Here is a 56,907-nt window from a genome sequence, read left to right as displayed (position 1 = left end):
CGCTCAGCGAAGCTTCGGGTCGAGGGCGTCGCGGACTGCGTCGCCCAGCATGATGAAGGCCAGCACGGCGACGGAGAGCGCCGCGGCCGGGAAGAACAGCACGAACGGGGCCGTCCGGATCACCTTCTGGGCGGAGGAGATGTCGATGCCCCAGGAGATGGTCGGGTCCTGCAGGCCGATGCCGAGGAAGCTCAGCGTGGCCTCGGTGGCGATGTAGCCGCCGAGCGCGATGGTGGCGACCACGATCACCGGGGCGACGGCGTTCGGCAGGATGTGCCGGAGCATCAACCGCCCGGTACCGGCCCCGAGCGCCTTGCCGGCCACCACGTAGTCGGCCTGTTTGACGGTCAGAACGGCGCCGCGCATGACGCGCGCGATCTGCGTCCAGCCGAGGACCGCCAGGGCGACGACCACGCTCCACACCGTGCGCGCGGAGAAGGCGCCCAGCAGGACCAGCGCGCCGAGCAGCAGCGGAATACCGAAGAAGATGTCGATGACGCGGGAGATCACGGCATCCACCGCGCCGCCGAAGTAGCCGGCGATCATGCCGGTCAGCCCGCCGAGCAGGGCGACCCCCGCGGTGACGCAGATGCCGACGGTGATCGAGGCCCGGGCCCCGTAGATCACCCGGGCGTAGATGGACCGGCCCTGGCCGTCGTAGCCGAACCAGCCGGCGCCGAAGAAGTCCGTCCAGTCCGGGCGTTTCAGGTAGTTGTGGATCAGGTCGGCCTGGCGTGGATTGGTGTCCGTGAACGCCCAGGGGAAGATCGACATGAGGATCAGCAACAGGATCAGCAGTGCCGAGATCAGGAAGATCGGCCGCCGCCGTAGGTCCCGCCAGGCGTCGCCCCAGAGGCTGCGGGCCTCCTCCCGCTTGACCGGGTCGCCCTCGACCAGGGTCTCCTGCTCGACCGCCATGCCCTGCTCGCCGGCGTAGTCGAGGTGGTCGACGCCGGGCTTGGGATGCCGCTCGAACGAGCTCTCGTCGTGGATGTCAGGCATAGCGGATCCTCGGGTCCAGGACCGCGTAGAGCAGGTCGACGATCAGGGAGGCGACCAGGTAAACGATCACCAGGACGGTCACGATGCCCACCACGGTGGGGCCCTCCTTCTGGTTGATCGCCCGGTACAGGACGTTGCCGATGCCCTGCACGTTGAAGATCCCCTCGGTCACGATCGCGCCGCCCATCAGCGCGCCGAGGTCGGTGCCCAGGAAGGTGACCACCGGGATCAGCGAGTTGCGCAGCAGGTGCCGGGTGATGATGGTCCGCCGGGGCAGGCCCTTGGCGACCGCGGTGCGCATGTAGTCCGCCCGCAGGTTCTCCCCGATCGACGTCCTGGTGAGCCGGGCGACGAACGCCAGCGAGAGCGAGCCCAGCACGATCGCCGGCAGGATGAGTTGGGAGAGGTCCGTGGAGTCCTGCACCGTCGGTGTGACCCAGCCCAGGTCGGTCGCGAAGATCGTCTGGGCGATGTAGGCGAGCACGAACACCGGGATCGAGATCACCAGCAGGGTCAGGATCAGTACCAGGGTGTCCTGGATGCTGCCGCGCTTGAGGCCGGAGACCAGACCGAGCGCCAGCCCGACGATCAGCTCGAAGGCGAAGGCCATCAGGGCCAGCCGGATGGTGACCGGGAAGGCGTCCGCCATGATGTCGGTGACCGAGCGGCCGGTGAAGCTCGTCCCGAAGTCGCCCTGGAACAGGTTGCCCATGTAGTGCAGGTACTGCTTCCACAGCGGCTGGTCGAGGTAGTACCGGTGCTTCAGATTGGCCACCACCGCCGGGTCGGCGGCCTTGTCCCCGAAGAGCGCCGCGACCGGGTCGCCCGGCAGCGTGTAGACCATCAGGAAGATCAGGAATGTGGAGCCGAAGAACACCGGGATCATCTGCAGCACCCGCCGCAGCACGTAACTTCCCATCCGAGCCTCCTTCCTAAGGTGTCTGGTCGGCCCGTGACCGGGTGCGGCGGGCCGTTGGACCGAGTGCCCGGGCCCCGCCCCCCGTGCGGGGAGGGCGGGGCCGGCGCATGGGGCTGAGCCCCTCGCCCCCAGCCTGGCGGCCGGGGGTGACCCCAGCCCGATGGCGGGCGAGGGGGGAGATCAGCCCGTCACCTCGACCTGGGTCCAGGCCGGGTTGCCGAAGGAGTCGAACGTCACGTTCTGGACCTTGGTGGAGTAGCCCGAGTTGGTGCGGTAGTACCAGAGCGGGATCGCCGGCATGTCGGTCGCCAGCACCGCCTCGGCCTGCTGGTAGCCGGTCACCGAGCCCTGGACGCTGTCCGCCTGGTCCGCCTGGGTGGACAGCTTGTCGAACTGCGGGCTGCTGTAGCCGAAGTCGTTGGACGCGGCGCCGGTGCGGTAGACGTCGGCGAGGAAGTTGGCGTTCAGCGGGTAGTCCTGCACCCAGCCGGTCCGGAACATGCCGTCGATCTGGTGGCCGGTGATCGCCGCACGGGAGGTCTTGAAGTCGGGCTTCGGGTCGCCGACGCAGTCCACGCCGGTGCTCTGCCGGATCGAGTTGCAGACCGCGTCGACCCACTCCTTGTGGCCGCCGTCCGCGTTGTAGGTGATGGTCAGCTTGTTGGCCGGGACACCGCCGCCCTGGGCGATCAGCTGCTTGGCCTTGTCCGGGTTGAACGTGCAGAAGTCACCGCACTGGCCCGCCTTGTACCCCTCGACGCCCTCGGCGACCCAGGCGCTGGCGGGCGCGCGCGACCCCTGCAGCACCGTCTTGGTGATGGTGTCGCGGTCGATCGCCATCGAGATGCCCTGGCGTACCTGGGCCTTCTCCGGCGCGGCCCAGTCCGCCTGGTACAGCGTGAAGCCGACGTTCTGGATGGCACCCTGCGGGGAGTCGATCGCCCGGTCGCCGAGGTCGGTCTTGTACGTCGCCAGCGCGGACGGCGGCACCTGGTCCATCACGTCGAGGTTGTTGGACTGGAGGTCGGCGTAGGCGGCCTCCGCGGTGTTGTACATCTTGAAGACGATGCCGCCGTTCTTCGGCTTGTCCACACCCTGGTAGTTCGGGTAGGTCTTGGTGACCACCTGCTGGTTGTGGTCCCAGCTGACGAACTGGTAGGCACCGTTGCCCACCGGCTTCTGGCCGTACCCGGCCGGGTCGGTGAAGAAGGCGTCCGGCAGCGGGGAGAAGGCGATGTAGCCGAGCTTGTACTCGAAGTACGAGACCTTGCCGCTCAGCTTGATGGTGAAGTGCGTGTCGTCGACGACGGTCAGGCCGGACATCTTGGTCGTGGTCGGCTGGCCACTCGCCGGGTGGACGTCCTTGTACCCCTCGATGTCGGAGAACCAGGAGCTGTTGATCTGGTTGTTGCTGGTGGTCGCGCCCCAGTTCCAGGCGTCCACGAAGTTCTTCGCCTGCACGGGGGTGCCGTCGTGGAACGTCCAGCCGCTCTTCAGCGTGACGTTGAACGTCTGCGAGTCGCTGGTGTCGATGCTGTCCGCGACCTGCATCCGGATCTTGGCGTTGCTGGGGTCGTAGTCGACCAGTCCCTTGAAGAGGTTCTGCAGGATGCGCCCACCGCCGGTCTCGTTGGCGTTCGCCGGCTGCAACGGGTTCTGCGGCTCACTGCTCTGGTAGCTGAAGGTCTTGCTGCTGTCCGACGAACTGCTGCCGCCTCCGCTGCTGCTGCACCCGCTGGCCACCAGGGCCACGGATGTCGCACCGGCGAGGACCCATCGAGCACGAGTGGCTGCGGGCATGGAGGTCCCTCCTCAAGGTGTGTGTCGCATCACACCCCATGAGAAGTGCGCCCGTGCGGCGGCGCGAGTCGGGTACCCCCGGATGGGTGCAGCCGGCCCCCCGGTGAGTTGACGGAACGCCGGAAGGGCCCGCGGCACGACGGCCGCGGGCCCTTCCGGGAAACGCCTCGGGATCAGACGGCGGCGGCCGTCTCCCGGACCTCGGCGAAGTGACACGCCGACTGGTGCTTGGCCGGGCCGCTCAGCACCTCCGGCACCGCCAGCAGCGGGACCTCGGTGGAGCAGCGCTCCTCCGCCTTCCAGCAGCGGGTGCGGAACCGGCAGCCGGACGGCGGGTTGGCCGGCGAGGGGATGTCGCCGGTCAGGATGATCCGGTCACGGTTCTCGCGCGCCGTCGGGTCCGGCACCGGCACCGCGGAGAGCAGCGCCTGGGTGTAGGGGTGCGTGGCGTTGTCGTAGATCTCCTCGTCGGTACCGATCTCGACCATCTTGCCCAGGTACATCACGCCGACGCGGTCGGAGATGTGCCGGACGATGGAGAGGTCGTGCGCGATGAACATGTACGACAGCTCGAACTCGCTCTGCAGCTGCTCCAGCAGGTTGATCACCTGCGCCTGGACGGAGACGTCCAGGGCGGAGACCGGCTCGTCGCAGATGATGATCTCGGGCTTGAGCGCGAGGCCGCGGGCGATGCCGATGCGCTGGCGCTGGCCGCCGGAGAACTGGTGCGGGTACCGGTTGATGTACTCCGGGTTGAGGCCCACCACGTCCAGCAGGTCCTGGACGGCCTTGCGGCGGTCGCCCTTCGGAGCCACCTCCGGGTGGATCTCGAACGGCTCGCCGATGATGTCGCCGACGGTCATCCGCGGGTTGAGCGAGGTGTACGGGTCCTGGAACACCATCTGGATGTTCCGGCGGACTGCCTTGAGGGCCGCGCCGGACAGCTTGGAGATGTCCTCGCCCTTGAAGAGGACCTCGCCGGAGGTGGCCCGCTCCAGGTTCATCAGCACCTTGGCCAGCGTGGACTTGCCACAGCCGGACTCGCCGACGATGCCGAGGGTCTCGCCCTTCTTCAGCTCGAAGGAGATGCCGTCGACCGCCTTGACCGCGCCGACCTGCTTCTTGAAGAGGATGCCCTGGGTCAGCGGGTAGTGCTTGACCAGGTCCCGGACCTCCAGGATGGGCTCAGCCATGGAGGGTCTCCTTCCAGAGGTGGCACGCGCTGCGGCGGCCGGTGAGCTCCTTGCCGTCCTTGTCGGTCACCTGGTGCAGCGTCGGGATCTCCGTGCGGCACAGGTCGGTGGCGACGTCACAGCGGGGGTTGAACGCGCAGCCGGCCGGGACCTTCAGCAGGTTCGGGGGCAGGCCCTTGATCGCGTACAGCTCCTGGCCCTTCTGGTCCAGGCGCGGGATGGAACGGAGCAGGCCCTTGGTGTAGGGGTGCGCCGGGTTGGCGTACAGGTCACGCACCGGGGCGGTCTCGACGATCCGGCCGGCGTACATGACGGCGATCTTGTCCGCGACGTCGGCGACCACGCCGAGGTCGTGGGTGATCAGGATCAGGCCCATGTTGTACTCGGCCTGCAGCTCGGCGAGCAGGTCCATCACCTGGGCCTGGACGGTGACGTCCAGGGCGGTGGTGGGCTCGTCGGCGATGATCAGGTCGGGCTCCATGGAGAGCGCCATGGCGATCATGATGCGCTGGCGCATACCGCCGGAGAACTGGTGCGGGTAGTCGCCCACGCGCTGCTTGGCGGCGGGGATGCGCACCCGCTCCATCAGCTCGATGGCCTTCTCCCGGGCCTCCTTCTTGGAGGCGCCGCGGTGCACCCGGAACATCTCGCCGAGCTGGGCGCCGACGGTCATCACCGGGTTCAGCGAGGAGAGCGCGTCCTGGAAGATCATCGCGATCTTCTGGCCGCGGATCAGCCGGCGCTCCTCCTCCTTCATCGCGAGCATGTCCTGCCCGCGGAAGAGGATCTGGCCCTGGCTGATCTTGCCGGGCGGCATGTCGAGGATGCCCATGATGGTCTGGGCGGTCACCGACTTGCCGGAGCCGGACTCGCCGAGCACCGCCAGGGTCTCACCGGCGGCGACGGAGTAGTTGACGCCGTTCACGGCCTTGGCGACGCCGTCCCGAGTGTGGAACTCCACGTGGAGGTCGCGGACCTCCAGCAGCGGGGTGCCAACTTCGAGCCGGCCGCTCTTCTGGTTCTTCTCGATCACGGTGGTCATCGGGTCGTCACCTCTTCTCTCAGCGGAGCTTCGGGTCGAGGGCGTCGCGGACCGCGTCGCCGAGCATGATGAAGGCCAGCACGGTGATGCTCAGCGCGGCCGACGGGAAGAGCAGGACGTGCGGGGCCGCCAGGAAGCGGACCGAGGCATCGCTGATCATCAGGCCCCACGAGATCTCCGGGGACTGCACGCCGATGCCCAGGTAGGACAGCGCCGCCTCGGCACCGATGTAGACGCCCAGGCTGATCGCGGAGATCACGATGACCGGCGCGATGGCGTTCGGCAGGATGTGCCGGAAGGTGATCCGGCCGCTGCTGGCGCCGAGCGCGCGGGCCGCCATCACGTAGTCGTTGTGCTTGTTGGAGATCACCGAGGCGCGCATGATGCGGAAGATCTGCGGCCAGCCGAGGACGGCCATGACCAGCGAGACGGTGTAGGCGTTGCCCTTGCCGAGCATCGACATGATCAGCATGCCGCCGAGCAGCAGCGGGATCGAGAAGAAGATCTCGGTGAAGCGCGACAGGATCGAGTCGGTGATCCCGCCCTTCCAGCCGGCCAGCAGGCCGAGGAGCGCGCCGACCACGGTGACCAGCAGCGTGGTCAGGACACCGACGATGATCGAGTTGCGGGCGCCCCACACCGTACGGGTGTAGACGTCGCAGCCCTGCACGTCGAAGCCGAACCAGTGCTCGGCGCTCGGGCGCTTCAGGGAGTCGGCCAGGTCGCAGGCGCCGTTCGCGGTCGGGCTGCCGTCGGTGAACAGCTGCGGCACGGCCGCCATGACCAGCAGGAACAGCACCAGAGAGGCACCGATGATGAAGACCGGGTTGCGGCGCAGGTCGCGCAGCGCGTCCGTCCAGAGGCTGGCCACCCGCTCCGGCTTCTGCTTCTTCTCCGGGGCGTTCTTCGGGCTGTTGTCCTCGGACGGGGCCTCGCTGCCCACGGTGATGGTGTCACTCATAGCGGATCCTCGGGTCGAGCACGGCGTACAGCAGGTCCACGAGCAGGGTGGTGATGAGGTAGATCATCACCAGCAGGGTGACCATGCCGACGATCACCGTGCCCTGCTTCTGGTACACGGACTGGGCGAGCAGGCCGCCGATGCCGTGCATGTTGAAGATCTTCTCGGTGATGACCGCGCCGCCCATCAGGCCGCCCAGGTCGGCACCGAGGAAGGTGACGATCGGGATCAGCGCGTTGCGCAGGGCGTGGCGGCCGATCACCCGACGGCGCTTCAGGCCCTTGGCGACCGCGGTACGGACGTAGTCCGCGCGCATGGTCTCCATCAGGCTGGTGCGGGTCAGTCGGGCGACGTACGCGAGCGAGGTGGACGCCAGCACGAAGGCCGGCAGCAGGTACGCCCGCAGTCCGTCCTCCTCGTTGAAGGAGACCGGGAAGAAGTCGAAGCCGTAGTCGTTCTTCAGCTTCACGCCCAGCAGCAGCTGGAGGACGAAGCCGGTGACGAAGACCGGGATCGAGATCACGAACAGCGTGCTGATGAGGACCAGCTGGTCGATGAACTTGCCCTTGCGAAGGGCCGCCATGACACCCGCCAGCACACCCATGACCGCTTCGATGATGAAGGCGACCAGGGCGAGGTTGAGGGTGTACGGGAACGCCTCACTGATCATGTCGGTCACGGAGCGACCGGTCAGGCTTTCACCGAGGTTCCCCTGGAAGACCCCCGAGATGTAGTTCCAGTACTGGAGCAGGAAGGGGTCGTTCAGGTGGTACTTCTGGCGGATCATGTCCGCCACGATCGGGTCGGCTCGCTTTTCGCCGGCCAGTGCCTGCACCGGGTCACCGGGCAGGTAGTGAACCAGCGCGTAGATCAGCAGCGTCGCACCGAGCAGGACAGGGATCGCCTGTATCAGTCGGCGGATGACATAGCGGCCCATCAGACCTCCATACTTTCGGACAAGGAAGGGAGGCGGGAGGACTCGGACTGTAGTCCGGCCCGCCCGCCCCCGTTCGTCTGACTACCGGATCAGCCGGCGAGCTCGACCTTGGCCAGGTTCATGCGACCCTGGGCGTCGGTGTCGAAGTTCTTGATCTTCTTGGTGTAGGCCGCGGAGGACATGTAGGTGTACACCGGGATGTACGGCAGGTCCTGGACGAGGATGTCGTCGGCCTGCTGGTACAGCTTGATGGCCTCGTCGTCCGTCTTCGCCTGGTCGGCCTGGTCCAGCAGGGTCTCGAACTTGTCGTTGATGTAACCGCCGTAGTTCGAGCCGTTCTCGATCGCGACCTTGGAGAAGATCGGGCGCAGGTAGTCCTCGATCGACGGGTAGTCCATCGACCAGGCCATACGGAAGGCACCCGAGTACTGCTTGGCCTGCAGGTCGTCCAGGATCTTGCCGAACTTCTCGAACGGCTTGAAGGTGACCTCGACGCCCAGGTTCTTCTTCAGCTGGTTACCGACGGCCTCGATCCACTCCTTGTGGCCACCGTCGGCGTTGTAGCCCAGCTCGATGCTGTTGTTCGGAACACCGCCGGCCTGGGTGAAGAGCTCCTTGGCCTTGGTCGGGTCGAACTTGGCCGCGTCGCCCATGGCGCCCTTGCGGTAGCCCGGGATGAGCGGGTTGACGAAGTCGTCGGCCGGGACGCGGGTGCCCGAGAAGATGGTCTTGGTGATCGCCTCGCGGTCGATCGCCATCGAGATCGCCTTGCGGATCTCCGGCTTGCCGTACGCGGCCGGGTTGGTCGAGATCGGGAAGCCGATGTAACCGACGCCCGACTCCGGCTTGTAGATGTAGCGGTCGCCGAACTCGCTCTTGACGGTCGACATGGCCGAGATCGGCAGCTTGTCGGTGGCCTGGATGTTGTCGGCGCGCAGGTCGTTGTACGCGGTGTCCAGGTTGTCGTAGATCTTGAAGGTGACGCCCTGGAGCTTCGCCTTGCCGTCCGAGGCCGGGAAGTTCTCGTAGCGCTTGACCTTGATCTGCTTGTTGTGCTCCCAGCTGCCGTCCATCTCGAACGGGCCGTTGCCGATCGGCTTGTCGCCGAAGGCCTTCGGGTCGGCGAAGAACGCCTGCGGCAGCGGGTAGAACGGGTTGTACCCGAGCATCGTCTTGAACTGCGAGAACGGCGCCGACAGGGTGACGGTGAAGGTCTTGTCGTCGACGACCTTCAGGCCCTTGAGCTCCTTGGCGGTGGGCTTCTTGTCCTTGCCCGGAGCCAGCTCCTCGGCGCCCTCGATCTTCGCGTAGAACGGGAGGCCCTCAGCGGCGTTGTCCTGGTTGGCACCCCAGTTCCAGGCGTCGACGAAGGACTTGGCGGTGACCTTCTCGCCGTTGTGGAAGGTGTAGCCGTCCTTCAGCTTGATCGTCCAGACCTTGCTGTCGGGGGACTCGATCGACTCGGCCACGCGCAGGTTCGGGGCGTTGGTCTTGAAGTCGTAGTCGACCAGGCCGGCGAAGAGGGCGTTCTCGACCTCGGTGCCCTCGGACTCCGCGGTGTTCTGCGGCACCAGACCGTGCTGCGGCTCACCGAGCTGGACGGCGATCGAGCCGCCGCCGGAGGCAGCCTTGTCATTGCTCTTCGAGCTGGTGCTGCAAGCGGTCGCCGCGAGGGCGATCGCGGTCGCCGCGACGAGCCACTTGGTCTGGGTTGCACCGCGCATGGGGGATGCCTCCTGAAATCGACTTTCCAACGAGGAGAGCACCGCGGGCGGCTGACGCCGCTTCCGTTGTGCCGTCCGCGCTCGTGGTTTCGGCGCGCACCCCTGCGCGTTAACCCTTGACCCGAGCCTGACTGCACCCACTATGTGTCACGCACGGACACGAAAGTGACCAATGCCGATCTCAATTAGGTCACATGAACGGTCGGTAAGTTTCGAAAATCGGACATATAAGACATACTCAGACAGGCATTAAACGGACAGTCGTCATGAATGACGGACTGTCACGTTCGCTCAGCGGACACCTTGCCGTGGTAAGCGCTATTCCGTTTATACGCGCGTCGACAACTTGGAGTAGTTGAAAACGATCGCCCCCCTCTCCACTGGAAAGGGGGGCGATCGATTCAGGCCAAAGGCCGTTTAAACCCGAGCATCAGGCCTTCTTGGCGCGCGAAGCCGAACGGCCGCGCTCCTTCTGATCCAGGACGACCTTACGGATGCGCACGGTCTCCGGGGTCACCTCGATGCACTCGTCCTCGCGGCAGAACTCCAGCGACTGCTCCAGCGAGAGCTTGCGCGGCGGCACCAGGTTCTCGGTGGTGTCGGAGGAAGCGGCACGCATGTTGGTGAGCTTCTTCTCCTTGGTGATGTTGATGTCCATGTCGTCCTGGCGCGAGTTCTCGCCGACGATCATGCCCTCGTACACCTCGGTGGTGGGCTCGACGAAGAGCGTGCCGCGCTCCTGGATGCCCATCATCGCGAACGGCGTCACGACGCCCGCGCGGTCCGCCACCAGCGAACCGTTGTTGCGCATCCGCAGCTCGCCGAACCACGGCTCGTGGCCCTCGAAGATGCTGTGCGCGATGCCGGTGCCGCGGGTGTCGGTCAGGAACTGGGTCCGGAAGCCGATCAGGCCGCGCGACGGGACGATGAACTCCATGCGGACCCAGCCGGAGCCGTGGTTCGTCATGGTCTCCATGCGGCCCTTGCGGGTCGCCATCAGCTGGGTGATCGCGCCGAGGTACTCCTCGGGGCTGTCGATGGTCATCCGCTCGACCGGCTCGTGGGTCTTGCCGTTGATGACCTTGGTGACGACCTGCGGCTTGCCGACGGTCAGCTCGAACAGCTCCCGGCGCATGGTCTCGACCAGGATGGCCAGCGCCAGCTCGCCACGGCCCTGGACCTCCCAGGCGTCCGGACGCTCGGTCGGCAGCACGCGGAGCGAGACGTTACCGATCAGCTCGCGGTCCAGGCGGTCCTTCACCATGCGGGCGGTGACCTTGTGGCCCTTGCCGCCCTTGCCGACCAGCGGCGAGGTGTTGGTGCCGATGACCATCGAGATGGCCGGCTCGTCCACCGTGATGAGCGGCAGCGCGACCGGGTTCTCCAGGTCGGCCAGGGTCTCGCCGATCATGATCTCCGGGATGCCCGCGACGGCGCAGATGTCGCCGGGGCCGGCCACCTCGGCCGGCTTGCGGGTGAGCGCCTCGGTCATCAGCAGCTCGGTGATCTTGACCTGCTGGACCGAGCCGTCCCGCTTCATCCACGCGACCTGCTGGCCCTTGCGCAGCTCGCCCTGCTCGACGCGGCAGAGCGCGATACGGCCGAGGAAGTTGTCGGCGTCCAGGTTGGTGACGTGGGCCTGGAGCGGCGCGTCCTCGTCGTAGGTCGGGGCCGGGACGTGCTGCAGGATGGTGGAGAAGAAGGGCTCCAGCGAGTCGCTGTCGGCCGGCACGGTGCCGTTCTCCGGCTTGGTCATCGAGGCGACGCCGTCACGCGCACAGGCGTAGACGATCGGGAACTCGATCTGGTCCTCGGTGGCGTCGAGGTCCAGGAAGAGGTCGTAGGTCTCGTTGATGACCTCGTCGATCCGGGAGTCCGGGCGGTCGGTCTTGTTGATGCAGAGGATGACCGGCAGCTTGGCCGTCAGCGCCTTGCGGAGCACGAAGCGGGTCTGCGGCAGCGGGCCCTCGGAGGCGTCGACCAGCAGCACGACCGCGTCGACCATCGACAGGCCGCGCTCGACCTCGCCACCGAAGTCGGCGTGGCCGGGGGTGTCGATGATGTTGATCGTGATCGGCGCGCCACCCTCCTTGGGGTGGTACTTGACGGCGGTGTTCTTCGCGAGAATGGTGATGCCCTTCTCGCGCTCCAGGTCGTTGGAGTCCATCATCCGGTCGTCGAGGTGCTGGTGGGCGGCGAAGGCGCCGGCCTGCTTCAGCATGGCGTCGACCAGCGTGGTCTTGCCGTGGTCGACGTGGGCGACGATGGCAACGTTGCGGATGTCATTGCGCGTGGGCATGCTGAGCGGATTCTCCCGGAATCGTGGGTTACGGCGCCCGGCTGCGTGACGCCGACCGGCGATCCCTGTCGATCGCCGCCGCCCGTTCCGCCTGCTACTACCGGTCCACCCGCCGGGCAGGACATGCCACGGCTTCCTCCTATCGTACGGGGAACCGCCCAGGTGGGCCGAAACGAGCAGGTCGGGCGGGATCAAGATCACAGGTGGATCACACCCTCCCCGCCCGGCGGAGGCCGTACGCGAGCCCGAATCGGCCGCCCCGGTCAGCCGGTGAGGAGGCCCACGTCCTGGAAGCGGGGCCAGCCGAAACCCCAGACCCCGGCGCCCGCCACGCCCTCCCGGACGGCCACCAGCTCCGGGCGCTGGAACAACGGCACCGAGTGGCCCAGCTGCCAGATCCGGGTGTCGGCCTCCTGGAGCAGGGCGAGGTGGGCGGCGGGGTCGAGTTCGGCGGCGGCGCGGTCGAAGAGGCGGTCGATCTCCTCCGTCCCGGTGCGGCCGTAGTTGGTGCCGGTCTCCAGGGCGCCGTCCTCGCCGGGCCGGGGCTTGGCGTAGACGGGGCGCTGGTCGACCGCCGGGCTGGGGCCGGCCGGCCAGGAGAAGAGGGCGAGGTCGTAGTCGCCGGCGGCCAGGCCGGTGCGGACGAAGGCCTCGGCGGGCAGCGCCACCGGGTGGACGGCGACGCCGGTCTCGGCGAGGTTGGCGGCCAGTGCGTCGGCGGTGCGCCGGGCGGTGGCGGAGTCGGCGGGGATCAGCAGGGTGAGCGAGAGCTCGTGCCCGTTCCGGGCCCGGGTGCCGCCGCCCTTCGGGCGCTTCCAGCCGGCCGCGTCGAGCAGCCGGCCGGGGTCCGCGGTACCGAGGGCGGTGCTGTTGTCCCGGTAGCCGTCCTGGTCGCCGGCGAGCAGGTGGCTGCCGAGCGGCGCGGCGGCGAGCCCGAGCGGGGTGAGCGCGGCGTCGGCGGCCCGCCGGCGGTCGACGGCCCGGGCGAGGGCCTGCCGGACGGCCGGGTCGGTGAGCGGCGCCCGGGTGGCGTTGAGGGTGAGCTGGGTGAGCGAGGCGGCGGCGGCCCGGTGCACGGTGATCCCAGGCAGTGCCTCGGCCCGGCGCAGCGCCTGGCCGGCGGCCTCGGCGCGGTCGGCCGAGGTGCCGGGCGTCGTCGGGGCCCGGTCGACCGCCGCCGTGAGCGGGGCGATGTCGAGCCGGTCCTGGTCGAGCGCGTCGAGCCGCCGTTCGGCCGGGGTGGCGAGGAAGTCGATCCGGTCGGCCTTCGGCTGGTCGCCCCACCAGAGCGGGTTGCGCACCAGGGTGACCCGTCCGCCCGCCGCGTCGTACCCGTCCGGCCCGGAGAGCACGAAGGGCCCCGCCGTCACGTGCGGGCCGCCCGCCAGCGGCCGGTTGAAGGCGGCCGGGGAGGAGGTCACGGCGGCGGGGTAGAGCGGGCCGAAGAGCGACCGCCACTCGGCGTAGGGCCGCCGGAAGGTGATCCTGACCTCGGAGGGGTCCGCGCCCGGGGTGATCGAGTCGACCGCGTCGTACCCGGCCGGGCGGGTGCCGGTGTAGGCGGGGTCGAGGCCGGAGAGGGCGGCCCGCTGGGCGGTGAAGTCGGCGGCCGAGAGCGGGGTGCCGTCGCTCCAGACGGCGTGCGGGTTCAGCCGGTAGGTGACCACCTGCGGCAGCTGCCCGGGCGGGGTGGACTCGGCGGCGGCCAGGTAGTCCGGGTCGGGGACGGGCCGGCCGTGCTCGTCCGGCCGGAACAGCGCGGGGTAGAGGGCGTGCGCGAGCAGCGCCGAGTCGGCGGTCGCCGCGGGCTGGTAGAGGTTCAGCGTGGCGGGGACGGTGTCCAGCGCCCAGCGCAGCGTGCCACCGTCCCCGACGGCGCTGCGGTCGGGCGGGCGGACGTCGCCGGTGACGGCCGTGGGGGCGGCGGACGCCGGGACGGGCTCCGGGATGCGGGCCGGGGCCGGGGAACCGGAGCAGCCGGCCAGGGAGCCTGCGGCGAGCAGCAGCGCGGCGACGGCGGCTGGGGCGGTGAGCTGGCGGACGCGCATGGCGGCCATGGAACGCCGCCGGGGCGTGGCCCGGCCCGCCGACACGGCGGGCCTCCGGGCGACTGCACCCGGACAGCCGAACTGTGACGCGCCCGCTCGCCTCCGGGCCGCTCCGACCTGGTGCCGACCGTCGGCGGGCACCGCGCCACTCCTTCGTCGGCGGCTTGGCCCTTCTCCCCTTCGGCGCCGGCGCGCCCCGGCGGCCCGGGGCGTCGGGCGGCGCCTACAAGGCCAGCTCGAACCAGACGATCTTGCCCTTGGGCGTGCGCCGGCTGCCCCAGCGCTCGGCCAGCAGGCTGACCAGCTGGAGTCCGCGCCCGCCCTCGTCGGTCTCCTGGGCGCGCCGCTGCCGCGGCTGGGCGTAGCCGTCGTCCCAGACCTCGCAGACCATGGAGCGGTCGCGCAGCAGCCGGAGCCGGATCTCGCCGCGGCCGTGCCGGAGCGCGTTGGTGACCAGCTCGCTGACCAGCAGCTCGGTGGTGTCCACCAGCTCGTCCAGGCCGCGCGCCAGCAGCCAGCTGCAGGCCAGCTCGCGGGCCTTGGCCACCGAGGTGGGCTCGGGCGGCAGGAACCAGTTGCCGACGGCGTCGTCGGGGAAGGCGTGCACCTTGGCCATCAGCAGGGCGATGTCGTCCTCGCCGTGGTGCGGGTTGAGCTCGCCGAGGACGTGGTCGCAGAGGTCCTCCAGGCCCTTGCCCTCGGCGGACAGCGCGATGCGGAAGGCGCGCAGGCCCTCGTCCAGCTGGTGCTTGCGGCTCTCCACCAGACCGTCGGTGTAGAGGCCGAGCACGGCGCCGTCCGGCAGGGTCAGCTCGACCTCCTCGAACGGCTCGCCGCCGACGCCGAGCGGCAGGCCGGGTGGCACGTCGAGCATCCGGGCGGGTTCGCCGGGGCTGAGCAGGACGGGCGGCAGGTGGCCGGCGTTGGCGAAGACGCAGCGGCGGGTGACGGCGTCGTAGACCGCGTAGACGCAGGTCGCGAGGTAGACCTCGCGGGCCTCCTCGTCGGCGGTCGAGGTGAGCCGCCCGTACGGGGTGGGCGAGCTCGCGGGCGCGGAGTCGTCGCCGAGGCCGCGGGCGATCTCGTCGAGGGCGGTGAGCACCTCGGCGGGGTCGAGGTCGAGCATGGCCAGGGTGCGGACGGCGGTGCGCAGCTGGCCCATCGCGACGGCGGCGCGCAGGCCGCGGCCCATCACGTCGCCGATGACGAGGGCGGTGCGGTTGCCGGGCAGCTGGATGACGTCGAACCAGTCGCCGCCGACCTCGGTGTTGTTGTTGCTGGGCAGGTAACGGCAGGCGATCTCCAGGCCGCTGGCGGCCGGGTTGCCCGGGGGCAGCAGGCTGCGCTGGAGGATCAGGGCGCGCTCGTGCTCGCGGCGGTAGAGCCGGGCGTTGTCGATACAGACGGCGGCCCGGGCGACCAGCTCCTCGGCGATGGCGACGTCGCGGGCGTCGAAGGGCTCACTGCCGATCGCCCGGGAGAGCTGGACCAGGCCGAGCACCTGGTCGCGGGCGACCAGCGGGACGATCAGGGTGGAGCGCAGCAGCGGGTCGGGCCCGGGCTCGGGGACGACGCTGCGGCCGGTGCGCAGCGCCCGGGCGTGCGGGGAGCGGCGCGGGTAGCAGAGGGTGCCGCCGGCCTCGGCGATGGGCAGGCCGGTGACCGAGCCGAGCACCGAGGAGGCGCCGCCGACCACGCTGGAGACGGCGACCCGGCGCAGTTCGCCGCTGCCGTCGGTGAGCACGCCGTCGCCGTACCGGCCGGCGCTGGGGACGGTCTCGCCGGAGAGCAGCGCGGTGTAGAGGTCGACGGTGGCGAGGTCGCAGAACGGCGGGACGACGACGTCCAGCAGCTCCTTGGCGGTGGTCTCCAGGTCGAGCGTGGAGCCGATGTGGGCGCTGGCCTCGTTGAGCAGGGCGAGGTTGCGGCGGACGCCGTCGGCCTCGCGCTCGGCGACGTGCCGGCTGGTGACGTCGGAGACCTGGCCGGCGACGCCCATCGGCTGGCCGGCCGAGCCGTTCAGCCGGTACAGCGAGACGGCCCAGAGCCGGTTGCCCTCGCGGGTGGGGACGGCCGAGTGGAAGCGCAGGTCGAAGACGGGCTGGCCGGTGGCGATGACCTTGCGCAGCGCGGCGGTGAGCCGGTCGGCCTCGGACTGCGGGAAGAGGTCGTGCGCGGTGAGGCCTTCGAGGTCGGTGGGGGCGAGGCCCATCCCGGAGGCGAAGGCGTCGTTGACGCGCTGGAGCCGGAGCCGGTCGTCGAAGAGGATGAAGCCGGTGGGGGTCTGGCCGAAGACGGCCTCGGAGGCGGCGAGGTCGGTCTCGATCCGGCGCAGCCGGCCGAGGTCGACGGCGAGGCAGGTGGCGCCGGCGGCGGGCAGCGCACTGTCGGGCATCAGGTAGAGCTCGGCGAGCCCCTCGCCGCCGGTGGCGTCGCGGTAGGGCGCGGTGCCGACCCACTCCTCGCCGGCCAGGGTGCGCTCCAGGCGGGCGCGGCCGCGCTGCCAGAGCTCGCGTGGCACGAAGGTGGTGATCGGGTCCGAGCCGACCGCCTCGGCGGCGGGCAGGCCGAAGAACTCGGCGGCCCGGTCGCTCCACTGGCTGATCCGGCCGTCGGGGCCGATCGCGAAGGTGGCGACCCGGATGTAGTCGTAGATCGAGCCTGGGTCCCCGGCGCCCCACTGGTCGGCGCCGACCCCGGGGCGGGCGGCACGGCCGTGCCCGGGGGGTGCGGCCTGTGGGGCCGCGGGGACGGGCAGGTGTGGGGAACCGGCCTGCCCGGGCACAGCGGCATGACCGCTGCTGCTCGGCGCGTTACGCGCCGGGGTGCTGTTCAACGGACCGACCCCTCCAAACCCGCGACCGTCCGGATGCCGAGAAGACCGAGTATTCATCATCGAGGGGTACGTTCACACGCCCTCAACATCACAACATCAGATCGGGCGAAGGTTTTTGTCCTACCGCCCGCGCAACCACAATGCCACGCTCGCGCCCCCTGCCGGAGTGCGCGCTCCCCCCGGCCTCCCGCTGGCATATGCAGCCCCGTTCTACTCGCGTCCTACTCGACCCATGCTCCCGCCTCGCTGCGCTCGCTCACAGCTCGTCGGGCTCATTACCCGGCAGCGGCTGCTCGAACCAGACGACCTTGCCCATGCCCTCCGCCCGGGCGCCCCAGCGGAGCGCGAGCCGGCGGACGAGCTCCAGGCCCCGGCCGCCCTCGTCGGCCTCGGCCGCGTGGCGCTCGCGGGGCGGATCGGGCAGCGGGTCGGAGATCTCGACCAGCAGCGTCTCGCCCAGCGTCAACCGTACGCCGATGGGTGCGCTCGCATAGCGGACCGAGTTGGTGACCAGCTCGCTGACCAGCAGCTCCGCGGTGTCGGTCAGCGCCTCGACGCCCCACTCGGCGAGCGTCGCGCGGACCAGCCGGCGGGCCCGGGAGACGGCGGTCGGCTCGGCGGGCAGCGTCCAGCCGGCCGTCGGGGTGCCGGCCTGGCCGTGGCCGAGCCGGGCCAGCAGCAGCGCCACGTCGTCGGGCTCGCGGCCCTGCTCCATGGTGTCCAGCACCGCCTCGCAGGCCGCCTGGATCGAGGCGTGGGGCTGCTGGAGGACGGTGATCAGCCGGCCGAGGCCGACATCGAGGTCCTTGTCCCGGGACTCCACCAGGCCGTCGGTGCAGAGGGCGAGCAGGCTGCCCTCGGGGATCTTCAGTTCGACCGACTCGAACGGGACGCCGCCGACGCCGAGCGGGGCGCCCGAGGGCAGGTCGAGGATCCGGCCGGCGCCACCGGGCAGCGGGCCGCCCGTCCGGGTCGGCTCCTCGGCCTCCTCCCCCGGGACGATCAGCACCGGCGGGATGTGGCCGGCCTTGGCGACCGTCAGCCGGGCGGTGGCCGGGTCGAACACCGCGTAGATGCAGGTCGCCAGCAGCGCCTCGTCCGGCCCCTGGGCGAGGTCGTCGGCCAGCTCGTGGACGTGCCGCAGCAGCACGTCCGGCGGCAGGTCGAGGGCGGCCAGGACACGGACGGCGGTCCGCAGCCGGCCCATCGTGGCGGCGGCCCGCAGGCCGTGGCCCATCACGTCGCCGACCACCAGCGCGGTGCGGTCGCCGGGCAGCGGGATGACGTCGAACCAGTCGCCGCCGACCTCGGTGCCGCTGCTGCCGGGCACGTACCGGTAGGCGACCTCGACGCCGGTGGGCTGCGGGACCTGCTGCGGCAGCAGGGTGCGCTGCAGGGTCAGCGCGGCGGTGCGCTCGCGGGCGTAGAGCCGGGCGTTGTCGAGCGAGCTGCCGGCCCGGTCGGCCAGCTCGACGGTGAAGGCGAGGTCGTCGCGGTCGAAGCCCTCGCGGTAGCCGGCCCGACTGACCTGCAGCAGGCCGATCACGATGCCGCGGGCGCGCAGCGGCACCACCAGCATCGAGTGCACGCCCAGGTCGTGGGCGGCCTGCATCTTCGGGTCGCCGGGGTAGGTGACGTCGTCCAGCTGGTCGGCGCCGGAGAGCAGCTCCGGGACGCCGGTGCGCAGCACCCGGCCGCAGGCGGAGTCCTCGGCGAAGGTGATCCGGGCGCCGCGGCGCAGCATCACCTCCACCTCGGGGCCGTCCTGGACGGAGGCGGTGCCCAGCTGCAGCAGCGAGGTGCGGCGGTCGTGGCCGTGCCGGGGCAGGTCGTCGCCGTGGGCGACGGCCTGGAGCAGGATGACCGCGGAATGGTCGGTGAGCCTGGGGACGACGGCGCCGGCCAGCTCCTGGGCGATCCGGGAGGCGTCCAGCAGGTCGCCGACCCGGGAGCCGAACTCGTTGAGCAGCGAGAGCCGGCGCCGGGCGTGCTCGACCTTGGCCACCGCCCGGTACCGCTCCGTCACGTCCATCACGGTGCCGGAGATGCCGAGCACCCGGCCGGCCCGGTCGGTCATCCGGCTGTAGGAGATCGAGCGGTAGCCCGAGCGGGCGGTGACCGGCGAGGCGAGGGTGACGTCGATGACCGGCTCGCCGGTGGCCAGCACCTGCCGCTGGATCGCGGTGATCTCGTCGGCGGCCCGCTCCGGCAGGGTCTCGCCGGTGGTGCGGCCGACGTGGTCCTCGGTGGCCATGCCGTTCATCGCGGCCAGGGTCTGGTTCACGGCGGTGTAGCGCAGCTCGGTGTCGAGGATGGCGATGCCCAGCGGGGACTGCTCGAAGAGCGCGTCGCGGACGGCGAGGTCACGCTCGACGGCCCGGACGGCGGCCGCCTCGGCCAGGTTGACCTGGAGGAACGGGGTGCCGTCGCCGTCCACCAGCAGGGAGATCCGGACATCCAGGGCGACGGGGGCGCCGTCGCGGTCGCGCAGCTCGGCGGGGCCGGCCCAGCGGCCGTGCCGCAAGGTGTCCTGGATCGCCGCGCGGATCCGGGCGACCTGGTCCTCGTCCGGGATCAGATCGTCGATCCGGCGCCCCACCAGCAGCTCGTTCGGCCAGCCGAGCAGCTCCTCGGCGGCCGGGCTCCAGAGGACCACCCGGCCGGCCGTGTCGAGGATCGCGATGGCGACCTTGACCACGTCGAGCAGATTGCCCTCGGCGCGGTCGCCGGGACCGCCCGGGTCGGCGCCGGGGCCGCCGGGGAAGGGCCGGCCGGGGCGGCTGCGGATGCCCGCCGGCGGGGCCGCGTCGGCGGCCACCAGGGACGGCGCGGGCTGGTCCGGCGGCGGGGCGTCGGGGGCGGGGTTCTCCCCGCCGCGGCGGCGGCCGGCCGGTGGCTGCGGCTGCGCCGGGCGCGCGCCACGGCGCAGCCGGGCGCGCGCGGCTGCGCTCCCCCCGGTGCCCGTGCGCCGCGCTCCCCCGCCGCCGTTACCGGTATTCGACACCGACGGGGCCTCCGGCTCTGGTCGGGATCGGCGGCGCCGGCTGGGGGCGGCTCACCGATGGTGACGAATAGTGCCGAAAAGTGACATACCCAGCAGAACCCAGGCTATCCCGGCTTCCGGGTCGGCTTTTCCGATTGACCTACGTGGCGTATTGCGCGTCGCGGCGCCGGCTGCTCGGGCTCCCGTTCAGGCGTTCGCGCGGGCGGGCGGCGGGCGGCGGGCGGGCGCTTTCGCGCGCGTACGGTCGGGGGCCGTGTCCCGTCAGGGAGCCGCGTGCGGACAGGGGAGCCCGTGTCCGGTCAGGGAGCCGTGTGCGCCGCGTCGAGCAGCCGGGCGATGTCCGGGAGGACGGCGCGGTCGTGGTCCAGCCAGTCGACGCCGTCCAACTGCTCCGGGCCGAGCCAGCGCAGCTCGTCGTGGTCCTCCAGCGCCTGCGGGTCGCCGGCCAGCAGCTCGGCCACCCAGAGGTGCAGCTCCAGGCCCGGCCGGACCAGCCACGCGCCGGGCAGCCGCTCCACGGCCCTCGCCCGGACGCCCAGCTCCTCCAGCAGCTCCCGCTCCAGCGCCTGCACCTCGGTCTCGCCGGGCTCGGCCTTGCCGCCCGGGAACTCCCAGCGCCCGGCCACCTCGGCCGGTGCGCTGCGACGGGCGGCCAGCACCCGGCCGCGGTGGATGAGCGCGCCGCCGACGACGATCCGGTTCTCCATGGCCCCGACCTTAGGACCTGCGCTCGCGGGGCCCGCGCTCTCCACCCAGTACAGCTGCTTGTGGCCGCGCGCCTCGAACTCGGCCGCCAGCCGCTCGGCCGCGGCCCGGTCCAGGCCCGTGGCGACCAGGAAGCGGTTGCCGTTGTCGTCCTGCCGCATCACCCGAAAGGTGTCCATGCCGGTGAGCGTAGGGGGTACCCCCTCGGGCGACGCGGGCGCGGGAGCGGACGCGGTTGCGGGAGCGGTCGCGGGTGCGGCCCCAGGCCCGCGTGGGGGTCGGGCCGGGAGCCGCGTCCACCGGACGCTACGCCCGGCTCGCTACCGGCAGGTACGGTCCCTGTTAACGGCGGGTAAGGCAGCACGGGACAAGGCAGCACCCCCTGCGGGACGGCCGGCAAGGCAGGGACGGCCGGTGGTGCAGAGCGCGGCCGGCGCGGGTCAGGTCTGGATCTCGCCGACCTGCTCGCCCGTCGAGAGGCCCAGCTCGCGGCGGATCTCCACGGTCAGCTTGGCCGACTTGGTCACCAGCGACTTCGCCCGCCGCACCTCGCGTTCGAACGCGGTGCCGTCGACCGTCTTGGCCGCGGTGTCCCAGGCGGTGGCGGCCTCCCGCTGGGCGGCCGCCAGCTCGGCCACCTTCGCCTTGGCGCCCTCCGGCCAGGCCGTCGAACGCTTGGAGAGGTCCTCGGCCTCCTTGCGGGAGGCGTCCGCCATCTGCCGGGCCCACGCCCGGTACTCGGAGTGCGACTCGGCGATCTCGGCCCCCGGCTCGCTCCAGTACGCGGTGTTGAACGCCCGGGCGGCCTCCAGGTAGGCGAGCTGGGCCTGGCTCAGGCCCGCGCGGTCCGTCCGGACGCTGCCGCGGTGCTGGGCGTGACGGTCCTCGTAGGTGCAGGTGGCGTCGTGCTCGCCGGACTTCCAGTTGCCGCGGCTGGGGTAGAGGTAGACCTCTTCCATGCCGTCCGGCACGGCCCAGTAGTCGAGGGCGTACTCGTCGAGCACCGGGCCGCAGAGCGTGGCGGCGAGGTCGCGGACGCGGGTCTCGCCCGGGTAGGCCGTGCCGAGGCTGTCCGGGATCCGGGCGGTACCGGCCACCTCGCCGTGGTGCGGGACCGCACACGGCACCTTCAGCACCCAGAAGACGGTCTGGTCCCCGTCCTCGGGGTCGGAGCCGGCGGACGTCCCCGGCTGGTTGTAACAGTCGCCGGCCTTGAGTGAGGACCAGAGCACGGACCCCGGCGGGGCCTTCGGGGCGCGGGCCGGGCGGTCGGCACGGTCGGAGGCGTCGACGCCGGCGGCCAGCAGTCCGACGAAGGCCAGCAGGGTGACCAGCACCCCGAGGACGCCGAAGATCACGCCGGCCACGGCCATGCCGCGGCCGCGCTCGTTGCGCTTGGGGATCTGGGCCAGCGCCACGATGCCGAGGGCGAGCGCGATCGGCCACATGCAGAGCAGGCCGGTGACCAGCGCGGCGACGGCGAAGCCGTTGGTGACCTCGGGGGCCTGCGGGTAGGCGTAGCCGGGCTGGAAGCCGGACATCGAGCCGGGCGGGACGGCGGCCCAGCCGGAGGCGGCCGGCGGCGGGCCGGGGAACGGCGGGGGTGGTGCCGGGGCGCCGGCGGGGGTGCCTGCCGCGTTGGGGTCGGGGGCGGCCCAGGGGTCCACGGGCTCGGCAGGCGCGGTGGGGGCGGTAGGGGCGGGGGACTCGGTGTGCGCTGCGGGTGCGTCCGGGGCCGGGGGTTCCGTGTCCACCGTGGCCGGCTTGGTCAGCTCCACGCGGTCGGCCGCCGCCGGAGCGTCCTCGGCAGGAACGTCCGCCGTCGCAGCGTCCGTCACCGGGCCTTCGGCCGCGGGAACGTCCGGCGCGGGGACAGGCGGCGCCGGGACGTCCGGCGCGGGAACGGGCGCGTCGGGATCGGGCTTGGACACGTGGACTCCCCCGCCCGGCGGTCACGGGCATCAGCTCGGCAGTTCGACTCGAACGTTCCGCCGGCGGAGCACACCCCTGCGATGGGAACGGACGCGCGACTTTACCCGATCTTGCCGAATGCCTTCCGGTCCTTTTTCCCCTGCCGCCGGGCCCGGCTACCCACGCGCCAGCACCTCCCCGTGCAGCATCGCGAACCAGCCGTCCTCGGCCGTCACCCACCCCCGCCAGCCGGCCGCGATCCGCTCCAGCTCCGCCCGGTCCGCGTACCCGTGGGCCACCGCCGTCCCGGCCGTGCTGGAGGCCACCGTCCGGTCGGCCCACATGCCGCCCCACCACTCCCGCCGCTCCGGGGTCGCGAAGGTCCAGCTGCTGGACGAGGCGGTGACCTCGGCGAAGCCCGCCGCCCGGGCCCAGGACAGCAGCCGCCGCCCGGCGTCCGGCTCGCCGCCGTTGGTCCGGGCGATCCGCCGGTACAGCTCCAGCCAGCGGTCCAGTTCGGGCACCTCCGGGTACCAGGTCATGGTCGCGTAGTCGACGTCGCGGGCCGCGACCAGGCCGCCCTCCGCCGTCACCCGGCGCATCTCCCGCAGCGCGCCCACCGGGTCGGCCACGTGCTGCAGGACCTGGTGGGCGTGGACCACGTCGAACTCCCCGTCCGCGTAGGGCAGTCCGTGCACGTCCGAAACCTCGAAGACCACGTTGGACAGACCCCGCCCGGCGACGTGCCGGGCCGCCGCGTCCAGCACCTCGGCCGAGGTGTCCACGGCCACCACCCGCCCGGTGGGGCCGACCAGTTCGGCCAGGTCGGCGGTGATCGTGCCGGGGCCGCAGCCGACGTCCAGCACGGCCTGCCCGGGCCGCAGGTGGGGCACCAGGTAGGCGGCCGAGTCGGCGGCGGTGCGGGAGCGGTGCGAGCGCAGCACGGACTCCTGGTGGCCGTGCGTGTAGGCGGCGGGCTGCGGTCCGGTCATGACGTCCCCCTGAGAAGGTCTCGGTTCTCCGACACCTCCGACGCTACTACTTGTCCCGCATCGCGAGAAGATTCGTCTCACACTGCGGTCGAACCAGAGCGCACGAGAGCCCCCGACCATCCTGCGGCCGGGGGCTCTCGCCTTGTCGGTACGCCTAGTTGACGGTGAACCAGGTGGTACGGGACTTCTTCCACTCCGGGTGGGTGAGGTCCTTGGCCTCGATGCCGTCGCCGTACAGGTCGGCGGAGCCGTCGTCGGTGATCAGCTGCACCTGGGCGCCGGGGGCGGTGAGGTCCGGGACGTCCGGCACGGCCTCCCAGCCGCCCGCGTCGCCGGTCGGCAGGTCCAGCACCTTGACCGGCTGTGAACCGGGCTGCCCGTCCCAGCGGTAGAGCGCGTACGGGTCGGAGTTGTCGTCCGCCGCCCAGGAGCCCGCCACGATCAGGTACTGGCCGAGCGCGTTGCGCCGCAGATCGCGGACGGAGAGCCCGCCGAGGTCCAGCTCGATCGGGGCACCGAACGTCGCGTGCGCCGAACCGCCCGGCAGCGACGAGAAGTTGGTGACCGGCACGATCAGCGCCCGGCCCCCGGTGACCGCCGGGGCGAGCGGCGCGCGGAAGCCCACGTACGCGGTGGTGGAGCTGCCCGGCGCGAACTCCAGGCCCTCGACGTTGAATCCGTCGATCTGCTTGGGTACCTGGCCGGCCGCCGCGCCCGCCGCGAAGCCGTAGCGGTTGCCGTTGGCGCGATCCCAGGCGATCAGGTCGTCGCGCAGGCCGGTGTACTTGCCCGCCAGGCTGAGCTGCGTCCCCGCGCCCGAGCCGGTGACGGTGGTGGCGAAGACGGTGCGCCGGTCGACCTTGATCTCGCCGTCCTTGTTGTTGCCCAGCGAGCCGGTCCAGTAGATGGTGTTGCCGACCCGCGTGGCGCCCTCGATGTCGATCTCCTTGGAGACGCCGAGCGCCGAACTGAAGTCCCAGGTGCGGACGGGCGCGCCCGAGGCGTTGCGGTCGTACAGCCGCAGCACGTTGGACTCGTCGTCGGCCACCACGAGGTAGCCGCCGCCCGCGTCCACCGCCGCCGAGGCGTCGCTGGAGCCGGTCAGGTAGCGGCTCGCGGCCGAGAACCCGACCGCGGGCGAGGCCGCGTAGTGCAGCGTCTTCGTCGCGGTCTTGCCGCCGAGGCCGGTGACCTTGACGGTCAGGTCGGTGTAGCCGACGCCCGGCGCGGCGACCGCGAGCGTGCGGGTGCCGGTGGTGCCCGTGACGGTGACGTCGCCGGTCCGGGCGACCGAGCTGCGGGTGGTCGCCGAGGCGGCCACCGTCAGCGCGGAGGCGGAGGCGCCGCTCTGCGCGACGGTGACGGTGACCGTCGGGTCGCCGGTGGCGCCGACCGCGCCGGAGAGGTAGCCGGCCGAGAGGGAGATCGTGGGGGTTCCGTACGTCACGGCGGCGGCGGAACCGGCGGGCAGCGCGAGCACCGGCAGCGCGGCGACGGCGACGGCCAGCGGCAGCAGGCCGCGGGAGAGACGGGACACGGGGACAGCCCTTCGACGTGGGGGGCGGTGCGAGGTCCGGACCAGGGTGGAGCCCCCCGACGAACGCCGCCCCTCCGGCAGCGGGCCGCCGGACGAACAGCAGCCCTCGGCGAACCACCGGCCGCGCCCGGCCCGTACGGTGGACGGGCCCCCGAGAGAACGGTCTCCACCATGCCCGGCCGCCGCCCCTTCGTCCTGCTGAGCGCCGCGATGTCGCTCGACGGGCATCTCGACGACGCCTCCCCCGAGCGGCTGCTGCTCTCCAATCCGGCCGACTTCGACCGGGTGGACGAGGAGCGCGCCGCCAGTGACGCGATCCTGGTGGGCGGCAACACGCTGCGCGCGGACAACCCCCGGCTGCTGGTCAACGACCCCGCCCGACGGGCCGCCCGGCTCGCCGCCGGCCGGCCCGAGCACCCGCTGAAGGTCACCCTCAGCGCGAGCGGCGCGCTCGACCGCTCGCTGCGCTTCTGGCACACCGGCGGCGACCGGCTCGCCTACACCACGGACGCGGGCGCCGCCGTGCTGCGCCCGGCGCTGGACGGGCTGGCCGAGGTGGTGGCGCTGGGCGGCGCGGTCGGGCTGGGCGCGGTGCTGGACGACCTCGGCGCCCGCGGGGTGCACCGGCTGATGGTCGAGGGCGGCGGCAGCGTGCACACCCAGTTCCTGGCCCAGGGCCTGGCCGACGAGCTCCAGCTGGCCGTCGCCCCGCTGCTGGTCGGGCAGGCGGACGCGCCCCGCTTCGTCCACCCGGCCGCCTTCCCCGGCGGCCCGGCCCGCCGGATGCGACTGCTGGAGGCACGTACGGTGGGCGACGTCGTCCTGCTCAGGTACGCCCCGAAGGAGCCCGCCCCGTGACCACCGACCCGACCGACCTCCGGTTCCTGCGGCGGGCCGTCGAGCTCTCCCGCCGCTGCCCGCCCTCCGAGACCGCGTTCTCGGTCGGCGCGGTGATCGTCGGCGCGGACGGCGAGGTGCTCGCCGAGGGCTGGAGCCGGGAGTCCGACCCGCACGACCACGCCGAGGAGGCGGCCCTGGCCAAGCTCCCGGCCGGCGACCCGCGGCTGCGCGGCGCGACCGTCTACAGCTCGCTGGAGCCCTGCGGGCAGCGCGCCTCCCGGCCGCACCCCTGCGCCCGGCTGCTGCTCGCGGCGGGCGTCCCGCGGGTGGTGGTCGCCTGGAGCGAGCCGGACACCTTCGTCGCCGAGACCCAGGGGACGGCGCTGCTGGAGGCGGCCGGGGTCGAGGTGGTGGAGCTGCCGGAGCTGGCCGAGGAGGCCCGCGCGGTCAACGCCCACCTGCTGGGCTGATCTTTTGTATCCTGATTGAACAATTGACTCGCACTCTCTGGGCCCCGCCCGCGAGGAGCCACCCCATGCCCGACGCCACCACGCCCACCGTGCTGACCACCCGCGCCCTCCTGCTGGACATGGACGGCACCCTGGTCAACTCCGACGCCGTCGTCGAACGCTGCTGGCGCCGCTGGGCCCAGGAGCACGGCCTCGACCCGGACGAGGTGCTCCGCATCGCCCACGGCCGCCAGGGCCACGCCACCATGGCCGTCCTGCTGCCCGAGCGCCCGGTCGCCGACAACCTCGCCGACAACCGGCGCATGCTCGCCGAGGAGAAGGCCGACACCGAGGGCGTCGTCCCGGTCCCCGGTGCGCCCGCCTTCCTCGCCGCCCTGGCCGGCCTCCCGCACGCCCTGGTCACCTCGGCCGACCAGCCGCTCGCCCGGGTCCGGATGGCCGCCGCCGGCCTGCCGCTCCCGTCCGTCCTGGTCACCGCCGAGTCGGTCGGCGCGAGCAAGCCCGACCCGGAGGGCTTCCTCAAGGGCGCCGCCGCGGTCGGCTTCGCCCCCGCCGACTGCCTCGCCTTCGAGGACTCCGAGGCCGGCATCGCCGCCGCCCGGGCCGCCGGCATCCCCGTGATCGGCATCGGCCCGCGCGCCGCCGCCCACCACCCGACCGCGCACGCCGCCACCCTGGAGGACGTGACCGTCACGGCCTCCGGCGACGGCACCCTGACCGTCCGCGTCGGCTGACAGACGGTGAGGGCCGCCTTCCGCAGGCCTCAGCCGCGGCCGCTCACCGACGGGTGCGGGTGGCGAGCCAGCCCGCCATCGCGCGGACGCCGACGCCGATGGCCCGCTCGTCCGGCGTGAAGGTCTCGTAATGCGGGTAGCTGGTCGTGATCGCGGCGCCGGGAGTGCGAACCCCGAGGAAGGTGTAGGTGCCCGGGACGCGGTCCAGGAACAGCGCGTAGTCCTCGCCGTTGAACGGGAACGCGGCGTGGTTCACCGTCACCGAGCCGGGGCCGAGCTCGCAGCGCAGGTGCCGGGCCAGCGCGTTGGCGTCGCCCTCGGGGCAGACCAGGGCCGGGAACGGCGGCTTGGGGAAGGTCACCACCCCGCCGTACGGCTGCGCCAGCCGGCGGATCTCCTCCCGGATCTCGGCGTTGCGCTCCTCGGGCCAGCAGCGGAACGTCACGTCGACCGCGACCCGGCCCTCGGCGTCCGGCTTGTCCGCCGCCCTGCCGCGGATCACCACGAACCGGGCCAGCGGCCCGCCCGGCGTCTGCACGTCCGCGACCATCTGCTCCAGATAGGCGTCCGAGGAAGCCGGCGGTGCCGGCGGCGGGGCCACCGTGGAGAGCCCGCCGATCTCGGCCTTCAGCCGGCCCGCCGCCGTGACCGCGTCCGGCCCGGTCAGGGTGACCGTGACCCAGTCCTGGCCCGGCAGCCCGCTGCCCGGCGTCACGGCGAACTGCCCCACCGGGTACGGCCCGCAGTGCAGGGCATGGATCTCCTCGACGCCCTTTCGCTCCAGCACCTTGGCGTCGATCATCGCCTGGGCGCCCTTCAGGGACTCCTCGCCGGGCTGGAAGAGGAAGACCACCTTGCCGCTCAGCCTCGGCTGGAGCTGCGCCAGCGCCTGGGCGACGCCGACCCCCACCGTGGTGTGGATGTCGTGGCCGCAGACGTGCGCCGACGGGCGGCCCGGGAGCGGGGGCGTGATGCCCTCCCCGGGCACCGCGTCCATGTCGGCCCGGTAGGCCACCGTCCGCCCGGGGCGCGCGCCCTTCAGCACCGCGACCACCCCGGTCCCGGCCACCGACTCGACGCTCAGGCCCGCGGCCCGGAGCCGGTCGGCCACCGCCCCTGCGGCGAACTTCTCCTCCCCCGACGTCTGGGGGTTCCGGTGCAGCTCACGCCGCAGCGCGATCAGGTCGCCGTCGAGCCGGGCGGCGACGGCGTCGACCGCGGCCTGGTCGATCGGGTTGCGCCGGCGTTCCGAGTCCGCCGCGGCGGCGGTGCCGGACGCCAGGACGGCGCCGACCCCGGCGGCCGCCGTGCCGCCCAGCAGCGTGCGGCGGCTCAGGGCAGGCTTGTTCGAACGAGTCATGACTTCCCCCTGTGAGCGTGCGAAGTGGCTGCCCGCGCGTCGGTACGACGGGCGGTGAAGGCACGGACGACAACCGCCCGGGGTGACGACGCCGGTGCGGTCACGGCCGGACGCCCGCCCCCGAGATGCCGATCAGCAGCCACCAAATGATCACATGAAATGGTCAACTCGCCCTTGATGCAGGCAAAGTGAGAGACGTTGATCCGCTTCTGTCCCCCGCGGGCGCGCAGCCCCGTCAGCCCCAGCGGCCCCGTCAACCCCGTCAGCCCAGCCGGCCGAGCCTCGCCCGCAGGCGGCGGGCATCCCGCAGCCGCTGCTCGTACGTCGCCCCCAGGGCGAGCAGCAGCAGTCCGACGACGGCCAGCGGCACCCAGCGCGGCAGCAGGCCGAGCACCTGGACGACCGTCGGCGCCAGCTCGTGCACGCCGACCAGCAACAACGCCGATAGACCATCGCAGATTCCTGGCGTTGTGTACACATGGGGCACTCGGTACGCTTGGGCGCATGACGCAGCCGCTGCCCATAGAGTCCATCCGCGACGTGCGCGCCCACCTGGCCGAGGTCGTGGAGCGCGCGGACCGCGACGACGTACCCACGGTGATCACGCGCCGGGGCAAGGAAGTCGCCGCCGTCGTTTCCATCGAGGTGCTGCGCAAGTACCAGGAGTGGGAGGAGCGCGAGATCAATCGGATCATCGACGAGCGCATGGCCAACCCCGCACCCGGCATCCCGATCGAGGACATCATGAGGGAGACGCTGGCGCGCAGTGAGTGAGTACCGAACCGTCTTCCGCCCCGAAGCGCAGGCCGAACTTCGGAAAATCCCTCGCGACATGGCTCTGCGCATCCTGGCCAAGCTGACCGAGCTGGAGACCGACCCGCTCGGTTTCAGCACCACTGCACTCGTGTCCCAGCCCGAGCGCCGCCGCCTGCGCGTCGGCGACTACCGCGTCGTCTACACGATCGACAACGGAGAGTTGGTGGTCTGGGTCGTTCACGTGGGGCACCGATCCACTGTCTACGAGACCTGATTGCCACTGACCACACGTCAGAAAATCCAGCACCAATCCAGCACGGCAGCGACAAAGGGGTCGGACTCAACCGAGCCCGACCCCTCCTGACCTGCATGTTTGCCACATCAGCGACGTGGTGTTATCTCATCCGCTCAGACGTTGAAGCGGAACTCCACGACGTCGCCGTCCTGCATGAGGTATTCCTTGCCCTCGATGCGGGCCTTGCCCTTGGAGCGGGCCTCGGCGATGGAGCCGGTCTCGACCAGGTCGGCGAAGGAGATGACCTCGGCCTTGATGAAGCCCTTCTGGAAGTCGGTGTGGATCACACCGGCGGCCTCGGGGGCGGTGGCGCCCTTCTTGATGGTCCAGGCGCGGGTTTCCTTGGGGCCGGCGGTGAGGTAGGTCTGCAGGCCGAGGGTGTCGAAGCCGACGCGGGCGAGGGTGGCGAGGCCGGGCTCGTCCTGGCCCATGGACTGGAGGAGCTCCAGGGCCTCGGCGTCGTCCAGCTCGATCAGCTCGGACTCGATCTTGGCGTTGAGGAAGATCGCCTCGGCCGGGGCGACCAGCTCGCGCTGGGCGTTCTTGAAGTCCTCGTCGGCCAGCTCCTCCTCGTCCACGTTGAAGACGTAGAGGAAGGGCTTGGCGGTCAGCAGGTGCAGGTCACGGATCGGGGCGGTGTCGAAGCCGGCCTCGAAGAGGGTCTTGCCGGTCTCCAGGATCGCCTGCGCGGCCTCGGCGGCGGCCAGGACGGGGGCGGTGTCCTTCTTCAGGCGCGCCTCCTTCTGGAGCCGGGGCAGCACCTTCTCGACGGTCTGGAGGTCGGCCAGGATCAGCTCGGTGTGGATGGTCTCGATGTCGTCCTTGGGCGACACCTTGCCGTCCACGTGCACCACGTCCGGGTCGGTGAAGGCACGGACGACCTGGCAGATCGCGTCGGACTCACGGATGTTGGCGAGGAACTTGTTGCCCAGGCCCTCGCCCTCGCTGGCGCCGCGCACGATGCCCGCGATGTCGACGAAGTCGACGGTGGCCGGGAGGATGCGCTGCGAGCCGAAGATCTCGGCGAGCTTGGCCAGCCGCCCGTCCGGGACGCCGACGACGCCGACGTTCGGCTCGATGGTGGCGAACGGGTAGTTGGCCGCCAGCACGTCGTTCTTGGTCAGGGCGTTGAACAGGGTCGACTTGCCGACGTTCGGCAGGCCGACGATTCCGATCGTGAGCGACATGAAGCGCAGTCCCGTGGGCTTGGAGGAGTTGGGTCGGCACCGTACGGGCCGATCCCCCAGTCTACGGGCAGCGGGTCAGGCGTCGGCCGCCGCCGGCAGCGGCTCCAGGAACTCCAGGCGGTTGCCGAGGCGGTCGCTGGAGTGGAAGCGGCGGTGACCGGGCAGGTTGTCGTCCCAGACGACCTCATGACCGTGTGCGGCCAACCGCTCGGCGAGTGCGTCGAGCGCCCGCACCTGGATGCCCGGGTGCCCCTTGCGGGCCGGCCGGAACTCCGGCACCACGCCCAGGTGCACCTCGACCCCGCCGCCACGGAACCAGCAGCCGCCGCGGGCGGCCAGCACCGGGGGCTTGGCCAGCTCCGTCATGCCGAGCACGCCGTGCCAGAACGCACGGCACTCGCCCTCCGCGCCGGCCGGGATGTCGAGCTGGACGTGGTGCAGCCGTTCGAAGGCAAACCCGCTGGTCATGCGTCCCCCTGGAGGAGTTGAGCGACGATCACATCAGTACTCCGTTCGAAGACACGGAGCAAGGTCCCGACGACCATTACACAGTGTGGCGATGATCGGACCGTACGTTGGGTGGGTGGAGCAGAGCATCCGAACCCAGCCGCCAGGGCCCAGACGCCGTCCGCCGAACGGCGCGGCCGGGGCCGCCGTCCCCGGGCCCGGGCGGGCCCCCGAGACCGCCGAGGCGGCCGGAGCCTCCGCGGCCCCCGCCTCCCGGCTACGCCCCGTAGCCGGCACGCCCGACCGGGTCCGCCCGGGTGGCGCCCGGCCCCGGCTGCGCCTGCCGCTCGGTGCGCGGCCCGGGGAGCGGACCGGCGAACGCGCGGACGGGCTGGCGGCCGAACGCACCGGCGAACGCGGTGACGGCCGCCCGAACGGCCGCCTCTACGGGCGCCGGCGCAACGGGCGGCCCACCCGGCTGACCGCGGTCGGCACCGGCGTGGCCGCCCTGGTCGCGACCGTCGCGGTGGCCGGCCTGGACCGGCTGGTCTTCGGCGGGCTCGGGGTGCTGTTCGGCATCGGCTACCTGGTGGTCTGCTTCCAGCTGGCCGTCCGGGTGCGGTTCGCCGACCTGCTGGCCGCGCCGATCAGCGGGCCGATCGCCTTCGCCGTCTCGCTGCTGCTGCTCGGCCCCGTCGCCTCCTCGGGGGTGACCGCGCAGGTGGTGGCGCTGGCGACGGGCCTGGCGCTGCGGGCCGGCTGGTTGTTCTCCGGCACCGGTCTGGCGGCCGTGATCGTCCTCGCCCGGTTCGTGGCCCAGCGGCGGATCCACCGGGCGCGCTGAGGGGACGGCCACCCCGCAGGAAGGTCAGGCGGACGCGCGGGCCGCCGCCATGGCCGCCCCGACGATCCCGGCGTCGTTGCGCAGCTCCGCAGGGACGATCCGGGCCTCGCGCTCGCGCAGCAGCGGCAGGAACTTCTCGTGCTTGCGGCTCACCCCGCCGCCGATCACGATCAGCTGCGGCGAGAACAGCATCTCCACCAGGTCGAGGTACTCGTCGACCCGCCCCGCCCACTGCTCCCAGGTCAGCCCGTGCCGCTCCTTGGCCGCCGAGGAGGCGCGCCGCTCGGCGTCCTTGCCGCGCAGTTCCAGGTGGCCCAGCTCGGTGTTGGGCACCAGCGTGCCGTCCACGAAGAGGGCGCTGCCGATGCCGGTGCCGAAGGTGAGGACCAGCACCACGCCTGCCTGGTCGCGCCCGGCGCCGTGGCTGAGTTCGGCGAAACCGGCGGCGTCGGCGTCGTTGAGGACGGTGGCCGGCAGGTCGAGCGCCTCGCGGAACAGGCCCTCGGCGTCCAGGCCGATCCAGCCCTTGTCGACGTTGGCCGCGGTTCTGGTCTGGCCGTTCACCACCACCCCGGGGAAGGTCAGCCCGACCGGGCCCCGGTGGTCGAAGTGTCTGACCACCTCGCGGACGGCGGCGACCACGGCCTCCGGGGCGGAGGGCTGCGGGGTGAGGACCTTGTGCCGCTCCTGGGCAAGCACGCCCCGGCCGAGGTCGACGGGGGCGCCCTTGATGCCCGAACCGCCGATGTCCACACCGAATACCGCCGTCATGACGACCGCCCTCCGCCGTAAGCCGAAACCGTCGCGCACGGGCCGGGCCGGACGCCGCGGTCGGCGTTGTCCACAGGCCTGTGCATACCTGGGCACAAAACTACGAGAGCCCACCCGGCCGCGCACAGCAGAAAACCCGGCACCCACAGGGGGCCGGGCTTTCCGGGAGGCGGCGGTTACAGCTTGCCCGGCGGTTACAGCTTGCCCACGGCCTCGGAGCGCAGGTCGCGGCGGAGCTCCTTGGGCAGCGAGAACGTCAGGTGCTCCTCGGCCGTCTTGACGGTCGACACGTCGCCGTAGCCGCGCGCGGCCAGCCAGTCCAGGACGCCCTCGACCAGGATCTCCGGCACCGAGGCGCCGCTGGTCAGGCCGACCGTGGTGACGCCCTCCAGCCAGGACTCCTGGATCTCGTCGGCGAAGTCCACCAGGTGGGCGGCCTTGGCCCCGTACTCCAGGCCGACCTCGACCAGGCGGACGGAGTTGGAGGAGTTCTTGGAGCCGACCACGATCAGCAGGTCCGTCTCGGGCGCCATCTGCTTGACGGCGACCTGGCGGTTCTGGGTGGCGTAGCAGATGTCGTCGCTGGGCGGGCTGACCAGCAGCGGGAAGCGCTTCTTCAGCTCGCCGACGGTGGCCATGGTCTCGTCCACCGAGAGCGTGGTCTGGGAGAGCCAGACGACCTTGGACTCGTCGCGGACCTCGACGTTGGCGACGTCCTCGGCGCCGTCCACCAGGTGGATCCGGTCCGGCGCCTCGCCCATGGTGCCGACGACCTCCTCGTGGCCCTCGTGGCCCACCAGCAGGATGTCGAAGCCCTCGTCGGCGAAGCGGACGGCCTCCTTGTGCACCTTGGTGACCAGCGGGCAGGTGGCGTCGATGGTGGCGAGCTTGCCGGCCTTGGCCTCGTCGTGGACGGACGGCGCGACGCCGTGCGCGGAGAACACCACGATCGAACCCTCGGGCACCTCCTCCGTCTCGTCGACGAAGATCGCGCCCTGCTTCTCCAGGGTCTGCACCACGTACTTGTTGTGGACGATCTGCTTGCGGACGTAGATCGGCGCCCCGTACTGCTCCAGGGCCTTCTCCACGGCGATCACGGCGCGGTCGACGCCCGCGCAGTAGCCCCGGGGGGCGGCGAGCAGGACACGGCGCTGCGCGGTGTTGGACATGGCTCCATCGTACGGGCGGAGGCGAGCCGCGCCGACGGGAGGCGCGTTCGGACCGGAACCGGCCGCCGATGCTCAAATGTGGAATCTATGAGCGAGCGAGTCGAAGCCGGCGGTCTGCGGCGCAGCCTGGGTGTCCGCGATCTGATGGTGTACGGGCTGCTGTTCATCGCCCCGATGGCACCGGTCGGCGTGTTCGGCGTGCTGGACGCCAAGAGCCACGGCGCGGTGGCCTCGGTCTACCTGGCGGCGACCGTCGCGATGGGCTTCACGGCCTTCTCGTACGCCCAGATGGTGCGCGCGGTGCCGCAGACCGGCTCGGTCTTCGCCTACGCGCGGGCCGGCCTGGGCGAGGGGCCGGGGTTCATCGCCGGCTGGATGGCGATGCTCGACTACCTGCTGATCCCGGCGGTGGCGTACCTGTTCTCCGGCATCGCGCTGCACTCGCTGGTGCCGGACGTGTCGCGCTGGGTGTGGACGACGCTGGCCGTGGTGGTGACCACCGCGCTCAACCTGGCCGGCGTGCGGACGGCGGCGGTGGTCGGCCTCGCGGTGCTGGCGATGGAGATCGTGGTGCTGGCCGTGTTCATGGTGGCGGCCGTGGTGGTGCTGGTCCGGGACGGCGCCCAGCGCGGCTGGGACACCCCGCTCACCGCGGTCGGCGACTTCTCGCTGACCGCCGTGATCTCGGCGGTCTCGGTGGCGGTGCTCTCCTACCTGGGCTTCGACGCGATCGCGACCTTCGTGGAGGAGGCGGTCGGCGCGTCGGCGGCGGTGGCCAGGGCCGTGCTCTGGTGCCTGGTGCTGGCCGGGACCTTGTTCGTGGCGCAGACCTACCTGGCGGCGCTGCTGGAGCCGACGACCCCGCAGCAGCTGGCCGCCGACCCGGCCGCCCAGGGTTCGGCCTTCTACGACACCGTGGAGAGCAGCATCGGGCACTGGCTGCACGTGCTGGTCGCGGCCGGCAAGGCGATCGGCGCGGCGTTCGCGGCGCTGGCCGGGCAGGCGGCGGCCGGACGGCTGGTCTACGCGATGGCCCGGGACGGGCGGCTGCCCCGGGCCCTGGGCACCGTGGACCCGGCCAGCGCGGTGCCGCGCCGGGCCCTGCTGGTGGCGGCGGTGATCACCATGGGCGCGGCGGTCTGGGCGGCCGGCCGGGACGACGGACTGGACCAGCTCACCTCGGTGGTGAACATCGGCGCGCTGACCGCCTTCGCGCTGCTGCACGCCTCGGTAATCGGCTGGTACGTGGTGAAACACGGCTCGCGGGACTGGCTGCGGCACGTGGTGGTGCCGGTGCTGGGCATCGCGGTGATCGCGGCGGTCGTCTACGAGGCCTCGCACACGGCGCAGCTCGCGGGCGCGGTCTGGCTGGGGGCCGGGCTCCTGGTGATCGCCGTCCAGGGAGCCTCCGCGGCCGGCATCCGCCGCTAGGACGGAGAAGCCCTGGTACGCGCCTGACGCGATGCGCTGTCGGCCTGCGCCGCTAGCCTCGTACGCATGGCCAACACCAGCTCCCCCGAAGCCCCGCTCCCGGTCGGCAAGGTCTCCGCGCTGATCGGCGGCTGGATCGACCGGCTCGGCGCGGTCTGGGTGGAGGGGCAGATCACCCAGCTGAGCCGGCGGCCGGGCGCGGGCGTGGTCTTCCTGACGCTGCGCGACCCGCAGGCGGACGTCTCGCTCACCGTGACCTGCTTCCGCTCGGTCTTCGACCAGGTCGCGGACGTGGTGCAGGAGGGCTCACGGGTCATCGTGCACGCCAAGCCGGAGTGGTACGCGGCACGGGGCCAGCTCTCGCTGCGGGCGGCGGAGATCCGGCTGGTCGGGCTGGGCGAGCTGCTGGCCCGGCTGGAGCAGTTGAAGCGGCGGCTCGCCGGGGAGGGCCTGTTCGCGGCCGACCGGAAGCGGGCGCTGCCGTTCCTGCCGCAGTGCATCGGGCTGGTCACGGGGCGCGGCTCGGCGGCCGAGCGGGACGTCCTGGAGAACGCCCGGCGGCGCTGGCCGGCCGTCCGCTTCGAGGTGCGCAACGTCCCCGTGCAGGGCGTCAGCGCGGTGGAGCGGGTGAGCGCGGCGGTGCGGGAGCTGGACGAGCACCCCGAGGTGGACGTGATCATCGTGGCCCGCGGCGGCGGCAGCGTCGAGGACCTCCTGCCGTTCTCGGACGAGGGGCTGGTGCGGCTGGTCGCGGCGGCCCGGACGCCGGTGGTCAGCGCGATCGGCCACGAGCCGGACCAGCCGCTGCTGGACTTCGTCGCCGACCTGCGCGCCTCCACCCCGACCGATGCCGCCAAACAGGTGGTCCCGGACGTCGGCGAGGAGCTGGCCAAGGTGCGCAACCTGCGCGACCGGGCCCGGCGGCACGTGCTCGGCCGGGTCGACCGGGAGCAGCACGGCCTGGACGGCGTCCGCAGCCGCCCCGCGCTGGCCGCGCCGCACCGGATGCTGGACGGGCGCGGCCAGGAGGTGGCGGCCCTGCTGGAGCGGGGCCGGCGCACCCTCGGGCACCGGCTGGACCACGCGCAGAGCGACCTCGGGCACACCCTGGCCCGCGTGGTCGCGCTCTCCCCGTCGGCCACTCTGGAGCGCGGCTACGCGGTGCTCCAGCGCGCCGACGGCACGGTGGTGACCGACCCGGCACAGGTCGCGGCCGGCGACGCGCTGCACGCCCGGGTGGCGGGCGGCGGCTTCGGTGTGACGGCCGATCCCCGGTCGTAGCGGCCCGCTGTCGGCCCCAGCCCCTACGCTGGCTGCCATGGCAGATCAGCAGGAGGAACAGGCCGTGCCCGGGACGCCGGACGACGCGCTGGGGTACGAGCACGCCCGGGACGCGCTGCTGGAGGTGGTCCGGCAGTTGGAGAACGGCGGCACGTCGCTGGAGGAGTCGCTGGCGCTCTGGGAGCGCGGTGAGCAGCTGGCGAAGGTCTGCCAGCGCTGGCTGGACGGCGCCCGGGCCCGGCTGGACGCCGCGCTGGCCGCCGAGGAGGGCGAGCCGGCCGGGGAGTAGGCGGATGGCAGGGTGATGGAGGTCACACCGGCACGGGGAACAGTTGAATGTTCACACATGTTGGGAACAGGTGATCGGCTACGGTCGGTCGTCCAGACGAACCCCGTCCCGTATGACGCATGAGGTGTAGACAAGCATGACCGACGCCCTGGTACTCGACGCCGCCGCTCAGGACCTGCTGTTCCGCGACGCCCGCACCGCCAACACCTTCACCGACGAGCCGGTCTCCGAGGAGCAGATCCAGGCCATCTACGAGCTGGTCAAGTTCGGCCCGACCGCGTTCAACCAGCAGCCGCTGCGCGTCGTCCTGGTCCGCACCGCCGAGGGCCGCGAGCGCCTCGTGCAGCACATGTCGGACGGCAACAAGGCCAAGACCGCCGCCGCCCCGCTGGTCGCCATCCTGGCCGTGGACAACGAGTTCCACGAGGAGCTGCCGGCCCAGCTGCCGCACTTCCCCCAGGCCAAGGACATGTTCTTCAGCGAGCGCCCGGTCCGCGAGGCCTCGGCCGCGATGAACGGCGCCCTCCAGGCCGGCTACTTCATCATCGGCGTCCGCGCCGCCGGCCTGGCCGCCGGCCCGATGACCGGCTACAACGCCGAGGGCATCAACAAGGAGTTCTTCGCCGACGGCGAGCACTCGGTGCTGGCCGTGGTCAACATCGGCAAGCCGGGCGAGGACGCCTGGTTCCCGCGTTCGCCGCGCCTGGCCTACGACGAGGTCGTCACCACCGTCTGATCGCCCATGCGATGACGCGGGAGCGACGCACGAGAAGGGCCCCGCACCGGTTCCGGCCGGTGCGGGGCCCTTCTCATGCGCTCGTTCCGATGCCCGGGAGGCCTACTTGAGGGCCGGGAGGCCTACTTGAGGGCCTGCGCGAGCTCGGCCAGCTCCTCGTAGGACGCGGTGCCGGTGACCATCGTGGTGGCGTTGCCGCTCTGGGTGATGAGGGCGCGCGCCTTGGGACCCTGGAGGCGCTCCCAGGACTGCCCGGCCACGTCCGAGGTGCCGTCCGGCTTGCCGTCGGCCACCGCCGAGGCGAGCAGGACGTCGCGGTCGACGTCGCTCTGCTCGACCGCCGCGTACTGGCCCGACGGGGTGACGAAGCCCAGGTGCCAGGCGTTGCCCTTGCCCTTGCCCAGCGACGCCGGGTCGTAGGTCACCGAGGTGGCCCGCCACCGGTCGGAGAGGCCCTCCGGGGTGAGCAGCGGGTACGGTGCGGCACGCTTCGCCGAGGCGGCGGCCACCCGGTACTCCTTGGTGTGGACACCGTCGCCGCTCGCGTCGTGCGGCAGGAACAGGTACCCGATCCAGACCACGACGCCGACCGCCAGCATCGACAGGACCATGTCCCGTACCGACTGCCGGCCCCTCATGCCTCTGCTCTCTCCAGCCACCCCCACATGGTGACTCATCCGGCCCGGACCACCCGCACCCGGGGTGGCCCCGGACGGGTGAACAGGGGCAAACCAACCGTTTCCGGCAGGGGGTGGCGACCCGCGCCACAGACAGTCATCTCGTGGGCAGATACGATCGCAGAACCCTCACCACGGCGTTCGACCTGGCAGTAGTCGGGCGCTCACTGGCCGTCGCGTACAGAGAGGTAACGACGATGACCACGCAGTACCCGCACAACCTCCCCAGTGCCCTGGAGGTCGCGCCCGAGGCTCCCGACCGGAACCTCGCGCTCGAACTCGTCCGGGTCACCGAGGCGGCCGCCATGGCCGCCGGCCGTTGGGTCGGCCGCGGCGACAAGAACGGCGCCGACGGCGCCGCCGTCAAGGCCATGCGTACGCTCGTCTCCACCGTCTCGATGAACGGTGTCGTCGTCATCGGCGAGGGCGAGAAGGACGAAGCCCCGATGCTCTACAACGGCGAGCGGGTCGGCGACGGCACGGGCGCCGAGTGCGACGTCGCGGTGGACCCGGTCGACGGGACCACGCTCACCGCCAAGGGCATGAACAACGCCGTCGCGGTGCTGGCCGTGGCCGACCGCGGCACGATGTTCGACCCCAGCGCGGTGTTCTACATGGACAAGCTCGTCGCCGGGCCCGAGGCCGCCGAGTTCGTCGACATCACCGCCCCGGCGGCCGTCAACATCCGCCGGGTCGCCAAGGCCAAGGGCAGCGCCGTCGAGGACGTCACCGTCGTCATCCTGGACCGCCCGCGCCACGAGGGCCTGGTCAAGGAGATCCGCGAGGCCGGCGCCCGGATCAAGTTCATCTCCGACGGCGACGTCGCCGGCGCCATCATGGCCGCCCGCGAGGGCACCGGCGTCGACCTGCTCATGGGCGTCGGCGGCACCCCCGAGGGCATCATCGCCGCCTGCGCGATGAAGTGCATGGGCGGCGTCATCCAGGGCCGGCTCTGGCCCAAGGACGAGGCCGAGCGTCAGAAGGCCCTCGACGCCGGCCACGACCTGGACCGCGTGCTCACCACCGACGACCTGGTCAGCGGCGAGAACGTGTTCTTCGTCGCCACCGGCATCACCGACGGCGAGCTGCTGCGCGGCGTCCACTACCGCCAGGAGACCGCCACCACCAGCTCGCTGGTCATGCGCTCCAAGAGCGGCACCATCCGGGAGATCCACTCGACCCACAAGCTGTCCAAGCTGCGGGCCTACAGCGCGATCGACTTCGACCGCGCCAACTGACCCCGGACGCACCCGCGTCGGCCACGCCCGCGGCCTCGGCGAAATCCCCCTTCGCCGAGGCCGCGGGCGTTCGCGTGTGCGTGCGTCGCCGGCGGTCCGGCCGGGCTCGGCCGCCGCCCCCGCTCAGCCCGCTATCCGGCTGGGGCGGGCCGCCTCGCGCAGCTCCGTCTCCCGGCGCCGGCGGCGGGCCAGCACCACCCGGCGCTCGGCGGCCGTCAGCCCGCCCCAGACGCCGTACGGCTCCGGCTGCGCCAGCGCGTGCTCCCGGCACTCCAGCAGCACCGGGCAGCGCGCACAGACCTGCTTCGCCTGCTCCTCCCGCGAAAGCCGGGCCGCCGTGGGCTCCTTGGAGGGCGCGAAGAACAGCCCCACCTCGTCCCTGCGGCAGGCCGCGCCGGTGTGCCAGGGGTCGTCGTCACCCTGCGGCTGGGCGTCGGGCCGGCGCTCCAGCACCTGAGCGGCGGCAATGGGCGATGTGGGGCGGGACTCGATCGGATGCAGCACGGCCGTACTCCTGACGAGGCTCTCGGACACGGGGAAGCTCGCACCCCTGCCCGGCTGCGAGCCCCCGCGATTCACCCCCCGGGCCGGCCTCAGGCCGCCTCCGGTGCGCAGCCGTACAAGAAGCGATGTGCGTGAGGAACTACCCCGCCGCGCCGTGATTCATGCACACTGCACGCAATCGACTACAGAGTGCACTGGACGCAACGCCGAGTGCCCGGGCGGGAGTTGCTCCCACCCGGGCACCCGTCCGGTTCCGGGGCCGGCCCGGCCTACTCCGCGCCGAGCTGCTTGCGCACCCACTCCTTGAGCTTCTTGCCCTTGCGCGGCCGCGCCTCGCAACCACCGAACACCGCCACGCCCTTGACCCGGACGACCGGCGCGTACGGGTCGGCGGCGGTCTGCTCCTTGACGTCGAAACCGCCGAAGATGCCGACGCCGTGGCCGACCAGGCTGACGTTCTCCGGCACCTTGATCTCCACCCCTCCGAAGATCGCCACCACGTCGATGACCACCTCCGGCGACTCGAAGACGGCATCGGTCAGGTCGATCTCGACCCCGCCGAACGCGGCCACCGCGCGCAGCTGCGAACCCACCCGCCAGCGGCCCTTGCGGGCGGCGGCTCCGAAGACCGCCACCATGGTCGGCGCCTCCTGCCGCGCGGGCAGCCGCACCGGGCCGTCCGGGCGCCGGCCCGGCTCGCCCAGCGGGGGCTTGTCGAAGGAGATCGACCGGTGCACCGGCAGATCCCTGGTCAGCGGCACGAGGTCGCCGAGCGTCTTGGCCCCGTACGCGGCCTCGATCCGCTCGGAGTGCTCCTCCGCGTCCAGCCGGCCCTCGGCGTAGGCGTCGCGCAGCAGCTCCGCCACCCGCTCACGGTCGGCGTCCGAGGCCCGCATCTCGGCCTCCGCCACCGGGGCGTGGTCGGCCCGGGCGGGCTGCGCCGGCCCCGGCTTGGTCATCGGTACGGGCGGCTGCCCCTGGTCGTCCTGGTCGTCTCTCGACGGCGAGTTGTCCACAGGCCAAGACTAGCCATCGGGGCAAGCCCCGTACGCGTGTCCGAGTGACCCTGGTCACGCAGGCAGACCTGTCCGCGTGCGACGTTTCGCCGGGTCCTACCCTTGAGGGTGCTTCGCCGACGCAGCCGGACACACTGGAACACTAAGGACCGCCCCCATGGCTCCCACGCCAGACTTCGAGTACAGCGACCTCCTCCCCCTGGGCGCTGACCCGACCCCGTACCGCAAGCTGACCTCCGAGGGTGTCTCCACCTTCGAGGCCGGCGGTCGCACCTTCCTCCAGGTCGAGCCCGAGGCCCTGCGGCTGCTCACCGCCGAGGCGATGCACGACATCTCGCACTACCTCCGCCCCGCCCACCTCGCCCAGCTGCGCCGCATCCTGGACGACCCGGAGGCCAGCCCCAACGACCGCTTCGTCGCGCTGGACCTGCTGAAGAACGTCAACATCTCGGCCGGCGGCATCCTGCCGATGTGCCAGGACACCGGCACCGCGATCGTCATGGGCAAGCGCGGCCAGAACGTGCTGACGGAGGGCGGCGACGAGGCCGCCGTCGCGCGGGGCGTGTACGACGCGTACACCAAGCTGAACCTGCGCTACTCCCAGATGGCCCCGGTCACCATGTGGGACGAGAAGAACACCGGCAACAACCTGCCGGCCCAGATCGAGCTGTACGCGACCGACGGCGACGCCTACAAGTTCCTCTTCATGGCCAAGGGCGGCGGCTCGGCCAACAAGTCGTACCTGTACCAGGAGACCAAGGCCATCCTGAACGAGGCGAGCATGCTCTCGTTCCTGGAGCAGAAGATCCGCTCCCTCGGCACCGCCGCCTGCCCGCCGTACCACCTGGCGATCGTGATCGGCGGCACCAGCGCCGAGTTCGCGCTGAAGACCGCCAAGTACGCCTCCGCGCACTACCTGGACAACCTGCCGACCGAGGGCAACGCGAAGACCGGCCACGGCTTCCGCGACCTGGAGCTGGAGGCCAAGGTCACCGAGCTCACCCAGAAGATCGGCATCGGCGCGCAGTTCGGGGGCAAGTACTTCTGCCACGACGTGCGCGTCGTCCGCCTGCCGCGCCACGGCGCCTCGCTGCCGGTCGCGATGGCCGTCTCCTGCTCCGCCGACCGCCAGGCCCTGGGCAAGATCACCGCCGAGGGCGTCTTCCTGGAGCAGCTGGAGACCGACCCGGCGAAGTACCTTCCGGACACCACGGACGACCACCTCGACGACGACGTGGTCCGCATCGACCTCGACCAGCCGATGTCCTCGATCCGCGCCGAGCTGTCCAAGTACCCGGTGAAGACCAGGCTTTCGCTCACCGGCACCCTGGTCGTCGCCCGCGACATCGCGCACGCCAAGATCAAGGAGCGCCTGGACGCCGGCGAGGGCATGCCCAAGTACCTCCAGGACCACCCGGTCTACTACGCGGGCCCCGCCAAGACCCCCGAGGGCTACGCCTCCGGCTCCTTCGGGCCCACCACCGCCGGCCGGATGGACTCCTACGTCGACCAGTTCCAGGCCGCCGGCGGCTCCATGGTCATGCTCGCCAAGGGCAACCGCAGCAAGCAGGTCACCGACGCCTGCGCCACGCACGGCGGCTTCTACCTCGGCTCCATCGGCGGCCCCGCGGCCCGCCTCGCCCAGGACTGCATCAAGAAGGTCGAGGTCCTGGAGTACGCCGAGCTGGGCATGGAGGCCGTCTGGCGCATCGAGGTCGAGGACTTCCCGGCCTTCATCGTGGTGGACGACAAGGGGAACGACTTCTTCCGCGAGACCACGGAGGGCCCGCTCATCACCAGCCTGCGGGTGCGCTCCAAGGAGTAGTCCCTCTCCTCCCCGACGCCTGCCGCCCCGGTCGCACCGCCTGCGACCGGGGCGGCTTCGTCGGGCCGGCTGATTCAGAAGGAAGTGAAGATCCTCAAGGCCCGCTTCCACTACCAGTGAGAACGGCCTGCGGCGTGCGTTCCCGACCAGACGCCGGCCGTTGGTCTCACGCGTCGAAGTCGTACTCCAGGACGTAGGAGGCGGCGTCGAGGGTCATCTCGTTCAGCTCGACGACCTGGCCCTCGTCGGCGAAGGCCGTCCGGCAGATCAGGATGACCGGCGTGCCCGCCGAGAGCTCCAGCCGGGTGCTCTCCTCCGCACTGGGCATCCGGGAGCGGACCTCCTCACGGAAGTGCACCGGCTTCGCACCGATCTCCGCCAGGCGCGCGTAGGTGCCGCCCGGGCCGGTGTCCTCGCGGGTGATGGCCGTCCCCGCGACCAGACCGGCCGGCAGGTAGGACGTCGACAGCAGCACCGGCTTGCCGTCCAGCACGAACCGTCGGTGGCGCACGCACATCGGCGCCCCCGGGTCGACCCCCAGCACCCGCGCCACGTGGTCCGGCGCGCCCTGCTCGGTGACCGAGACCTGGTCCACGACCAGCGACCGGTTGTCGATGTCCGCCGACCATATCGACCGACCCGACCCCCACTGTCCCTGCGCGAGCCGCTGGATCCCGCGCCGCCGCAGCGGCCGGAAGTCCCGGACGAAAACCCCGGCGCCCCGGCGCGCCTCCGCGATGCCCTCGCTCTGGAGGACACCGAGCGCCTGACGGGCGGTCATGCGGGCGACGCCGTACTCGTCCATGAGGTCGTTCTCGCCGGGCAGGCGGTCGCCCGCGCGGTACTCGCCGGCGTCGATGGCCGCCTTGAGCGTGTCGGCGATCCGCTGGTACTTGGGCTGTTTCTCGCCACTGCTGCCGACCATCGCTCTCTCCCTCATCCTCGCCAGAAATCGTAGGCGCGCCCGGGGGGCGCCGGTAAGCCGGTACGCCGGCAAGCCAGTACGCCGGTATGACCGGTCAGGCCGTTGACATCTCTAGAGATATTAGCTTCTCTAGAGATGCTGGGTAGTCGCCGAGCAGAACACACGCACCGACAGCGACCAGGGCCGGCGCATCCACCGCCGCGCCCGTGCCAGAGCAAGGAGCACTGCGGTGAGCACCCGTAAGCGCAACGCCGCGGCCTACCGACCGCGTGCAGGTGAACTCGTCCTCGACGCCAGGACCGGCCGCACCGGCATCTACATGGACACCCTCGGCGGCGAGCACTACCTGCGACCCCCGGACGGCGGCCGCGAGTGGACCACCCGGCCCGACCAGGTCGCCCCGGCGCCCGCCGAGCCCCCCGCAGACCCCGACGACCCCGACCCGGCCGCCACCCCGGCCCCGGCCCGGGCCCCGGCGGCGGACGACCACGCCCGCCTGCACGCCCGGCTCGCCACCCGCAACCGGGACTCCCGGCTCAACGAGAGCCAGGTGGCGTGACGAGGCGCGGCGGTGGCGGACGTCGTGGACATCTGGGGCACTTCCTGCACCTGGCCCCGTGAGCGAGCAGCCCGTCGAAACGACCTCCGTCTGATCCTCGTCATCCGGACCGGCCACCGTGCATCCGTCCACCACGACCGATCCGGCGGCCACGGAACGACGAGTGCCCCGGACCCGCGGGACTCGGGTACGGGGCATCTCGGCAGATCCGGCGCCCATGGACCACGGGCGCCGGCACGGGGCATCAAGTTCGAGAGCGCTTACGGGTGGCTGGAGATGATGCCCTGCGGCTCGCGGACCTCGCCCGGCTTTCCGGTGGCCGGGGTGGCGGGATCCACCACGCGCTCGGACTCGTCGCCGAAGAGGTCGTCCTCCAGGTCGGCCTTCTGCTCGGCAGTCGGCTCGGTGTACTCGGTCGGGTTCGAGGGGGCGGCCACCGCGCCCTCGACAGCCTTGCCGGCCTCCACAGCGGCCTCCTGGGCCGGCGTGGTCGGCGCGGGGGTCTCGCTCTGGTTGTTGGCCATGGGCGGCCGCCTTTCGGTCACAAATGTCTTCAGCCCCACCGGCTTGGCGCGGGCGCCCGGACAGTATCGTAGGGTTGATTAAATGTCCGATAAACATCGTGCGGCTTGCGGTGCCGTCCGGCAGAGTCGGCCCTCCGCCTAAGGTGAAGCCATCACACGGCGGACCGCCGAGCGCCCTGCGCGGAATCGACACCACAGGCCATCGGGGGACTTCATGGAGTTTCGGGAGACGCCGCCTTCGCCAGCGCTGCGCTTCCAGGTACTCGGTCCGGTCCAGGCCTGGCTCGACGGCAGGCCGTTGTCCCTGGGCTCACCGCAGCAGCAGGCCATTCTCACCGCACTGCTTCTGCACGCCGGCCGGCCCGTCACTACTCAGGATCTTGTCGACGGTCTGTGGGGGGACCGACCACCGACGCAGGCCATTGCCGCATTGCGGACATATATCTCCCGACTGCGTACCGTTCTTGAGCCCAGGCGCGAAATTCGCCGACCGGCGGAAGTACTCATATCAGTCAGCGACGGCTATGCCCTGCGCATTTCGGCCGACGCCCTTGACGTCACCGTCTTCGAGAGCCGGGCCGCCGAGGCCAACGCGGCCCGGACCGCCGGAGACCTGCACGAGGCACACCGTCTCCTCGTCAGCGCGCTCGGCCTGTGGAGCGGCCGGGCACTGACCGGCGTTCCTGGACCGTACGCGGAGTCACAGCGTCTACGCCTGGCCGAGCGACACGTCACCGCTTCCGAGGAACGGTGCGCGGTGGCCCTCGACATCGGCCTGCACGCCGAGATGGTCGGCGAACTGAGCTCACTCACCGCCGAGCACCCGCTCAGGGAGCGGCTGCGTGAATTGCTGATGCTCGCGCTCTACCGCTGCGGCCGCCAGGCGGAGGCGCTCGGCGTCTACACCGACACCCGAAAGCTGCTGATCGACGAGCTCGGTGTCGAGCCCGGCACCGGGCTCTCCTCCATGCACTCCCGCATCCTCGCCGCCGATCCGGCCCTGGCGCTGCCCGCCGTCGCGCCGACCGGTGACCCGGCCCGCGAAGACGCTCCGGTCGCGGTAACTCCCCCGGCCCAGCTGCCCGCCGACGTCTCGGACTTCAGCGGTCGCACCGAGCTGGTGGGCGAACTGTCGACCGTACTGATGAACGCCACTGGCCAGGCCGTGGTGGTCACCTCGCTTGCCGGGATCGGCGGCGTCGGAAAGACCACGCTTGCCGTCCATGTGGCGCATCGTGTCCGTCCCGAGTTCCCGGACGGGCAGCTTTACGTCGATCTCCGTGGCGCGGGTGCCTCACCCGCCGACCCGGCCGTCGTCCTCGGCGACTTCCTGCACGCCCTCGGGGTCACCGAGACCCCTGACTCACTTGAGCAACGGGCCGCGCTCTACCGCTCATTGCTCGCCAGCCGGCGGATGCTGATCCTTCTGGACAACGCCCAGGACGCCCGGCAGATCCAGCCCCTCATCCCCGGCGTCTCCGGCTGCGCCGTGCTCGCCACCAGCCGGTCGCGACTCGCCGGCATCCCGGGTGCGCATCTGGTCGACGTCGAGGAGCTGACGCCCGAGGAGGCGCTCGCACTCTTCTCGGCGATCGTCGGGGACCACCGCGTCGCCGCCGAACCGGAAGCGGCCATGGCCGTCGTCACCGCCTGCGGCTTTCTCCCGCTCGCCGTCCGCATCGCCGCCGCCCGCCTGGCGAGCCGGCCGCGGTGGACGGTTTCGGACCTCGCCCGGCGCTTAGCCGATCAGCGGCGACGTCTGGACGAACTCCAGCTCGGGAACCTGGCGGTGGAGACCACCATCGGGCTCGGCTACGGACAGCTCTCGCCTTCCGAGGCCCGTGCGTTTCGGCTGCTCTCCCTGATCGACTCGACCGACATCCCCCTGGCCGCGGCCGCGGCGCTGCTCGGTGTCGACGAGGACACCGCCGAGGCACTCGCGGAAGCGCTCGTCGAGGCGAACATGCTGGAGTGCTTCTCGCCGGGCCGCTACCGCTACCACGATCTGCTCCGGCTCTACGCCCAGCGACAGAACGAGCGGCTCGGCGACATCGAAGAACAGCAGGCCGCCGTGCGACGCCTGCTCGACCTGCTCCTGCCCACCGTTCGTAACGCGGCGCGGTCCATCGAACCCGACGACCAGCTCCCAGAACCACTCAATCCGCTGGGCTCGCCCGGTTTGGAGCTGTCGACGAGTCAGGACGCGCGGGAGTGGCTCCGGACAGAGGTCACGTTCCTGCTCAGCGCGGTCGAGACGGCCACGCGTGGGCCGGGCAGCCTGCTGCGGTCCGCCGTGGACCTCCTGATCGTCCTGAACAGTCTGGTCGAGGACCCCACACACGGGCCCCGGGTTCGCCGCATGCTGGAAACCGCCGACCGGAACGCCGAGTCGTACGGGGACGCCGCCGCGCTAGCCCGGGTGCACTTCGCGTTCGGCACTCTGCAATCGATCACCAACGACTTCCAGAGCGCCGAGCGGTCGCTGCGCAAGAGCCTGAGCCTCCAGGCCTTCGATGACATGACCGTGCTGCGATCGGCGGCGGCCAACGATCTGGGGATCATCCTCAGCCTCGCCAACCGACCTGCCGAGGCCCTGCCGTTCTTCGAGCAGGCACTCGCCATCAGCCGGGTCGTCGGCGCGCCCATCGGCGAGGCCCGGCTGCTCGGCAACATGGCACGGGCCCAACTCGGCCTGGGAATGATCGAGACGGCCGTCCGATCGGTGACCGCCGCCGTCGCGACCGCACATGCCTCCAAGAACGGCCCGTGCCTCGCCGACACCCTGTACCAGCTCGGTGTCGTCCTCTCCATGACCGATGATCCGGGCGCCTCAGTCGGGCACCTGCGCGAGTCCCACCGGCTCTACCAGTCGCAGCAGAACCGCCTCCGCGAGGGCTACACCCTCGCGCGGCTCTCCTCAGCCCTGCTCGCGGCCGGCCGGCACGCCGAGGCGGCCGAGGCGGCCGAGGAGTCGCTCGCCATCGGACAGGAGATGGACTCCGCCTACTGCCAGGGCCTCGCCAATGCCGCGCTGGGCGAGGCGTTGCTCGGCCTCGCCCAGCCGGCCCGTGGCCTTGCCTGTCTCCAGGAGGCGCACGCGATCTTCACGCGGCTCGGTGTGCCGGAGGCCTCCCCCGTGGCGGACCTCATCTCCCAGCAGCACACCGAGCCCTTCTCTCCCCCCGCGCCGTAGGCCTCCGCCACTCCCCCGTGTTCCCCCGCGGAGTCTCCCCCGTGAGCGTTGGTGCCCCCGCAGCCCCCCGGCTGCGGGAGCACCCTCAACGCTTCCCCGGCGCTGGACTCCACTGTGCACCGGACCGATTGACGTTCGATAAACGTCGGATTGTCAGCCTGGGAAAGCGGAAAATCCCAGGTCAGAGACGCGCGGGCAGCGCGTCATGCGGCGCGCGGGCGTCGGCCGCACCACCCCGGGCCGCGACCCCGTGCTTCCGCAACCCGGGTCACAGTGCCCAACTGTCACGAGTTGGCCGGAAACGGACCCCATGGCGGAGTGATCACGCATATTCTCAGATGCCAGTACACACGAGTGCACTTGTCCGGTCGACCATCCGGAAACGGCAGCGCGGCGGCGCTCCCACGGTGCAGAGTGTCTCTGTGCAGAATGTCTGATTGCAGTCAGTGTGACGCGGGGAGCGTGACGTACCGCCACCGGCAGCGGGCCGGCGAGGCAGCACGGGCGCCGGGACGAACGGCGGCCCGGCCTCGTACGCCGAGTACAGCCGACCGGAGGCCCGGGTGGAAAGGTGCCTCTCAATCGTGACGACCGGACAGATATCCGACCCGTTCCCCCTCGACGAGGACGCGGACGGCGGGGACGAGCCCGACGTACTGCGCCGCCGTGCCGAGCGCGCCCTGCAGGCCGTCGCCTTCGACACCATCGGCGCCGGGTACGGCGAGGCGTTCCCGGCCAAGGGCGGGCAGCTCGCCTGCGGGCGCCGGCTGCTGGCGCAGCTCGAACCGGGTGCCGCCGTGCTGGACGTCGGCTGCGGCACCGGTGACCCGACCGTCCGGCAGCTGACCACCGCCGGGATGCGCGTCACCGGCGTGGACCTTTCGGATGTGATGCTGACGCTGGCTCGCGAGGGGGCCCGCCGCGGGCCACTCGCGCCGTACGCCCCCGTCTTCCACCGCATCGACATGTACGACCTGGCCACCGACCGGGCCGGCCAGGCCTGGAACCTCCCCGCGCTCGGCCCGGGCGGGAGGGGCGGGTTCGCCGCCGTCACCGCCTTCTTCTCCCTCATCCTGCTCCCCCAGGACGAGATCCCCGTCGTGCTCGCCAGGCTGCGCGAGCTCCTGCGGCCCGGCGGGCTGCTGGCGCTCGGTATGGTCGAGGCCGACCTGGATCACGTTCCACTCCCGTTCCTCGGACGGGAACTGCGGATCAGCGGGTACCTGCGGGAGGATCTGGAACGGGTTCTGGTGGAGGCCGGGTTCGCCGTCGAGGATCGGTCGGGGTACTCGTACGCGCCGGCCAGCACCTCGCTGCCGCCGGAGGAGCAACTGTTCCTGTGCTGTCGACGCGTCGGCTGAGACCAGCTCACCCCGGAAAGACCAGCACCCCACACCACTCCCCAGGACAGGCAGCCGTGCGCGACCAGCTCAAACCCGAGGCCGGACAGCAGCCTGCCCTTCCGGGCCAGCGCCGCCCGCCGCCCCTTCAGGCCGGCGAGGTCGCCGAGCGCCTCACCTACCTCGACTCCGCCACCCGGCGGATCAACAGCGCCCTCGACCTGGCCGCGACGCTCCGCAACATCTGCCGGGTGCTGGTGCCGACCCTCGCCGACGCCGCCGTCGTCCACCTGCGCGACCCGCTGCCCAACGTCGAGCGCGAACCCGGGTTCCCCGACGAGCTGCGGATCCACCACAGCCTGGGCACCCGGCTGGGCCGCCGCGGCCGGCCCACCACCGGTGGCGACCACCGCGGCTCCCAGTACGGCACCCGGTACGGTTCGCGCTCCACGGCCGACACCGGGCCGGCCACCCCGGTCACCCGCGGCGGTGCGCTCGCACACATCCTGCTCAGCCGCCGCCCCGCCGAGGCCGCCGTCCTCGGCGCGGAGCGCGGACCCGACGGGGCGTCCGACCGCGCCACCGAGCGGACCACCGAGCTGCTGCGCGAGCTGTACGGCGCCCGCGGGCTGGCCCGCCTCGGCGCGGGCAGCTCCGTGCTCGCCCTGCCGCTGCGCGGGCGCAAGGCCGTCCTGGGGCTGCTGGTGCTGATCCGCCGGCCGCCCGAGAAGACCGGCCGCCCCGGCTTCGACGCCGCCGACACCGCGACCGCCGCCCACCTCGCCACCCAGGCCGGCCTGGCCGTCGACACCGCCCTGCGGTACGCCCGCGAGTGGGAGATAGCCAACGAACTCCAGCGCAGCATGCTGCCGTTGCGCCTCCCCCAGTCGCACGGCGTCCGGCTCTCCCAGCGCTACCTGCCCGGCGAGCGCGGCGCCCAGGTCGGCGGCGACTGGTACGACGCGGTACCGCTGCCCGGCAACCGGGTGGCGCTGATCGTCGGCGACGTGATGGGCCACTCGCTCACCTCGGCCGCCATCATGGGCCAACTCCGCACCAGCGCCCAGACCTTGGCCGCCCTGGACCTCCCGCCGCACGAGGTGCTCTACCACCTGGACGAGCAGGCCCAGCGGCTCGGCCGTGAACAGCACCTGGCCACCTGCGTGTACGCGGTCTACGACCCGATCGCCAACCGGGTGGTGCTCGCCAACGCCGGACACGTGCCACCGGTGCTGGTCCGGCCGGACGGCACCGCCGAGTTGCTGGAGCTGGACTCGGGCGCGCCGATCGGCGTCGGCGGGGTCGACTTCTCCTCCGTCGAGTTGCCCGCGCCGCCCGGCTCCGCGCTGCTGCTCTTCACCGACGGCCTGGTGGAGACCCGCAGCCGCCCGCTCAGCGACGGGCTGGAACTGCTCCGCGCCCGGCTCGCCACCGCGCACCCGCAGGCCCCCGAGCAGCTCTGCCAGGAGGCACTGCGAATCCTGCCGCCGGGCGACCGCGGCGACGACATCGCGCTGCTCGCCGCCTGCTTCGACGGCATCCCGGCCGGGGACGTCGCGCACTGGTACCTCCAGCCGCGCAACGAGACCCCGGGGCGGGCGCGCCGGCTGGCCGCCCACACGCTGCGCCGCTGGGGGCTCGAAGAGCTCAGCGAGGCAACCGAGTTGATGGTCAGCGAGCTGGTCACCAACGCCGTCCAGCACGCCACCCGGCCGGTCACCCTGAGCCTGGTCCGCACCACCCGGCTGCGCTGCGAGGTCGGGGACGACAGCCCCCTACTGCCGCGGCCTCGCCGCACCGGGCCGGAGGACGAACGCGGGCGCGGGCTGCAGATAGTGGCTCGCTGCGCCGAGCGCTGGGGCGCCACCCGACTGGGCACGGGCAAGGTGGTCTGGTTCGAGCAACGGCTGCCGTGAGGTCAACGGCCGTCGTGGCGGCAGCGCCCGCCGTGGCGTGGAACAACTGCCGTGACGCGACGCGGCTCCCGGCGGGACCGCCGGGAGCCGTCGTCGTGCGGTGAGGCGGTAGCACGCCGGTTCAGACCCGCTCGGGCACCTTCGCGGGCTCGGCGGGCTCCGACAGCCGGGCCATCAGCTGCTCGCCCTCCATGTCCACCCGCGGCACCACCTTCTCCAGGCTCTTCGGGAACCACCAGGCCGCCCGGCCGAACAGCGCCATCGCGGCCGGGACCAGCGCCATCCGCACCACGAAGGCGTCCACCAGTACGCCCACCGCCAGCGCGAAGCCGATCGGCTGCACGATCGGGTCGTGGCCGAAGACGAAGCTGCCGAACACCGACACCATGATCAACGCCGCCGCCGTGACCACCCGCGCGCCGTTCTTCACCCCGGCGACCACCGCGTCCCGCGGCGCCATGCCGTGCGCGTGGTGCTCCTTCATCCCGGAGACCAGGAAGAGTTCGTAGTCCATCGCCAGCCCGAACAGCACCCCGATCAGCAGGATCGGCACGAAGCTCACCACCGGGCCGACCTTGGGCACGTCGATCACCCCGTCCAGCCAGCCCCACTGGTAGACGGCGACCACGGCGCCGAGCGAGGCGGTGATGCTGAGCAGGAAGCCGGCCACGGCCTTCAGCGGCACCAGGATCGAGCGGAAGGCCAGTGCCAGCAGCACCACCGCGATGCCGACGATCACCGCGACGAACGGCGGCAGCGCGTCGCCGAGCTTGGCGGAGACGTCGATGTTGGCGGCGGTGGTGCCGGTGACGTCGATCCTCGCGCCGGTCGCGGCCTGCAGATCGTCGCGCTGGTCGCGGATCTCGTTGACCAGCCGCTTGGTGTCGGCGTGGTCCGGGCCGGTCTTCGGGATGACGGTCAGCAGCGTCGTCCGGCTGGGCTGGTCGACGGCCGGGGGCAGCAGCGTCCGCACGCCCTCCAGCGAGGACAGCTTCTGCGCCACACCCTGCACCGCCTGCTCCGGCCGGTCGGCGCCCTTGGCGTCGACGACCACCACCAGCGGCGCGTTGAAGCCGGGGCCGAAGCTGTCGCTGATCAGGTCGTACGCCTTGCGGGCGTCGGTACCGGCGGCCTGCGAGCCCCCGCCTGGCAGTCCCAGGCTGAGGCCGGCCGCGGGCACCGCGAGGGCTGTCAGTGCCGTCAGCCCCGCGAGCAGCACGGCCAGCGGGCGGCGCACCACGAAGGTCGCCCAGCGCTCGCCCAGGGTCGGCCGGCCGGAGGTCTTCGGTGCCCGCCGCCGGACCGGCAGCCGGTCGATGGCGCGGCCGGCGAAGCCGAGCAGTGCGGGCAGCAGGGTGATCGCGACGAGCACCGCCACCACGACGGCGCCCGAGGCGGCCAGGCCCATCACGGTCAGGAACGGCACGTCGGCGACGGCGAGCCCGGCCAGGGCGACCACCACGGTCAGACCGGCGAAGACCACCGCGCTGCCGGCCGTCGCGTTGGCGCGGGCGGCGGCCTCGTCCGGTTCCAGCCCCTCGGCGAGGTGGCGGCGGTGCCGGGAGAGGATGAACAGCGCGTAGTCGATACCGACGGCCAGTCCGACCATCAGCGCCAGCACCGGCGCGGTGCTGATGATCTCGAACGAGCCGGAGAGCGCCAGCAGTCCGGCCATCGCCACGCCGATGCCGACCAGGGCGGTGAGCAGCGGCAGCCCGGCGGCGACCAGCGAGCCCAGGGTGATCACCAGCACCACCCCGGCCACCGCGAGCCCGACCGCCTCGCCCCCGTCGACCTGCGCCATCTTGTTGTACGCGTCGCCGCCGAAGGCCACCGTCAGCCCGGCCGCGCGGGCCGGCTCGGCGGCCGCCTTCACCGCGTCGCGCTGCTGTTCGGTGATGTCGCCGAGCTTGTGGTCGAAGGAGACCAGCGCGATCGCGACCTTGCCGTCCGGCGAGACGGCGCCGGTGGCGTACGGGTCGGGCGCCGCGGAGACGCCGGGGGCGGTGGCGATCCGGCCGACCGCCTCGGTGACGGCCTTGGCGGCCTCCGGTGCGGCGATGCCGCCGGGGCCGGGGGCGGCGAAGACCACCTGCGCGGAGCCGTGGCCCTGCTCGGGGAAGGTGCCCTTGATCCGGTCCAGGGTGCTCTGCGCCTCGGTGCCGGGCACCTTGAACTCGTCGCTGGTCTTGCCGGCGAACGCCCCGGCGGCTCCGCCGACCGCGATCAGCACCGCGATCCAGACGGCCAGCACGGCCCGCCTTCGCCGGAAGCAGTAGCGGCCCAGTCGGTAGAGGTACGTGGCCATGGGTGACCCCTCGGTCTGATCGGTCGGGCAGGCAGGTGCCTGAACAGGTCCCGGCCCACGGTACGCGTAAGTTGTTCACCTGACAAAGTCGACCGACAGGAGCAGACGACCAATTCGAGCGACCAGGTTGCTTGACCATGGCGATACCCTGGCTCAATGGCCCATGTCCCCGCCTCCGAACGACGCCCGCAGCTGATCCGGGCCGCGATCGAGCTCATGACCCGCGAGGGCGTCGCCGCCGGCAGCACCCGGGCCATCGCGGCCGAGCTGGGCGTCGCACAGGCGACGGTGCACTACACCTTCGGCACCAAGAAGGACCTCTACCGGGCCGTGGTCGAGCAGCTGATGGCCGACTTCATCGACCAGGTGCACGCCGCCTCCCCGGGCGACGGGCCGTTCGGGGAGCAGGTGCGGACGCTGGTGCACGCGCTCTGGACCAGCACCGTCGCCGAACCGGGCCGGTGCATCCTGCTGGCCGAGGTCGAGACGCTGGCGATGCGCGACCCGGAGCTGCGGGAGATCATCCGCGGGCTCCAGGCCGAGACCGAGCGGATCGCGGCGGACATGCTCACCGCACTCGCCGATGCGCACGGCCTGACGCTGGCCCTGCCCGCGCACGACATCGCCATCCAGTTCCTGGCGGGCTTCGACGGCCTGTGCGGCCGCCACCTGGTCTTCCAGGCCGACCACCTGGAGCCCGACGAAGAGGCACTGCGGGCCCTGGACCTGCTCGTCGCCGGCACGGTCGGCCTCTGCCTGGGCGCGCCGGCCCGGACCGGCTGAGGCCGCCGGCTACTCGACGATCCGGACCGGCAGCTCCGCCAGCACCTCGCGCAGCGAGGCGGCGAAGCGGTCGTACTCGGCGCTGCGGGCCGAGCCCGGCCGGGTGGCGAGCCCGATCCGGCGGCCGGGCGCGGGGGCGGCGAAGCGGACGGCGGCCAGCCGGTCGGTGCGGCCCGCCTCGACGTCCAGCGCGGTGGCCGGCAGCAGGGTGACACCGAGGCCCCCGGCGACCAGCTGGACCAGGGTGGAGAGGCCGGCCGCCCGGGTGGTGGAGCCGGCCTGGTCCGCGCCGACCTCGCGGCAGATGTCGAGGGCCTGGTCGCGCAGGCAGTGCCCCTCCTCCAGCAGCAGCACGTCCAGGTCGAGCAGCACGTCGCGCGGGACGTCGATCCGCCCGGCGAGCGGGTGGTCCGGCGGGGTGACCAGGACGAAGTCCTCGTCGAACAGCGGGATGTCCCGGGTCGGCGAGCCCCCGCCGGCCGGCAGCGCGAGCAGCAGGACGTCGAGCCGCCCGCCGGCCAGCCCCTCCAGCAGCGAGGGCGTGCGCTCCTCGTGGACGTGCAGCTCCAGGTCCGGATACCGGCCGCGGACCAGCCGCAGCACGTCGGGCAGCAGGTACGGGGCGACGGTCGGGATGACGCCGAGGTGCAGCGGCCCGGTGAAGGGCCGGCGGGCGGCCTCGACCTCCTCGGTGAGCGCCTGCACGGAGGCGAGCACCCGGCGCGCATGGTCGAGCACACGCTCCCCCAGGGGGGTGATAATCACCTTCCGCGTCGTACGCTCGACCAGCTGCGCGCCGAGCGACTCCTCCAGCGCCGCGACCGCCCCCGACAGGGCCGGCTGGCTGGTCCCGGTGGCGGCCGCCGCCTCCCGGAAGTGCCGGTGCTCGGCCACCGCGACGAAAGCCCTGAGCTGGGCGACCGTCGGCGGGCGGGGGCTGCGGGATGTGGCACTTGCCACAGCCGTTTCGGGTTTGCGGGAGGCGGACCTGCGGGGCGTGGGACGGGAGGGGGGCGTGGGGGTATTGATAGGTCTCTCCGATCAGACACATCGAGTCTGGCTATTTCCCTGATCAGTCCACGATGTGGAATCGTAGGACGTGTCCGCAATCCGGACAAACTCCCCTCAGTCTCACTTCAGGAGAAGCGAACGTGCTCACGATCGGTGACAAGTTCCCCGAGTTCGAACTCAACGCCTGCGTCGACCTGGACGCCGCGAACGCCTTCGCCGAGATCAACCACAAGTCCTACGAGGGCAAGTGGAAGATCGTCTTCTTCTGGCCGATGGACTTCACCTTCGTCTGCCCGACCGAGATCGCCGCGTTCGGCAAGCTGAACGAGGAGTTCGCCGACCGCGACGCCCAGATCCTCGGCGTCTCCGGCGACTCCGAGTTCGTGCACCACGCCTGGCGCAAGGACCACAAGGACCTGCGCGACCTGCCGTTCCCGATGCTGGCCGACGTCAAGCACGACCTGATGCGCGCCTGCGGCGTCGAGGCCGCCGACGGCACCGCCCAGCGCGCGGTGTTCATCGTCGACCCGAACAACGAGATCCAGTTCGTCATGGTGACCGCCGGCTCCGTCGGCCGTAACCCCAAGGAGGTCCTGCGGGTGCTCGACGCCCTGCAGACCGACGAGCTGTGCCCGTGCAACTGGACCAAGGGCGAGGACACCCTCGACGCCCAGGCCCTGCTGGCGGGCTGACCACCATGGCTCTCGACGACCTGAAGTCCGCCCTCCCGGACTACGCCAAGGACCTCAAGCTCAACCTGAGCGCGGTCATCGGCAACTCCGACCTCCCCGCCCAGCAGCTCTGGGGCACCGTGCTCTCCTGCGCGATGGCCACCCGCAGCGCCGCCGTGCTGCGTGAGCTGGAGCCCGAGGCCAAGGCCAACCTCTCCCCGGAGGCGTACAACGCCGCCAAGGGCGCGGCCGCGATCATGGGGATGAACAACGTCTACTACCGGACCACGCACCTGCTCTCCGACAAGGAGTACAGCAGCATGCGGGCCGGCCTGCGGATGAACATCATCGGCACTCCGGGCGTCGAGAAGATCGACTTCGAGCTCTGGTGCTTCGCGGTCTCCGCCATCAACGGCTGCGGCCAGTGCCTCGACTCGCACGAGGCCGTACTCCGCAAGGCCGGCGTCGAGCGCGAGGTCATCCAGACCTCGATCAAGATCGCCGCCGTCCTCCAGGCCGTCGCCGGCGTCCTCGACTCCGAGGCCGCCCTGGCCGCCGTCACCGTCTGACGGTCCACGCCGTACCCAGCGGGCCCCTGCCGGACCAAGCGTCCGGCGGGGGCCCGTCGGCGTTTCGCGCCGGAACCACACCGGCCATGCCCGGCGTCCTGGGGGAGGAAGATCAACTCCGGGGGGACGACGCATGCCCGGTCCGAGGCAGCCACCACCGAATTCGGCCTGGCCGACCGTCGCGCTGATTTCCTGGGGGCTGGCGGGGGGGGGGGGGGGGGGGGGGGGGGGGGGGGGGGGGGGGGGGGGGGGGGGGGGGGGGGGGGGGGGGGGTGGGGGGGGGGGGGGGGGGGGGGAAGTGGCGAGGAACGGGTTTGGGGAGGGGATG

Annotated in this window: 45 protein-coding genes and 2 pseudogenes; 18 read left to right on the top strand and 29 right to left on the bottom strand. The window is 71.9% G+C overall.

Annotated elements, in window-relative coordinates; translation table 11 throughout:
* Window positions 1–3 precede the first annotated feature (3 nt).
* The 16 genes from ACZ6NC_RS20450 to ACZ6NC_RS20375 all read right to left on the bottom strand — a co-directional run bounded on the left by ACZ6NC_RS20450 (window position 4) and on the right by ACZ6NC_RS20375 (window position 24,910).
* Window positions 4–918: an ABC transporter permease gene (locus ACZ6NC_RS20450; RefSeq protein ID WP_465734765.1), complete on the bottom strand. Its 915-nt coding sequence runs from the start codon at window positions 916–918 to the stop codon at window positions 4–6.
* A gap of 76 nt (window positions 919–994) precedes the next feature.
* Window positions 995–1,921 (bottom strand): ABC transporter permease, encoded by a 927-nt coding sequence (locus tag ACZ6NC_RS20445; protein WP_465734666.1) that lies wholly within the window; start codon window positions 1,919–1,921, stop codon window positions 995–997.
* Between the two features lie 180 nt (window positions 1,922–2,101).
* Entirely contained in the window at window positions 2,102–3,721 is a 1,620-nt protein-coding gene (locus ACZ6NC_RS20440; RefSeq protein WP_465734664.1) for a peptide ABC transporter substrate-binding protein, read from the bottom strand.
* Between the two features lie 173 nt (window positions 3,722–3,894).
* Entirely contained in the window at window positions 3,895–4,914 is a 1,020-nt protein-coding gene (locus ACZ6NC_RS20435; RefSeq protein ID WP_465734662.1) for an ABC transporter ATP-binding protein, read from the bottom strand.
* Window positions 4,907–5,956, bottom strand: coding sequence for an ABC transporter ATP-binding protein (locus ACZ6NC_RS20430; protein ID WP_465734660.1), 1,050 nt, complete (start codon window positions 5,954–5,956; stop codon window positions 4,907–4,909). The genes ACZ6NC_RS20435 and ACZ6NC_RS20430 overlap by 8 nt, the downstream gene beginning before the upstream one ends.
* Window positions 5,957–5,975: 19 nt before the next feature.
* Window positions 5,976–6,917, bottom strand: a complete 942-nt coding sequence (locus ACZ6NC_RS20425; protein ID WP_465734658.1) for an ABC transporter permease — start codon at window positions 6,915–6,917, stop codon at window positions 5,976–5,978.
* Window positions 6,910–7,854 (bottom strand): ABC transporter permease, encoded by a 945-nt coding sequence (locus ACZ6NC_RS20420; RefSeq protein WP_465734656.1) that lies wholly within the window; start codon window positions 7,852–7,854, stop codon window positions 6,910–6,912. The genes ACZ6NC_RS20425 and ACZ6NC_RS20420 overlap by 8 nt, the downstream gene beginning before the upstream one ends.
* Before the next feature lie 89 nt (window positions 7,855–7,943).
* Entirely contained in the window at window positions 7,944–9,578 is a 1,635-nt protein-coding gene (locus ACZ6NC_RS20415) for a peptide ABC transporter substrate-binding protein (RefSeq protein WP_465734654.1), read from the bottom strand.
* Window positions 9,579–10,008: 430 nt separating this feature from the next.
* Complete coding sequence (gene typA, locus ACZ6NC_RS20410; RefSeq protein WP_465734652.1) at window positions 10,009–11,877, bottom strand: translational GTPase TypA; 1,869 nt, start codon at window positions 11,875–11,877, stop codon at window positions 10,009–10,011.
* A 263-nt stretch (window positions 11,878–12,140) separates the two neighbouring features.
* Entirely contained in the window at window positions 12,141–13,925 is a 1,785-nt protein-coding gene (locus tag ACZ6NC_RS20405; RefSeq protein ID WP_465734650.1) for an ABC transporter family substrate-binding protein, read from the bottom strand.
* Between the two features lie 223 nt (window positions 13,926–14,148).
* Window positions 14,149–16,761 carry a SpoIIE family protein phosphatase gene (locus ACZ6NC_RS20400; RefSeq protein ID WP_465734648.1) on the bottom strand — a complete coding sequence of 871 codons (2,613 nt, stop codon included), beginning with the start codon at window positions 16,759–16,761 and terminating at the stop codon, window positions 14,149–14,151.
* Window positions 16,762–17,017: 256 nt separating this feature from the next.
* Window positions 17,018–19,765 carry a SpoIIE family protein phosphatase gene (locus tag ACZ6NC_RS20395; protein ID WP_465734646.1) on the bottom strand — a complete coding sequence of 916 codons (2,748 nt, stop codon included), beginning with the start codon at window positions 19,763–19,765 and terminating at the stop codon, window positions 17,018–17,020.
* 299 nt (window positions 19,766–20,064) lie between these two features.
* Window positions 20,065–20,649 (bottom strand): NUDIX domain-containing protein, encoded by a 585-nt coding sequence (locus ACZ6NC_RS20390; protein ID WP_465734644.1) that lies wholly within the window; start codon window positions 20,647–20,649, stop codon window positions 20,065–20,067.
* Window positions 20,650–20,910: 261 nt separating this feature from the next.
* A complete protein-coding gene (locus tag ACZ6NC_RS20385) occupies window positions 20,911–22,401 on the bottom strand; it encodes a DUF4190 domain-containing protein (RefSeq protein WP_465734642.1) in 1,491 nt (496 codons plus the stop codon).
* Between the two features lie 156 nt (window positions 22,402–22,557).
* Entirely contained in the window at window positions 22,558–23,373 is an 816-nt protein-coding gene (locus tag ACZ6NC_RS20380; RefSeq protein WP_465734640.1) for a methyltransferase domain-containing protein, read from the bottom strand.
* A 154-nt stretch (window positions 23,374–23,527) separates the two neighbouring features.
* A complete protein-coding gene (locus ACZ6NC_RS20375; RefSeq protein WP_465734638.1) occupies window positions 23,528–24,910 on the bottom strand; it encodes a hypothetical protein in 1,383 nt (460 codons plus the stop codon).
* 171 nt (window positions 24,911–25,081) lie between these two features.
* On the opposite strand from ACZ6NC_RS20375, the pseudogene ACZ6NC_RS20370 reads away from it, so the two are divergent.
* Together ACZ6NC_RS20370 and ACZ6NC_RS20365 are read left to right on the top strand one after the other, a co-directional pair.
* Window positions 25,082–26,220, top strand: a pseudogene (locus tag ACZ6NC_RS20370) (dihydrofolate reductase family protein).
* A gap of 65 nt (window positions 26,221–26,285) precedes the next feature.
* On the top strand, window positions 26,286–26,954 hold the full coding sequence (locus ACZ6NC_RS20365) for an HAD-IA family hydrolase (protein WP_465734636.1): 669 nt from the start codon (window positions 26,286–26,288) through the stop codon (window positions 26,952–26,954).
* A gap of 43 nt (window positions 26,955–26,997) precedes the next feature.
* On the opposite strand, the gene ACZ6NC_RS20360 is transcribed toward ACZ6NC_RS20365, so the two are convergent.
* Window positions 26,998–28,314 carry a M20 metallopeptidase family protein gene (locus ACZ6NC_RS20360; RefSeq protein WP_465734634.1) on the bottom strand — a complete coding sequence of 439 codons (1,317 nt, stop codon included), beginning with the start codon at window positions 28,312–28,314 and terminating at the stop codon, window positions 26,998–27,000.
* Window positions 28,315–28,576: 262 nt separating this feature from the next.
* A pseudogene (locus tag ACZ6NC_RS20355) lies at window positions 28,577–28,765 on the bottom strand (SCO7613 C-terminal domain-containing membrane protein); the annotation flags it as partial.
* A 53-nt stretch (window positions 28,766–28,818) separates the two neighbouring features.
* Between ACZ6NC_RS20355 and ACZ6NC_RS20350 the strand changes: the two are divergent.
* Together ACZ6NC_RS20350 and ACZ6NC_RS20345 are read left to right on the top strand one after the other, a co-directional pair.
* Window positions 28,819–29,088: a type II toxin-antitoxin system Phd/YefM family antitoxin gene (locus ACZ6NC_RS20350; RefSeq protein WP_007266282.1), complete on the top strand. Its 270-nt coding sequence runs from the start codon at window positions 28,819–28,821 to the stop codon at window positions 29,086–29,088.
* Window positions 29,081–29,344: a type II toxin-antitoxin system RelE family toxin gene (locus ACZ6NC_RS20345; protein WP_450167444.1), complete on the top strand. Its 264-nt coding sequence runs from the start codon at window positions 29,081–29,083 to the stop codon at window positions 29,342–29,344. The genes ACZ6NC_RS20350 and ACZ6NC_RS20345 overlap by 8 nt, the downstream gene beginning before the upstream one ends.
* Window positions 29,345–29,478: 134 nt before the next feature.
* Here the strand turns inward: ACZ6NC_RS20345 and ychF are convergent, their stop codons facing one another.
* Both ychF and ACZ6NC_RS20335 read right to left on the bottom strand, forming a co-directional pair.
* Window positions 29,479–30,552 (bottom strand): redox-regulated ATPase YchF, encoded by a 1,074-nt coding sequence (ychF, locus tag ACZ6NC_RS20340; protein ID WP_465734631.1) that lies wholly within the window; start codon window positions 30,550–30,552, stop codon window positions 29,479–29,481.
* Between the two features lie 75 nt (window positions 30,553–30,627).
* Entirely contained in the window at window positions 30,628–31,020 is a 393-nt protein-coding gene (locus ACZ6NC_RS20335; RefSeq protein ID WP_465734629.1) for a VOC family protein, read from the bottom strand.
* A gap of 115 nt (window positions 31,021–31,135) precedes the next feature.
* Between ACZ6NC_RS20335 and ACZ6NC_RS20330 the strand changes: the two genes are divergently transcribed.
* Complete coding sequence (locus ACZ6NC_RS20330) at window positions 31,136–31,843, top strand: DUF6542 domain-containing protein (protein ID WP_465734627.1); 708 nt, start codon at window positions 31,136–31,138, stop codon at window positions 31,841–31,843.
* Window positions 31,844–31,867: 24 nt separating this feature from the next.
* Here the strand turns inward: ACZ6NC_RS20330 and ppgK are convergent, their stop codons facing one another.
* Window positions 31,868–32,614: a polyphosphate--glucose phosphotransferase gene (ppgK, locus tag ACZ6NC_RS20325; protein WP_465734625.1), complete on the bottom strand. Its 747-nt coding sequence runs from the start codon at window positions 32,612–32,614 to the stop codon at window positions 31,868–31,870.
* A 194-nt stretch (window positions 32,615–32,808) separates the two neighbouring features.
* Window positions 32,809–33,783 (bottom strand): 4-hydroxy-3-methylbut-2-enyl diphosphate reductase, encoded by a 975-nt coding sequence (locus tag ACZ6NC_RS20320; protein ID WP_465734623.1) that lies wholly within the window; start codon window positions 33,781–33,783, stop codon window positions 32,809–32,811.
* An 87-nt stretch (window positions 33,784–33,870) separates the two neighbouring features.
* Between ACZ6NC_RS20320 and ACZ6NC_RS20315 the strand changes: the two genes are divergently transcribed.
* The 4 genes from ACZ6NC_RS20315 to ACZ6NC_RS20300 all read left to right on the top strand — a co-directional run bounded on the left by ACZ6NC_RS20315 (window position 33,871) and on the right by ACZ6NC_RS20300 (window position 37,520).
* A complete protein-coding gene (locus ACZ6NC_RS20315) occupies window positions 33,871–35,214 on the top strand; it encodes an APC family permease (protein ID WP_465734621.1) in 1,344 nt (447 codons plus the stop codon).
* A gap of 66 nt (window positions 35,215–35,280) precedes the next feature.
* Window positions 35,281–36,495, top strand: coding sequence for an exodeoxyribonuclease VII large subunit (gene xseA / locus ACZ6NC_RS20310; protein WP_465734619.1), 1,215 nt, complete (start codon window positions 35,281–35,283; stop codon window positions 36,493–36,495).
* 37 nt (window positions 36,496–36,532) lie between these two features.
* On the top strand, window positions 36,533–36,784 hold the full coding sequence (locus ACZ6NC_RS20305; protein ID WP_465734617.1) for an exodeoxyribonuclease VII small subunit: 252 nt from the start codon (window positions 36,533–36,535) through the stop codon (window positions 36,782–36,784).
* Window positions 36,785–36,920: 136 nt separating this feature from the next.
* Entirely contained in the window at window positions 36,921–37,520 is a 600-nt protein-coding gene (locus ACZ6NC_RS20300) for a malonic semialdehyde reductase (RefSeq protein ID WP_465734615.1), read from the top strand.
* Between the two features lie 122 nt (window positions 37,521–37,642).
* Here the strand turns inward: ACZ6NC_RS20300 and ACZ6NC_RS20295 are convergent, their stop codons facing one another.
* Entirely contained in the window at window positions 37,643–38,158 is a 516-nt protein-coding gene (locus ACZ6NC_RS20295) for a DUF4245 domain-containing protein (RefSeq protein ID WP_465734613.1), read from the bottom strand.
* Between the two features lie 236 nt (window positions 38,159–38,394).
* Here ACZ6NC_RS20295 and glpX point away from each other — a divergent pair, with 236 nt between their 5' ends.
* Entirely contained in the window at window positions 38,395–39,435 is a 1,041-nt protein-coding gene (gene glpX, locus ACZ6NC_RS20290; protein ID WP_148643103.1) for a class II fructose-bisphosphatase, read from the top strand.
* 123 nt (window positions 39,436–39,558) lie between these two features.
* Here glpX and ACZ6NC_RS20285 read toward each other — a convergent pair whose 3' ends face one another.
* Both ACZ6NC_RS20285 and ACZ6NC_RS20280 read right to left on the bottom strand, forming a co-directional pair.
* Window positions 39,559–39,903, bottom strand: a complete 345-nt coding sequence (locus ACZ6NC_RS20285) for a WhiB family transcriptional regulator (RefSeq protein WP_465734763.1) — start codon at window positions 39,901–39,903, stop codon at window positions 39,559–39,561.
* Window positions 39,904–40,208: 305 nt separating this feature from the next.
* Complete coding sequence (locus tag ACZ6NC_RS20280; RefSeq protein ID WP_465734761.1) at window positions 40,209–40,898, bottom strand: DUF1707 SHOCT-like domain-containing protein; 690 nt, start codon at window positions 40,896–40,898, stop codon at window positions 40,209–40,211.
* 214 nt (window positions 40,899–41,112) lie between these two features.
* Here ACZ6NC_RS20280 and ACZ6NC_RS20275 point away from each other — a divergent pair, with 214 nt between their 5' ends.
* Window positions 41,113–42,780, top strand: coding sequence for a fumarate hydratase (locus tag ACZ6NC_RS20275; protein ID WP_465734611.1), 1,668 nt, complete (start codon window positions 41,113–41,115; stop codon window positions 42,778–42,780).
* Window positions 42,781–42,946: 166 nt separating this feature from the next.
* Here ACZ6NC_RS20275 and ACZ6NC_RS20270 read toward each other — a convergent pair whose 3' ends face one another.
* Window positions 42,947–43,705 carry a GntR family transcriptional regulator gene (locus ACZ6NC_RS20270; protein WP_465734609.1) on the bottom strand — a complete coding sequence of 253 codons (759 nt, stop codon included), beginning with the start codon at window positions 43,703–43,705 and terminating at the stop codon, window positions 42,947–42,949.
* Between the two features lie 229 nt (window positions 43,706–43,934).
* On the opposite strand from ACZ6NC_RS20270, the gene ACZ6NC_RS20265 reads away from it, so the two are divergent.
* Window positions 43,935–44,264, top strand: coding sequence for a hypothetical protein (locus tag ACZ6NC_RS20265; RefSeq protein ID WP_465734607.1), 330 nt, complete (start codon window positions 43,935–43,937; stop codon window positions 44,262–44,264).
* A gap of 260 nt (window positions 44,265–44,524) precedes the next feature.
* On the opposite strand, the gene ACZ6NC_RS20260 is transcribed toward ACZ6NC_RS20265, so the two are convergent.
* Complete coding sequence (locus tag ACZ6NC_RS20260; protein ID WP_396320628.1) at window positions 44,525–44,788, bottom strand: hypothetical protein; 264 nt, start codon at window positions 44,786–44,788, stop codon at window positions 44,525–44,527.
* 214 nt (window positions 44,789–45,002) lie between these two features.
* Here ACZ6NC_RS20260 and ACZ6NC_RS20255 point away from each other — a divergent pair, with 214 nt between their 5' ends.
* From ACZ6NC_RS20255 to ACZ6NC_RS20245, 3 genes are all read left to right on the top strand, one after another.
* A complete protein-coding gene (locus tag ACZ6NC_RS20255) occupies window positions 45,003–47,981 on the top strand; it encodes an AfsR/SARP family transcriptional regulator (RefSeq protein WP_465734605.1) in 2,979 nt (992 codons plus the stop codon).
* 584 nt (window positions 47,982–48,565) lie between these two features.
* Window positions 48,566–49,342, top strand: a complete 777-nt coding sequence (locus ACZ6NC_RS20250) for a class I SAM-dependent methyltransferase (protein WP_465734603.1) — start codon at window positions 48,566–48,568, stop codon at window positions 49,340–49,342.
* A 56-nt stretch (window positions 49,343–49,398) separates the two neighbouring features.
* Window positions 49,399–51,237: a SpoIIE family protein phosphatase gene (locus tag ACZ6NC_RS20245; RefSeq protein WP_465734601.1), complete on the top strand. Its 1,839-nt coding sequence runs from the start codon at window positions 49,399–49,401 to the stop codon at window positions 51,235–51,237.
* A 121-nt stretch (window positions 51,238–51,358) separates the two neighbouring features.
* On the opposite strand, the gene ACZ6NC_RS20240 is transcribed toward ACZ6NC_RS20245, so the two are convergent.
* Complete coding sequence (locus ACZ6NC_RS20240) at window positions 51,359–53,545, bottom strand: MMPL family transporter (RefSeq protein WP_465734599.1); 2,187 nt, start codon at window positions 53,543–53,545, stop codon at window positions 51,359–51,361.
* Between the two features lie 156 nt (window positions 53,546–53,701).
* Between ACZ6NC_RS20240 and ACZ6NC_RS20235 the strand changes: the two genes are divergently transcribed.
* The gene (locus ACZ6NC_RS20235) at window positions 53,702–54,328 is read left to right on the top strand and encodes a TetR/AcrR family transcriptional regulator (protein ID WP_465734597.1); all 627 of its coding nucleotides are present in this window, start codon (window positions 53,702–53,704) and stop codon (window positions 54,326–54,328) included.
* Between the two features lie 9 nt (window positions 54,329–54,337).
* Here the strand turns inward: ACZ6NC_RS20235 and ACZ6NC_RS20230 are convergent, their stop codons facing one another.
* Window positions 54,338–55,288, bottom strand: a complete 951-nt coding sequence (locus tag ACZ6NC_RS20230) for a LysR substrate-binding domain-containing protein (RefSeq protein ID WP_465734595.1) — start codon at window positions 55,286–55,288, stop codon at window positions 54,338–54,340.
* 191 nt (window positions 55,289–55,479) lie between these two features.
* Between ACZ6NC_RS20230 and ACZ6NC_RS20225 the strand changes: the two genes are divergently transcribed.
* Together ACZ6NC_RS20225 and ACZ6NC_RS20220 are read left to right on the top strand one after the other, a co-directional pair.
* Window positions 55,480–56,031, top strand: a complete 552-nt coding sequence (locus ACZ6NC_RS20225; protein WP_148643114.1) for a peroxiredoxin — start codon at window positions 55,480–55,482, stop codon at window positions 56,029–56,031.
* 5 nt (window positions 56,032–56,036) lie between these two features.
* A complete protein-coding gene (locus ACZ6NC_RS20220; RefSeq protein WP_396320620.1) occupies window positions 56,037–56,579 on the top strand; it encodes an alkyl hydroperoxide reductase in 543 nt (180 codons plus the stop codon).
* Window positions 56,580–56,907: the final 328 nt, after the last annotated feature.

This window comes from Kitasatospora sp. NPDC041988 (genome assembly GCF_055588525.1).
This window is presented reverse-complemented; position numbering and strand designations above follow the sequence as displayed.

Excerpts from the sequence above, each read along its gene's own strand:
- ACZ6NC_RS20450 (WP_465734765.1), bottom strand. The coding sequence starts at position 918 with ATGGCGGTCGAGCAGGAGACCCTGGTCGAGGGCGACCCGGTCAAGCGG.
- ACZ6NC_RS20445 (WP_465734666.1), bottom strand. The coding sequence starts at position 1,921 with ATGGGAAGTTACGTGCTGCGGCGGGTGCTGCAGATGATCCCGGTGTTC.
- ACZ6NC_RS20440 (WP_465734664.1), bottom strand. The coding sequence starts at position 3,721 with ATGCCCGCAGCCACTCGTGCTCGATGGGTCCTCGCCGGTGCGACATCC.
- ACZ6NC_RS20435 (WP_465734662.1), bottom strand. The coding sequence starts at position 4,914 with ATGGCTGAGCCCATCCTGGAGGTCCGGGACCTGGTCAAGCACTACCCG.
- ACZ6NC_RS20430 (WP_465734660.1), bottom strand. The coding sequence starts at position 5,956 with ATGACCACCGTGATCGAGAAGAACCAGAAGAGCGGCCGGCTCGAAGTT.
- ACZ6NC_RS20425 (WP_465734658.1), bottom strand. The coding sequence starts at position 6,917 with ATGAGTGACACCATCACCGTGGGCAGCGAGGCCCCGTCCGAGGACAAC.
- ACZ6NC_RS20420 (WP_465734656.1), bottom strand. The coding sequence starts at position 7,854 with ATGGGCCGCTATGTCATCCGCCGACTGATACAGGCGATCCCTGTCCTG.
- ACZ6NC_RS20415 (WP_465734654.1), bottom strand. The coding sequence starts at position 9,578 with ATGCGCGGTGCAACCCAGACCAAGTGGCTCGTCGCGGCGACCGCGATC.
- typA (WP_465734652.1), bottom strand. The coding sequence starts at position 11,877 with ATGCCCACGCGCAATGACATCCGCAACGTTGCCATCGTCGCCCACGTC.
- ACZ6NC_RS20405 (WP_465734650.1), bottom strand. The coding sequence starts at position 13,925 with ATGCGCGTCCGCCAGCTCACCGCCCCAGCCGCCGTCGCCGCGCTGCTG.
- ACZ6NC_RS20390 (WP_465734644.1), bottom strand. The coding sequence starts at position 20,649 with ATGGACACCTTTCGGGTGATGCGGCAGGACGACAACGGCAACCGCTTC.
- ACZ6NC_RS20380 (WP_465734640.1), bottom strand. The coding sequence starts at position 23,373 with ATGACCGGACCGCAGCCCGCCGCCTACACGCACGGCCACCAGGAGTCC.
- ACZ6NC_RS20365 (WP_465734636.1), top strand. The coding sequence starts at position 26,286 with ATGCCCGACGCCACCACGCCCACCGTGCTGACCACCCGCGCCCTCCTG.
- ACZ6NC_RS20360 (WP_465734634.1), bottom strand. The coding sequence starts at position 28,314 with ATGACTCGTTCGAACAAGCCTGCCCTGAGCCGCCGCACGCTGCTGGGC.
- ACZ6NC_RS20350 (WP_007266282.1), top strand. The coding sequence starts at position 28,819 with ATGACGCAGCCGCTGCCCATAGAGTCCATCCGCGACGTGCGCGCCCAC.
- ychF (WP_465734631.1), bottom strand. The coding sequence starts at position 30,552 with ATGTCGCTCACGATCGGAATCGTCGGCCTGCCGAACGTCGGCAAGTCG.
- ACZ6NC_RS20335 (WP_465734629.1), bottom strand. The coding sequence starts at position 31,020 with ATGACCAGCGGGTTTGCCTTCGAACGGCTGCACCACGTCCAGCTCGAC.
- ppgK (WP_465734625.1), bottom strand. The coding sequence starts at position 32,614 with ATGACGGCGGTATTCGGTGTGGACATCGGCGGTTCGGGCATCAAGGGC.
- ACZ6NC_RS20320 (WP_465734623.1), bottom strand. The coding sequence starts at position 33,783 with ATGTCCAACACCGCGCAGCGCCGTGTCCTGCTCGCCGCCCCCCGGGGC.
- ACZ6NC_RS20315 (WP_465734621.1), top strand. The coding sequence starts at position 33,871 with ATGAGCGAGCGAGTCGAAGCCGGCGGTCTGCGGCGCAGCCTGGGTGTC.
- xseA (WP_465734619.1), top strand. The coding sequence starts at position 35,281 with ATGGCCAACACCAGCTCCCCCGAAGCCCCGCTCCCGGTCGGCAAGGTC.
- ACZ6NC_RS20305 (WP_465734617.1), top strand. The coding sequence starts at position 36,533 with ATGGCAGATCAGCAGGAGGAACAGGCCGTGCCCGGGACGCCGGACGAC.
- ACZ6NC_RS20300 (WP_465734615.1), top strand. The coding sequence starts at position 36,921 with ATGACCGACGCCCTGGTACTCGACGCCGCCGCTCAGGACCTGCTGTTC.
- ACZ6NC_RS20295 (WP_465734613.1), bottom strand. The coding sequence starts at position 38,158 with ATGAGGGGCCGGCAGTCGGTACGGGACATGGTCCTGTCGATGCTGGCG.
- glpX (WP_148643103.1), top strand. The coding sequence starts at position 38,395 with ATGACCACGCAGTACCCGCACAACCTCCCCAGTGCCCTGGAGGTCGCG.
- ACZ6NC_RS20280 (WP_465734761.1), bottom strand. The coding sequence starts at position 40,898 with ATGACCAAGCCGGGGCCGGCGCAGCCCGCCCGGGCCGACCACGCCCCG.
- ACZ6NC_RS20275 (WP_465734611.1), top strand. The coding sequence starts at position 41,113 with ATGGCTCCCACGCCAGACTTCGAGTACAGCGACCTCCTCCCCCTGGGC.
- ACZ6NC_RS20270 (WP_465734609.1), bottom strand. The coding sequence starts at position 43,705 with ATGGTCGGCAGCAGTGGCGAGAAACAGCCCAAGTACCAGCGGATCGCC.
- ACZ6NC_RS20260 (WP_396320628.1), bottom strand. The coding sequence starts at position 44,788 with ATGGCCAACAACCAGAGCGAGACCCCCGCGCCGACCACGCCGGCCCAG.
- ACZ6NC_RS20255 (WP_465734605.1), top strand. The coding sequence starts at position 45,003 with ATGGAGTTTCGGGAGACGCCGCCTTCGCCAGCGCTGCGCTTCCAGGTA.
- ACZ6NC_RS20240 (WP_465734599.1), bottom strand. The coding sequence starts at position 53,545 with ATGGCCACGTACCTCTACCGACTGGGCCGCTACTGCTTCCGGCGAAGG.
- ACZ6NC_RS20235 (WP_465734597.1), top strand. The coding sequence starts at position 53,702 with ATGGCCCATGTCCCCGCCTCCGAACGACGCCCGCAGCTGATCCGGGCC.
- ACZ6NC_RS20220 (WP_396320620.1), top strand. The coding sequence starts at position 56,037 with ATGGCTCTCGACGACCTGAAGTCCGCCCTCCCGGACTACGCCAAGGAC.